Raw genomic sequence first — 57,671 nt, forward strand, 5'->3', positions numbered from 1 at the left:
TGATGAAACTGGTAAAAAATATGAGAGCAATTCAAGCGTATATATTTATGTAAATGGTTTGGACTCAAAGAATATTGATCTTAAAATAAGTAATAAAAAGTTTCCCAAGAAAATTAATGCAGGAGATGAATTTAGCTTAAACTTTGACTTAGAAAACTTATCAGATATTGTTGCTAATCCTGTTGAAATAGAAGCTATTTATCCAGATGGTATTATTCCAACATCTAGTCCTAAAATTTACTTGAAAACATTAGAAAAGGATAAAAAAATAAATATTGATTTTAAATTTTTAGCAAAAAATACACTTGAAACAGGTAACTACGATTTTTATATTAAATTTAAATATAACACAAAGGGTGCTAGTGAATCAGATTATAGCGAATATAAGGAGTATCAGGGAATATTTGTACAGGGTGCTAGTGGAATGGGAAGACCTAAAATTATTATAAAGAATTTTGATTTTGGAAGTTCAAAGATAATGGCTGGAGATACCTTTAATTTAAAACTTGATCTTTTTAATACTAGTACAGATGAAATGATAAAAAATATTAAAATTAAAATAGAGTCACCAGATGGCATATTCACACCAGTTGATAGTTCAAGCTCAGTTTTTGTAGAAAAAATTGATAGGAACTCTACTGTAGAAAAGCTAATCAAACTAAAGGCTAAAAATGATGCTGAAGTTAAAACATATAATCTAAATATTATAATGGAATATGAAGATAGCAAAGGTAATGCTTATGATTCACAAAAAGAACCGTATAAAGAAAATGAAAAAATAACAATACCAGTATCTCAGCCTATAAAACTTGAAGTTGGAGAAATAAATTTTCCAAATGAAATTTCAATAGGACGTCCACTTGATTTAGAAATAAATTTCTTTAATATGGGTAAATCAACAATCTATAATTTAATGGCAAAAATTGTTGATAAGGATTCAAATGTACTTGCTAGCAATTATTTTGGAAATTTTGATGCAGGTAGAACAGAGTATTTTGAACCAACTTTACAAGCTCAAGTAGCAGGTGATGTAAAAGCAAAATTACTATTTACTTATGAAGATGCTTCAGGAGAAAAAGGAGAGTTTTCTAAAGATATTAATTATTATGTAGCTGAAGAAACAAATAACATTGATAATGGTATGAATTTTGATGAAAATATAGACATGGGTAATACACAAGATAAAAAATCACCTATTAGATCAATTGTAATTGCAATAGTACTAATAATAATTTTTATTATTAGTTTAGTAATAATTTTAAAAAAGAGAAAGAAAAAGAAGCAAATGCAACTAATGCTGGAGGAAGAAGATGAATAGCATTGATTTGGTATCTATGGGTATAAAGAATTTATTTCGTAGAAAAGCAAGAACTATACTTACAGTACTGGGTGTGATAGTTGGTGCTGCATCGATAATTATAATGTTATCTCTTGGAATAGGTATGAATAAAAGCTTTGAAGAACAATTAAAGTCATTTGGAAGTTTAAATACTATTGATGTTCGTTCAAATTCTGGCGGTTATTATGGAGATGAAAAAGATCCATCTGGCGGTAAAGTTGGTAAGTTAGATGATGCTGCGGTGAAAGAAATCGAAAAAATTGATGGTGTAGATGTTGTTATGCCAATGAGCGAAAGTTATATTCAGATATATAGTGGAAAGTATGTAACTGATGTTAATTTAATTGGTATTGATGCAAGTAAATTAGAGAAATTTGATTTTAATGTTGAAAAAGGGCGGCTAATTGATAAAAATGGTAAATATGAAATTTTATTTGGAAGCTCAATTTCTAAACAATTTTATAATCCAAGAAGCAGAAATAGATATTCAAATCAGATTGAAGTAGATATACTTTCTTCAAAACTCAGTGCAGTATTAGAACCTTCATATTCTAGTGATGGTAAAAAACCAAAAGGAATTCGAGTTAAAGGTGTGGGTGTTTTAAAACAAGGAAATAATGAAAAAGACTGGAGTGCGTATATTGATATTAATCAGCTTGAAAAATTAAAACAGGAAGCAAAACGAAAATCTAAAAATACATCAGATAGAAATAAAAAAAAATCTGCTGATAAATATTCACAATTTAAAGTTAGAATTTTAGACGTAAAAAAAGTTGCTGATATTCAAGAAAAAATTAAAAAAATGGGATATCAGGCATATAGCTTAGCAGATGGGCTTGAGTATATGAAAAAAGCTACTGCAGGTCTTAGAGCAACTTTAGGTGGAATTGGAGCTGTTTCACTTTTTGTTGCTGCTATAGGCATTACTAATACCATGGTTATGTCAATTTATGAAAGAACAAAAGAGATTGGTGTAATGAAAGTAATAGGTGCAGAACTAAGAGATATAAAAAGATTGTTTTTATTTGAAGCGGGGATGATTGGATTTTTTGGAGGATTATTTGGTGTATTAATTAGCTATTTAGTAAGTTTTGTTCTTAATTCAATTGGAATTAGTTTAATGGGATTTGCAGCAGAGGGTAGTCAATCAAATCTTTCAGTTATTCCTATTTGGTTATCGGTTTCTTCAGTGTTTTTTTCAACAATTGTTGGAGTTCTTGCGGGATATTATCCAGCAAATAGGGCTATGAAACTTAGCGCACTTGAAGCAATTAGAGGAGAATAGTATAACTAATAAAGCTGTGCTAATGGCTGCTAAGCACTTCGTGCTAAGCGTGCTAGGCACTACTTGCTCATTAATAGGGACAAAGTCCCTATTAAAAAAATAAAAATTGTTTTTATTAAAAAGTAAAATTAACTAATAAAGCTGTGCTAATGGCTGCTGTGCACTTCGTGCTAAGCGTGCTAGGCACTACTTGCTCATTAATAGGGACAAAGTCCCTATATAAAAAGATAAAAACAATCCAACTTTAAAGCAAGCTTTAAAATGAGATTGTTTTTATCTTTTTATGCACAGCTTTATTAGTTAATTATTTTATAACCAATTCCCCAGACGGTGATTATATATTCTGGTTTTGATGGGTTGAACTCTATTTTTTCTCTTAGTTTTCTTATGTGGACTGTAATTGTTGGAATATCTCTTTCTGAATTAAATCCCCATACTTTTTCAAAAATCTCTTCTTTTGTAAAGACTTTATTTGGCGCAGAAGTTAGAAGTAATAGTAAATCGTATTCTTTTACAGTTAAATCAATTTCTTTGCTGTTTACAAATACTTGTCTATTTTCTGTATTAATTGTAATGCCTTTAACTTCAACAATTTTATTTTTATTTATTGTTGATGATTTTAGCATTTCATATCTTGATATATGCGCTTTTACTCTAGCAACTAATTCATTTGGGCTAAATGGCTTGGTCATATAATCATCAACTCCTAGTCCGAGGCCTCGAATTTTATCAATTTCTTCAGTTTTTGCACTTACCATAATAATTGGTATATCAATAGTTTTTCTAAGTTCTTTCGTTATTTTAAAACCGTCAATTCCAGGTAACATTATATCCATAATTATTAAGTCAAAAATATTACTTTGTGCTGATTTTAATCCAGATAATCCATTATTTTTTACTTCAACTTCAAATCCAGAAATTTCTAAATAATCTCTTTCAACCTCACCTATAGATAGATCGTCTTCTATTATTAGTATTTTTTTCATATGTTCACCTTCTTGAGCTCTAGTTTTATTTCTAGACCGACTTTGTTTTTAGTATTTACGTATATTTTCCCATTATGATTATCAACTATAGTTTTAGCAATTGCAAGACCAAGTCCGCTTCCAGGTGTGTTTTGATTTCTTGATTCATCGATTCTGTAGTATTTATCAAAGATTAAATCAGCTTTATTTAATTCTATTCCCACTCCATTGTCTTTGATAGTAATATAAAATTCATTTTCATTTTTATCTTCTAATTTTATTTCAATACTTAGATATTTGGTATTAGCATATTTAATAGAGTTTGTGACGATATTAAATATTACTCTTTTGATTTTATCAATATCTATTTTAGTAAATGTATTTTTATCTTCTAATAAATTTTTAAAATTAACATTTACATTTTGCTTTTCAAATTCGTATTTTAATTCATCTATAATATCATTTAAAAATAAACTAATATCTACATTTTGATAAATGTAATTATTGTTATTGCTATCAAGTTCATTAAATACTTTTAACTCATCAAACATATTGTTTAGGTCCTGAATTTTAATAAGTATATTTTTAATGTATTTATCCATTTTTTCAGGAGAATTTGCAATTCCGTCTCTCAGTGCTTCTATATGAATTTTAATTGAAGTAAGCGGAGTTTTTAGATCATGAGAAAGTGAATTTATAAAATCATTTCTCGTAGTCTCAACTTTAATTCTATAATCGTTAGCTTCATCAAGAGAACGTATCATATCGTTAAGAGAAGATGAAAGTTCATTAAGTATAAAATCATTTTCAAATTGAATCAAATGCTTATAATTTCCATTTTTAACTTCATTAGTTGCTATTATCATATTTTCAACAGGCTGAGTGAATTTTTTGGACATTTTATAGGCAAAAATTGAGTGCATTGAAAGCATAACAAATACTAAAAATAATAAGTTTTTACCGACTACATTTGCAATTTTCGCTCTAATATTTGTATATTTTTTAAAAATAAATATGCTTCCTTTACTATCATCATTAAAATAGAAATCGATTTGACGTGCTACAACATAGCCTGTTTTATTAAATATTTCTTCATTATTAGTTTCTTTTCCAGATTTAAATTTAGGCAAAGTATTTTTTTCAAGTGTTTTGAAGTTATCAATATCGTCGTCAGTAAATTTTCCATTTAAAACTTTAAAGTATTCGAGATTGTTATTTTTTTTGATTATTAAAAAAGTGTCTAAAAAATCAAAGTTATTAAAATTGGATTTATTGAAATTTTCAATTAAATTTGTCATGTCATCAAGAGAAGGTTTTTCTATTATAGTGTTGTTAATTTCTTTTATAAAGTACTCAAAACCATTTAGAGTTCGTATTTGAAAAACCTTATCATTAAAAAAATTTGGATTCGTTATTTCTTTTATTGAATCTTTTCCATGAATAGCAATATTATATGAAAGTACAACTATTATGGGGAAAATCAAAGTTAAAAGCCAGGTTATAAAAAATTTGAATCTAAGTCTTTTTATTTCATTGTTTTTAGGTTTTTTCTTTATCATATTTCACCAACCATTTTAGACTTTAAATAAGGTAAAAGGGGAGAAAGCTCCCCCGTAGTTTTATTGTATCATGACTTTTGAATTATCTTTAAGAAATTCTTTTCCTTTTAGAGCTACTTTATCATTTGTTTTTATATTTCCACTTACTTCTACAAAATTATTATTTATAATTCCTGTTTTAATAGTAGTTTTAATGGCAGTATCATTAATAATTTTATAAACATATGAATCATTATTTTCTTTAACAATTGAGTTTAAAGGAACTGTAAGAACATTTTCCTTAGTAGTAAGCTTAACCTTAAGTTCTCCGTACATTCCAGAATATATAAATTCATCAGGCTTTATTATTGTTACTTCAATTGGGTAAGAACCTTTAACCGCACTATATGATATAGATGATACAAAGCCTTTGTAATTTCTATCAATAGTATTAATATAAATATCTACTTCTTGATCTACTTTAATTGAATTAATATATTTTGATGATATTTTTGATTTAATTAGTAAAGATTTATTTGTAATAATAGTAAATCCATTACTTTGAGATGCAAACATGCCTTCTTCAATATTTTTTGTTGTTATTATGCCATCAACTGGACTTTTTACTTTATATAAATCATTTTGATTACTATATGATACCTTTAAACTGTTATATGAACTAAGTGCGTTTTTATAATTAGCATTTGAATTATCATAGTTTAATGATGCTCTGTCTAATTGATCCTTTGAAGAAGCTCCTAATTCAAAAAGTTTTTTAGTATCGTCAAAACTCTTTTTTGCTTGAGATAGAGATGTTTTTGCAATATCTAGTTGGTTTTTTAATTTTGATAAATTTGAGTTTTTGTCTGATGAATAAACATCAGATTTCATAGTAAATAGTAGATCATCTTTTTTTACAGTATCTCCAACTTTGAAATAAATTTTATCGACTTCACCGTTCAATTTTGAATTTACATTATATTTTGTAGTAGGAGATACTTCGCCAATTGTAAAAATAGTATCATCTATTTTTTCTTTTTTTACCCTAGCTATTGTTATAGGAGTAGCTTTTATAGAGTCCTCGGCAAAACTCTGTGATGGGTTAATTTTGGATGATCTTTTGTTTTGTAAATTTCCTCCAATTCTTAGTCCAAATAGTACTGCTACAGCTAATATTATTATAAGAGTTATCATTCTTTTTTTATTCTTCATTTATAGCACCTCTCTTTTTTGAAAATAAATTTGCAATATACTTACTAATATTATCTATCGCATTATATACGATTGGAATTATTAGAAGTGTTAATAAAGTTGAAGCAACAAGACCAAATATAAGCGCAAAGCCTAATTGACTAAAAGTTTCATTGTAAATTGCGAGGGATAAAACACCACCAATAGTTGTTAAAGAAGTTGCAATTACTGGTTGGAATCTTGTTTTAACAGCTTCTGAAATCGCTTCGTATTTTTCTGTTCCATTTTTTCTTAAATAATTAATATAATCTATTAAAACAATTGCATCATTTACTGCAATTCCAACTAGTGCGACAACTCCAAACATAGCATAGAAACCTAAATTATTTCCAGTTAAGATAAGACCCCATACAACTCCAATAAATGCAAATGGTACACTTAATAAAATGACAATTGGCTGAATAAGAGAGTTAAATTGAATTACTAAAATAATATAAACCAATAAGAGGGCGATCATAAAATTAATCATCATATTAGTTGTTTGCTCAGCAAAATCTTTACTTTGTCCACTAAGTACTTTATCTATTGTGTCTGGAAGCTCTATGGATGAAGTTTTTTTACTAAATTCTTTACTTATTTCGTTTGCATTATATCCAAAGGCAACATTAGCTTCAATATACACAACTTTTTTTCCATCTATTCTTTCTATTTGACCAATACCATCTTGATATTTTATTTTTGCAACTTCATTAAAGTTAACAAGTTCACCATTATTAGATTTAAAAAATATTTTATCAAAATCTTTTACGCTTTGAATCTTATTGTTATTATAGTAAATTGTAATATCATATTCGTCACCATTTTCTTTATAAATACCAGCTTTAACACCTGATATTTCGTATCTTATTTCGTTGGCGATAGATAATACATTAAGACCATAAGTAGTTGCTTTATTATTATCGATATCTATATATAGTTTTCTTAATCCATTTTCACTACTTATACTTGAATCAACAGTTCCTTTAATGTTTTTTAAAACGTCATAATATTGTTTTGCATAAAGGTTAAGTTCATCTAAATTATCTCCTTCGATTCCAATACTTACCTCTTTACCAGAAGAAATTTTATGCATGCTTGTTACAGATTCAATTTCAAACTTAGCACCAGGAATTTTATCAATTTCATTTCTTAGTGAATTAATTAAATCATCTTGTTTTAGTTTCCTTTTATCAGAATCTATAAGTTCTATAGTTATTTTAGCTTTATTGTCACCATCACTTCCTATAGTAGTATTGAAAGACTCAATATCGCTAAATTTATATATACTATTTTCTGCTTTATATACAATATCCCTTGTATCATCAATTAGAGTACCGATTGGTGCAGTTATTAATACGTTTATAGAAGCAGGAGGCTCATATGGAATAAGTTCAAGCTTTAATAAACCAAGAGGAATTGTCATAATTGAAGCTAAAAAAACAACTATTGTAAGTAGTAAAATAGTAATCTTTTGAAATCTATTTTTTAATAGTTTTTTTATAAATGCTTTGTATTTTAAAACAAAACTTTTTCCGTTTTCCCTGTTGGATTTATTAGACAAATATGTTTTTAGCAAATAAATAAGAGTAAATGTAATTGCTATACTTACTGTTGTTAAACTTATATTCATTTTATTTGCAAAAGCATAAAGTGCTAGAAGAAAAATAAAAATGCTAGATAGAAAATGTTTTTTTGTGAATTTTGTTTCACGCGTCTTAACTTTAAATTTTGGTAAAAATTTTGCGCATAGTGATGGAGTAACAACCATAGACATAAGAAGAGATGCAGTTATGATTATTATTACAGTCTTCGGCATTACGGATAAAAATTTCCCCATAATTCCTGTTGTAAATACTACTGGTAAAAAAGCTACTATAGTAGTTAAAGTCGCTGAAACAACTGCTGGTCCAACTTGATTTGTTCCAGCTTTTGAAGCAGTAATTTTATCTACGCCTTTTTCACGAAGCCTATCAACGTTTTCCATTATAACTATGGCATTATCAACTAATAAACCAAGTGCAATTATAAAACCTGTTAATGAAATACTATTAAGTGAAAGACCTATTTTATCCATAACAGCAATTGAAAGTAATAATGATAATGGAATTACTGTAGAAACGATCAGAGCTTCATTTAATCCTATAAATATAAAAAGTATGATTATTACAGTAATAAGCCCGCTTAATGCGTTGTTCGTTACAGTGGAAAGATCATCTTGAACTTGTTTACTGTTGTCAGAAGTAGTTATTAGATTTACATCATTTGGTACAAGAGTCCCTTTTGATTCAACTAATAAATTTGATATTTCGTCGCAAGGTTCAACAATATCATAACCATTAGTTCTATATACAGTTAAATATACAGCTGGTGTTGAAGTTTTACTATCACCATTTGCTAAATAATAACTAGAATAGTTATCTGGAGACTTATGACTATCACTTACAGATGCAACATCTTTTAAAAATACGCTGTTTCCAGTATTAGAAGTGATAAGTATATTTTTTATGTCCTCTATATTTTTAAAACTTTCATCAACCGAAATGTTAACAAGTTCACCGTCTATTCCTTTTTTCCCAGAAGGTAAATTGATATTAGATCCAGCAAGTGCATTTTTTATAGAGGATATATCCATTCCATATTCACTTAGTTTATTAAAATCAACATGGATTTGAATCTCTCTTTCATATCCACCAGTTAATTCAACCTTCCTTATACCATTTATTCTTTCAATTTTAGCTTTAATATCTTCACCGTAAGATTTTAAAGCAACAAGGTCATAATCACCAGCAACAGTGATAGCATAAATAGGAATTTCGCCAGTTTCAATAACACCAACATAAGGATCCGTTGTGTTATCGGGAAGTGAAACGTTATTTAGTTTATTATTAACATCTGTTTGAGCTTTGTCCATATCATAATCGTCGCTAAATTTTATTATAATACTTGAAATTCCGTTGTTAGAAGTAGATGATACTGAATCAACGCCATCTAATCCTTGAACTGCATTTTCAATTGGAATGCTAACAAGGGATTCAATATCTGATGACGAAGCACCCGGATATGCTGTTTGAACATACAAACGATTTAGAGATATATCGGGAACGGATTCCTTAGGTATATTACTATACGATATTAACCCCATAATGATTATTGAAAATATAATTAAAAAAACAACTTTATATCTATCAATAAATGATGAAGAAATTTTCCCAAAAAAATTTTTTGCTTGTTTTAGTTCAGGTAAATTCATATTTTTTATTCCTCCTCTTTCTTTACATATTTCTTAATGTAAGTATATTGTAAAACATAATTTAAAAGTTTCTTCAAAATAAATATTAAGAAAGTCTAAAGTTTGTATAAAAAAATAATTTTGATAATGATTATTAAAATTACATTAGGGTATATAATAAGTATTATTTATTAGTAAATGATAATTATTATAGGAGGTTTTATGTATCAATGTGTAATGAAATGTGAAGGAGAAAAAAAATATAATAATCCAGGAAAATGTCCAATATGTGGTATGAAGTTAGTAAAACTTGATGAAAACAATAAAATGAGTCATGAAGGACATAAGCATAAAATGAATCATGAAGGACATGAGCATAAGATGAATCATGAAGGACATGAGCATAAGATGAATCATGAAGGACATGAGCATAAGATGAATCATGAAGGACATGATCATAAAATGAATCATGAAGGACATGAGCATCAAATGAGTTACGATAAACATAATCAAAATGGTGTATGCATTTGTGGTGAAAAGGATTGTGATGGAAGCTGTATAAACAATTGTCAGTGTAGCTATTTTGATGCTGAAATTAATAAATCAGTTTTTATTCCTGAAAAAATAAACTCTAATGGGAAAAATTATATATGTCCTATGCAATGTGAAGGGGAGAAAACTTACCCGAATCCTGGAGATTGCCCTATTTGCGGCATGCATATGACCGAAGTTATTTCATTTGGTGCACAAGAAGAAGGCGATGACGCAGGTGTAATTGCTTATAAACTTATGAAAAGGAAATTTATTACATCTGCAATATTATCACTGCCAATATTATTCTTTGCAATGGGTGAATTAATACCTGGTCTTGATGTTATTATAGAAAATATGTTTTCGCGTGAAGTGAATTTAATTGTTCAATTTATATTATCGATTCCAGTAGTTTTATATAGTTCTAGATTTATTTTTTCAAAGTGCATCAAAAGCATAATTAATAAATCTTTAAATATGTTTACATTAATAGGAATAGGAACAGGTGTGGCATGGATATTTAGTATTTTTGCGACAATGATGCCAGGTATATTTCCAAAAGAAATACTAGCTTCAAATGGATATCCGCCAGTATATTTTGAAACCACAGTGATTGTACTGACACTAGTTATTTTAGGTCAAATGTTAGAACTTTTAGCACATACAAAAACAAACTCCGCAATAAAGGAATTACTAAATTTAGTTCCTGCGACAGCTATAGTTATAAGAAATGGTGAAGAAATTGAGGTAAACTTAAGTGAAGTTGTAGTTGATGATAATATAAGAGTGAAACCAGGAAATAAGATACCAGTAGATGGTAAAGTTATAGAAGGAGCAGGTGTCGTTGATGAATCTATGATATCTGGTGAACCAATTCCTGTTGAAAAAAGCATTGGGGAAAAAGTTATAGGTGGAACTATAAATACGAATGGTAGTTTTATAATGCAGGCACTTAGTGTTGGAGGTGATACGGTTCTTGCTAGAATAATTACTATGGTAAATGAAGCATCGAGATCAAAAGCACCAATTCAAAAGATAGCAGATAAAGTTTCGGGATATTTTGTGCCAGTTGTTTTATTAATTTCATTTAGTACATTATTAGTTTGGGGACTTATTATTGGCAAATGGGATGTTGGAGTAGTAAATGCAATTTCAGTATTAATAATTGCTTGTCCATGTGCACTAGGTTTAGCTACACCAGTATCAATAATGGTTGGTACAGGCAAAGGAGCAAAGCATGGTATACTTATAAAAAATGCAAAAGCTATTGAACAAATGAGAAAAGTGAATACTATACTCGTAGATAAAACTGGTACACTTACCTTAGGAAAACCAATGTTTAAAAGGGTTGAAACTTTTTCTTCATATACAGATTCTGAAATTCTTAGTATTGCAGCAGCTGTAGATTCAAATAGCGAACATCCGTTAGCTCAAGCAATAGTTAATGAAGCAAAAAATAGAAAAGTTAAAATAGTTAAAACTTTAGATTTTGAATCAATTACAGGTAAAGGTGCTGTTGCAAAATTTGATAATGTTTTATATGGAGTAGGAAATAAAAAATTACTTGAATATTTAAATATTAATAGTAATTTTGATAAGCAGAAAATTGAAAAAATGCAATTAGAAGGTCAGACTGTTATGTATGTTGTTGATGAAAAAGAAGTGCTTGGCATAGTTAGTGTTAGTGATCCTATAAAAGAATCTACACCAAATGCAGTTAAAATATTGCATGATTTAAATGTTAAAATTATAATGCTAACAGGTGATAATAAAAATACTGCAACTTCTGTAGCCAAAGAACTCAAAATTGATGATTTTAAAGCTGAATGTTTACCAGAAGACAAATTTGAAAAAGTTAAAGAACTTCAAGGACTGGGTGAATTTGTAGCAATGGCTGGTGATGGAATTAATGATTCTCCAGCAATTGCTCAAGCAAATGTTGGAATTGCAATGGGAACAGGTACAGACGTTGCAATGGAAAGTTCAGATATTACTCTAGTTAAGGGTGATCTTATTGGAATAGCAAAATCTAAAATGCTTAGTAATTTAGTAATGAAAAATATAAAAGAAAATTTATTTTTTGCATTTGTTTATAATGCAATAGGAATTCCAATTGCAGCTTTTGGTTTTTTAAATCCAATATTTGCTGGATTAGCAATGACTTTTAGTTCGGTTTCAGTTCTTTCTAATGCTCTTAGAATACGAAGAATTAAACTTTAAACCAATGAATTATTAAATTATAAAAAAATTAATATTTAAAATGCTTAAAAAGGTGCTACATTTTCTAATATGTAGCACCTTTTTAAGTGTGAGTTATATTAATTTTTAGAAGTGGATTTCGTAAAATATATTAATATTATCTTACTTAAATTGATAAATTGATAGCATTAATCAACTCGTCCTCTACTTCTTTAGCTTTTTCAAAAACTACATCAGAATTAGAAATTTCTTTAATAAAAGTCGTTGGCTTTGAAATACCAATAATTACCTCAGATTCAGTTTCATATAAAACTATCTTACAAGGCAAAAAGTAGCCGATTTTCTGATCGTTTTCTAATATTTTTTGTGCTTTTGGAGGATTACATACTTCTAAAACGTAGTAGTTGTAATCATAATTAAGTCCTTTTTCTTTTAATTTTTCCTTAAAATTTAATTCGAATAGTACACCAAATCCAATTTTAGTTAATTCTTCTTTTATGTCTTTAAGTGTTTCATTGATATCTTTTGTAGATTTTTTTTCATAAAGTAAATTCATAATTGTACCTCCTAAAAATAGTTATTGTATTAATTTATATTTAAACTATACCTCTAAATTGTGTAAAAAATATGACAATTTTAAAATTTAATAGGTCTTTTTTATGTAGCTTATGATACTTAACTGTAGCATAAGCTACATATGCTAATGGCAACAATTATTATTATCTTTATTTACATTTTTCTTTTTTACTATATTTTGTTTATGATTTGAGCTACTACTACCGCAGCATCCTCTTCCTTTTTTATTTTTTTTCATAAGAATCATATAAAGTATTAATAATGCGACTACTATTAATGTACTCATATTTATCACCTCCTAACAGTAAATAAAGCAATTACTGTGCCAAGTGATATTAGTAGAATTTAATTATTTATTCAATTATTTTTATTTCATAATCAAGTTCAAGTGCTTTTTCAAGTAGGGCACTAACACCACAATATCTTTCTTGTGAAAGGGAAACTGCTTTTTCGAGTTTTTTAATTGGTAGATCTTTTCCTTTAAATTGATAAATAAGATGAATTTTCGTGTATGTTTTAGGATGTTCTTCAGTCATTTCAGATTCAGTAAGTATTCTAAAATCCTCAACTTCTACTTGCATTTTTTTTAATATTGATGCAACGTCCATTCCAGTACATCCAGTTAAAGCTGCAATAAGTAAAGGTTTTGGTCTTGGACCATTATCTTCACCTCCAACTGATTCATTTGCATCCATTAAAAATTTGTGGCCGCTAATTTCAGTTTCAAAAGCCATCTTTCCTTTCCATAAAGTTGTATAAGTCTCTTTCATATTATCCTCCGTATTTTATTTAAATATCAATTATATTCTACAATAAAACTAGTAATATGTTAATTAAGTTATAATATTCACAAGTTTTATTTAAAAATACGTTTTATTGAAGATAAATTTTCTATAATATATGTATAAATGATATAATTATAGAAAATAAATATTTTGCTTAACTAATATTGGGTAAACACATGATAAGTGATTATTATTATAAAAAAGGTGGATATAAAATGAAAAAATATTTCGTTAGTTTTTTATTAGTTTTAATTTTAGTTTTTCCTTCATTTACAGTGGATAAAGATATTGATACTCTTAAAAATAATCTAAAAAATTCGTCTGGGGTAGAAAAAATAAAAATACTAAATGAATTATCTGAAAAATTAATTGAAGAAGATGCCAATCAATCAATTATTTATGCCAAAGAAGCAATGCAGTTATCTATTGATAATAGCGATATTTTTTCGGAAATAGATTCATTAAATAATATTGGTTATGCTCTTATTAAACTTGAAAAATTTGAAAATGCTATAAAAAGTTTTCAAAACGCATATGGTCTTTCAAATGAAAATAATTACATAAAAGGTCAAGCATATTCTAAAAATGGCTATGGATATGTATGGGCAGCAGCAGGTGATTATACAAAAGCACTTGAAAATTATGAACTTTCATTAGAATTATTTAAAAATTCAAAAGATATCCAAGGTGAAGCTTATGTAAATAATAATATAGGTTCGGTATATGAATCTATTGGTTCTGCTGATAAGGCGCTTGAGTTTTTTATAAATGCATTGAAATTAAATGAACAAATTGATAATAAAGAGGAAATGGCTACAAATTACAATAATATAGGCTTTATTAATTCTGAAATGAACAATTTTGATGAAGCTTTTAAGTACTATTCGAACGCTTTAGAAATATATGAGAAAAATGATAATAAAAGAGGAATGTGCGATACATACATGAATATGGGTTCTTTCTTTAGAAATTTTGATTATAATGATGAAGCATATGGATTTTATAAAAAAGCACTTAAAATTGCAATAGAAATAAATTCAGAGGAGAAAATATCGCAAGGGTTTATTAATCTTGCTTCTATAAATGAAATAAATGGTGACTTTGAAACAGCACTTAAACTTTATAATAGTTCTCTTGAAATAAGTAAAAAATTTGATTCAAAAGAAGATATTATTAACGCCTATAACAATATTGGTACTGTTTATAATAAATTAAAAGATTATAATAAAGCAATAGATAACCATACAAATGCATATGATTTAGCTAAGAATATTGTATATAAAGCTGGAATAGAATCGTCACTTAAAAATTTAGCAAATGACTATCAAAAGGCAGATGATTATCAATCTGCAAATTACTATTACGTTTTATATTCAGAATTTAAAGATGCGCTAACTGAACAAGAAAATGCAAAGAACTTTGCAAATTCACAAACATTATATGAAACAGAGAAAAAAGATAAACAAATATCATTACAGAAGGAAGATTTAATTTTAAAAGAAAAAAAGGCAAGAATTCAGTTTATTATAATTGTGATTGCAGGAGTATTTTTATTAATAGTAGCAGTATTTTTAGTGATAATTGCAAAGGAAAAGAAAAAATCAGAAAAACTTTTATTAAACGTTTTACCTAAAAAAGTTGCAGATGATTTAAAGAAATTTGGAAAAACAAAACCTAAAAAGTTTGACAATGTTACAGTATATTTTTCTGATGTAGTTGGTTTTACAAGTATGTCGTCAAAGTTTGATCCAGTATTTTTAATAGATGAATTAAATGATATATTTACAACTTTTGATAATATAATGGAAAAGCATGATTGTGAAAGAATAAAAACAATAGGAGACGCTTATTTTGCAGTATGCGGACTACCAGAAGCGAATGAAAAACATGCTCAAAATATTACAAATGCAGCACTTGAAATAATGAAGGCCCTAAAGAAAAGAAATGAAACTTCAGAAATTGAGTGGAGGATAAGAATAGGAATACACACAGGATCACTAGTAGGTGGAGTAGTAGGAATAAAGAAATATATTTATGACCTATTTGGAGACACAGTAAACACAGCATCAAGAATGGAAAGTAATAGTGAACCAATGCGAATAAATATGTCAGATTACACATACGAACTAGTAAAAGACGAATATGAATTCATAGAAAGAGACCCATTAGAAGTAAAAGGCAAAGGAATGTTTAAGATGTATTTTCTTGAAGGCAAAAAGCAGTGCGATTAAATATAAAAGAAAGAAAAAAATTAGAGTTTACTCTAAAATTTTTTCTTTCTTTTATATTTAGTCATAGGGCATGTGCCCTATGACGAGGCGAATGGTAGCAATCGAAGATTGTGAATTCGCCGGTCGCACTGCAATACCTTTAAAAGAAAGAGCTTGCTCAAAATTATTCTTTTTCTGTTTTTTATACATAGGGAATAGTGCCCTATGACAAGGCGAATGGTAGCAATCGAAGATTGTGAATTCGCCGGTCGCACTGCAACACCCTTAAAAAGAAAGAGAATTTCTAAAGTACCTTTAAATAAGAAGTTTTATTATTTATAATATCTACATATTCTTTATAATTAGAGCTTGTAGAAAAATCTCCAAAAGCAATTACTTCTGCGGCTTCTCTAAGCTTTAAAAGTTGTAAATTATTAGTATATTCACTTTCATACTTATTATAATAATCAATTAAATAATTTATTATTATAATAGCCTCATTTTTATCAAAATTTTTATTTTTAAGGTCTCCTATTTTAGTAGAATCTTCTTTATTAAGTGGTTTATTTGTGCTTTTTAGTAGTGACTTCATGTAACCTATAAGACAACTATTACCATCGCATACTTTGCAAGATTCTAGTCCTTTGCATAAAATATCAACTTTTTCTTCAATTTTGTTTTTAGTATCTTTTAATAACTCTGCATGTTTTTTTAATTTAGTGGTTTCAAGTTTTGAGTAATTATTAAAAAATCGTTTGCTAGTGAAAAAAATGATGATAATTGACAGTAAAATGATTAATAATAATACACGTGGTGTAGTTAAATGTAGATATGAATAATATATTTTTTCAAATCCGAATAGCAAAAACATAAGAAATGAAGAGAATTTTAACTTATCTTCAGGTATTTTTTTACCTAATTTTAATCCAATAAATATACCAATGGCAGAAGTAAGAACCATACCAGTTACAGTTCCAAGTAAAACAAATGGAACATAGCTTGAATTTAATGAAAGACCAAGTGCGGCTAATTGTGTTTTATCACCAAGTTCACCAAGAAAAAATGCTAAAGATACTGTAATAATAGCTCCGTATTTTGTTGTTGTATTTTTTGTCTCATCATCATCAATTTTAAGTGACATAAAAGCAAAATAAATAAACATTAATCCAGCTGTTAAAGTAATAATATTACCTGAAACAAATTTTACTAGTATTCTTCCAAGTAGCATTGCAAGTCCATGATTTAAAAATGCCCCAATTCCAACTCCAAGAAGTATTTTTTTAATAGGGTATTTAGTTGCAAAAGCTATTGCAAGAAATTGAGTTTTATCTCCCATTTCAGCAAAAAATATAAGTAAAACGGCACCGATATAATCAGAAAACATAATAACTCCTAAATTTAAGTATTATAAAGTGTTAAAAAAAATAAAATTTAAAGCATATATTAGGCTAATAATATATGCTTTGAATATTTATTAAAATATCTAATGTATTATATCATATATTATTAGCTAAATTTTGTGGAATTTTTATTTCTCCCTAGAAGAGAGTTCATTTATTACATCAGTAATTGTTATATCGAAGTAGTTTAATAAAACAAATAGGTGATAAACTAAATCTGAAGTTTCGCTAATTATTTCTTTATTATCATTGTTTTTTGAAGCAATAATGACTTCAGAAGATTCTTCTCCAATTTTTTTTAATATTTTATCTATTCCTTCATTAAAAAGATAAGTTGTATATGCTCCTTCTAAAGGATTATTTTTTCTTTCATTAATAATTCCATAAAGTTTTTCTAGAAATGCTAAGTTAGAAGTCTTAGTAGAATTGTTATTATCATTTGATGTTTCAACATCTTTTATAGTATTAAAGAAGCAAGAATTACTTCCAGTGTGACAAGTAGGTCCATCGGGATTTGCTTTAACTAAGATGGTATCGTTATCACAATCTGAAGATATGCTAACTACATGTAGATAATTTCCGCTCGTTGCACCCTTATTCCAAAGTTCTTGTCTACTTCTAGAAAAAAACCATACTGTGTTAGAGAATAATGTTAATTTAAGAGATTCTTCATTCATATAGCCTAACATTAAGATTTCATTAGTTGTATTATTTTGTATAATGCATGGAATAAGACCTGCACTATCGTATTTAAGATTACTTAGTATTTTATTCATATTCTTTGCCCTCTCTATATATAATAAATAGTATTTGTATATTTATTAAGATTTTTATTTTTTTTCACTTTCTTATTTTGCTAGTATTATATCTAAAATGCAAGTGATTTTAAAGCCTTACATTGATAGAATTTTCCTTTAAGTAGTTTTTTAAATCTACTATTTTTATTTCTTTATTATGAAATACGCTTGCTGCAAGAACTCCATCCGCTTTTCCAATTTTTATTGCATCTTTAAAATGTTCCATAGTACCTGCACCACCTGATGCTATTATTGGAACATTTACTGCTTTTGATATTATAGAAGTTATTTCATTATCATATCCATTCTTAACTCCATCAGAGTCAATAGAATTAATTACAATTTCACCTGCACCTAAACTTACGCCTTTAATAGCCCATTCAATAGCATCAAGATTAGTCTTTTTTCTTCCACCATTAAGGTATACGTCCCAAGATCCTTGAGTATATTTTTTAATATCCATAGAAAGTACAACGCATTGATTGCCAAATTTTTTTGAGGCTTGTGTTATTAAACTTGGATTCAATATAGCAGCTGAATTTATTGAAACTTTATCAGCCCCCGAGTATAGAACACGTGTAAAATCTTCAATAGTTCTAATACCACCACCAATAGTAAATGGAATATTAATATTTTTTGCGACTTCTTTAATAATATCTGTAAAAATATTTCGATTTTCATTTGTTGCAGTAATATCGTATAAAACTAATTCATCTGCACCATTTTCTGAGTAGTATTTTCCAAGTTTAACAGGATCATCTATTGTTTTTAAATTTGCAAACTTTTGTCCTTTTACAACCATACCATTTTTTACATCAAGGCAAGGTATAATTCTTTTAGCTATCATTTAATCATCTCCAAAACAGTATTAAAATCTATTATATTTTCATAAAAAGCTTTCCCTATAATTGCGCTGTATACACCTAATTCATTCAATTTAAGAATATCTGAAGAAGAAGATATTCCACCAGAGGCAATTAGTTTTATTTTATAGTTCTTAGATATATATTCAATAATTTCAAAGTTGGGACCTTCTAATGCGCCATCTTTAGAAATATCAGTGTAGAGAATTCTTTGAACCCCAATATCTTCTAAATATTTAATAAAATCTTTTACTTTAAGAGAAGATGATTCAATCCATCCATTTGTAGTTACAAAATCATCTAAACAATCTACAGATACTATAATATTTTCTGGATAATCTTTAACTAGTTTTTTTAGGAGTTTTGGATTTTCTATTGCAATAGTGCCAAGTATTACATTAAAACCAAGTTTAATTAAATTTTCAGCATTTTCATATGTTCTAATACCGCCGCCAATTTGAAATTCCATACTATACTTACTATTTAAATCTTTTATAAAATTCAAATTTTTGTTTTCTTTATTTAAGGCTCCATCTAAATTTACTATATGAAGAAATTTACTACCTTTATTTTTCCAAAATTCAAAAGCTTCATAAGGTGATTTGTAATAAACAGTTTTTTTATCTATATCACCTTGAAAAAGTCTTACGCATTCGCCATTTGTTATATCTATTGCAGGAAATATTATCATATATTACTCCTTTTTTATAAGCATTTTTTTAAGATTATTAAGAATTAATTTTCCAGTATCTGAACTTTTTTCTGGATGGAATTGCATTCCAATAATATTGTTTTTTCTAACCATTGCCGGAACTTTAACGTTGTAATTTGCATAAAGAAGTAAATCTTCATTATTATAATTTGATAAATAATATGAATGAACGAAATACGCATATTTATCTTCCAAATCATTTGTGAGAAGTGAGTTAGAATTTGAAAGTTCATTAACTGAACCTATTGAGTTGTTTTTAAGAATATTCCATCCCATATGCGGAACTTTAATAGTAGAATCTTTAAAATTAAATTTAATAAATTCGCCCTTTAAAAGACCTAGACCCTCAAATTCACCATTTTCATATGATTTATCAAATAAAACTTGCATGCCTAAACAAATTCCAATAATTGTTTTGTTTTCTTTAGCTAATGATTTGATTACCTTATCAAGTCCTGTATTTTTAAGTGATATCATAGCATCTTCAAAAGCACCTACACCTGGAAGTACTACGATGTCGGCAGCCATTATTTCTTCCTTATCAGATGAAATTTTTATATCCTTATCTAAATCTTTAAAAAAATTATAAGCATTTAGAATATTTCCTACTTTATAATCAATAATTACTAACATAATATTTCCTCACTTTATTTTATTAAATTACACCTTTTGATGATGGAATTCCATATACTTTAGAATCTATAGATACAGCTTCTTTTAATGTTAATGCTAAACTTTTAAATATACCTTCAATTATATGGTGAGCATTAATTCCATAAATAATATTAATATGAAGAGTAATTTCTGCATTAATAGCAAGTGCATATAAAAATTCTTTTAATGTTTCTGTTTCAAAGTTGCCAACTTTCGAAGTCTGAAATACATAATCAAATACTAAAAAACCTCTTCCGCTAATATCTACAGTTGATTGCAGCAAAGCTTCATCCATAGCTACAAAAGAATTTGAAAATCTTTTAATTCCTTCTTTATTTTTTAAAGTTTCTTTTAGTGATTTTCCGAGTGTGATTCCAATATCTTCTACAGTGTGATGAGTATCAACGTACAAATCACCTTTACAGCTTAAATCAATATCAATATTTGAATGTTTGGAAAAAGATATTAACATATGATCTAAAAAGCCAACTCCGGTATCTATATTTGAAGCTCCTTTTCCATCTAAATTAATTGAAATATTTATATCGGTTTCATTAGTTTTTCTCTTTAAGTTATATTTTCTCATATTCTTCTCCAATAATTTCTAAAATTTTATTGTTAATATCAGTTGTACCAATTGAGAATCTAATATAATCTTTTAAAATTGGAATATCTTTAAAATCTCTAATTAATATATTATTAGCATTAAATTTTTTTAATATATTTTCTTTATTATTTACTTTTAGAAGTATAAAGTTTGCTTTTGAAGCCGTTAGATTTTGGCTAGAATTTTTAAAATCGAATTTATCTTTATTAGCAATCGAATTTAAGCTAGTAATAATACGCTCTCTTTCGTTAATAATAGAATTAATTTTATCTATAAATATTTCTCTTTCATCCATAGCAATAGTTCCGATTTTTTGAGAAAAACTATTTAAGTTGTATGGCATTTTAGTTGAATATAATTTTTTAATAATTTCTTTTGAAGCTACTCCATATCCAATTCTTAAACTAGCTAAAGCAAAGCCTTTAGAAAGAGTTCTCATAACAATTAAGTTAGGAAAATCGTTAATTAAATCTACAGTAGTTAAATTTGCGAATTCATAATATGCCTCATCTACAACGACATAGCTTTTTACTGATTTTAGTAATCTGATAATTTCATCTTTAGAAATCAATTCACCTGTAGGATTATTTGGATTACATAAAAATACAATTTTCGCATTACTATTATTTGCAGTAGTTATTAGTTCATCGATATTAATTTTTAGATTTGCTTTTGTTTCTAAATACTTACATCCTCTATTTAGTGAAAAAACTTTATATTCCATAAAAGTAGGGGAGTGAGAAAGTACAGTATCATCTGATGTTGTTAAAGAATCTATTATTATTTTTATTAGTTCATCCGAACCATTGGTACATATTAGTTCATCAATATCAGCATTTACATAAGTTGAAATAGCTTTTCTTAAATCTGTTGAATCAGTATCGGGATAAAGATTAAAATCAAAATCTGAAATAACGTCTTTAATTTTAGAATAAAATATACTAACACTATTATAAGGATTTTCATTTGCATTTAGTTTAAATATTGCTTGAGTATTCATATAAATCACCTTGAACTTTCATTATTTTATTTTAGATTATAATTTTCTTATTTTTGCTGAGTTTAAATGTCCATCTAATCCTTCAACATCAGCTATTATTGAAATACTATTAATTACTTTATTAAAAGCATCTTTACTATATTCAATATAATTTGGTTTTTTAATAAAATCATCAACGCTAAGAGGGGAAGAAAATCTTGCGTTTCCACTAGTAGGTAATGTGTGATTTGTTCCAGCTAGATAGTCACCTAAGACTTCAGGACTATATTCTCCTAGAAATATTGATCCGGCATTTTTTATATCTTTTAAATATTGCTTAGGATTTTCAATCATTATTTCTAAATGCTCTGGAGCTATTAAATTTGATATACTAATTGCTTCTTTAATATCTGATACTAGAATGATATATAGATTATTATTAATAGATTCTTTTAAGATTTTTTTTCTATTAAGTTCTCCTAATTGAATATCTAATTCCAGTTTGATTTTTTCAATAATTTCTTTATCTTTAGTAACAAGGAACATTTTAGCTAGCTCATCGTGTTCACCTTGAGCCAATAAATCCGCCACAATAAATGAAATATTTGTGTATTTGTCGGCAATTATAAGAATTTCACTAGGACCTGCAATCATATCAATTCCAATCTTTCCGTATAGAATTTTCTTTGCTATGGCTACGTATTTATTGCCAGGTCCTACAACTTTATCAGCTTTTTTAATACTTTCAGTGCCAAATGTAACTGCTGCAACAGCCTGTGCTCCTCCAATTTTATATATCTCGTCAATTCCAAGTAAGTCTGCTGTAACCAATACATAAGGATTGATATTTCCATCTTTATTAGGAGGAGTAATAATACAAATTTCTTCAACGTTTGCCAGTTTTGCAGGTATAGCATTCATTAAAATAGTAGAGGGGTAATTAGCTTTTCCGCCAGGTATATAAAGTGCAACTCGCTCAATTGGCCTAATTAATTGGCCTAATTCTATACCTTCTTTTTTAAGTGACCATTCACTTTTAATTTGTTTTTTATGAAATTCATATATATTTTCTTTAGCTTCTTTAATAGCTATTAAAAAATCCTCAGTAATTAATTTATAAGCATTTTGAATTTCAAGTTTTGTAACTTTAAGTGTAGTTAAGTTTGCATTATCAAATTTTTTTGCATATTCTAAAAGTTTTTCATCTCCATATTGCTTAACGTTATTAATAATTTCCATTACATCATCTTCAATTTTTCTATTTGATATAATGTCTGATTCATTAAATAGAATGTTATTTAGGTCATTTATATTTTTTGTTTTCATATCTAGAACTTTCATGCTTACCTCGCTTTTTCTCTTATTTTTAAAATTTTTCTAATTAAGCAAAAGATATTAATTAATTGTGCTAATAAAATTTGTAATTGAAGAAAACTTTGTTTTATATGATACTTTATTTGCAATAACTCTAGTTGAAACTGTATTAATCACTTCAAGTACTTCAAGGTTATTTTCTTTTAAAGTGCTACCTGTCTCAACAATATCTACTATAAAGTCACTTATTCCAACTAAAGGTGCAAGTTCTACAGAGCCATTTAACTTAATTACTTTACCAATTAAATTATTAGATTTTAGAAATTCTTTAGCCTGAGTAGTGTACTTTGATGCAATTCTAATATTATCTAATTTTCTTATATTTGTATTTTTATATCCAGCTAGGCAAAGATCACATTTACCAGTTTTTAAATCTTCTACTTCAAATACGTCATATTCTTTTTCTCTGAGTATATCTTTTCCTACAATTCCTATATCAGCAATTGAGTTTTCTACGTAAATAGGAACGTCTTCTGATTTAACGTATATTATAGAGATTGAATTTGAATCATCTGTAATAATAAGTTTGCGTTTTGAATTTTCTGTAAAAGTGTATCCACTTTCAGTTAGTAATTCGTATATTACTTTGCTTATTCTTCCTTTTGCGATTGCTATTTTAATCATTATTTACCACCTAGTGTATTGATATAGTATTGTCTTCGGTTATAGAAACTAAAAAATTGTCTATGGTACTTTTATAAGATGTGTTTTTTACTTGGTTAATTATTGTAAGATTCTCTTCGTTAAAATTAATAATAGTCTTTGAATTTAGAAAATAGCTAGTTTGTAAATAATCACTTGTAAGTGATTCAATCATATTAATTTTTACGCTTAATCCTTTGTTTCTTAAATCCTCTGACAGTTGATACGCTTTTTTTCTAAAAGATTCTCGATATAGTATTGTATAATCTGACATTTGACCATTGCTAAAATTTTTTTTCATATTAATCACCTCTATAGTATTTTTGATATCTATTGCAAAACCACATGCGGGAATATTTGCATTGTAATTATTTGATAGTTTATTGTATCTTCCGCCGTACAAAACAGGTTTATTATTAGTAGTAGAATAAAATTTGAATATAAGACTAGAGTAGTAATCTTGATTATTTGAAAAACCTAAATCAATTTCAATATTTTCATTAACGTCTATATCTGATAGGAAAGATAAAATATATTCTAAATTTTCAATTGATTTATCCATATTCTTATTTAAAGCTAATTTTTTACCTTTTTTTAAAACATCTGTTGGATTACCAAAAAGTATTGGAATTTGAATTAAAACATTTGAGTACTTTTCATTAAGATTTAAAAATCTTAGATATTCTTTTAATTCGGGAATGTTTTTACTTTCAACTAATTTTATTAATTTATTCTCTGAATTAATATCGAGCTTTAATTCTTCTAAAATCGAATGAAAGTAGTTAATTTCACCAATATCAATTTTAAGATTATTAATTTTTAGTTTTTTTAGAATATTTAATCCAAGATTTAGTATTTCAATATCGCTTTCGAAATGAGTATTTCCAAAATATTCTACACCTGCATTTAATACTTCTTTGGAGGAATTTTGATCATTGGAATTCCAGCCAAAAGTGCTAGTTTTGTAAAAATATTTACTAAAACCGTTGTTTTTAATATTTTTCTCAGCTAAAAATTTTGTAAGTGATACGGTTGGGTCTTTTCTGAGACAAATAAGTTTCCCATTTAAATCAATATATTTAACTGTTGTATTTTCCTTAGTCAAATTTTGCGATGTTTCAAGAGTAGGAATAAAAAATTCTTTATAACCGCATAATTTGGATTCATTTTCTAAAGTGCTGAAAATCTTATTTATTAAGTAGTGATCATTTTTGTTAGTATCTAGTAGCATATAGACCTCCTGATTTTGTATTTTGTGTTAATAATAATTTTGAGTAATAATAATTTTGAGTAATAATAATTTTGAGTAATAATAATTTTGAGTAATAAAAAAGAACCTGATTTACAGATATGCATCTGTAAATCAGGTTCTCAAAGAAAACCAATCACTAGATGCAAGCCCACGTACAGTAGAGCTTGCATCTATGATTAAAAATCATATAAACAAACTCATCTAGATATGATGATGTAATTTTGTAATGTTGGTAATTAAATTCGTATTATTTAAAGTATTGAAAATTTTTATGTTCATAGTGTTCTCCTAACAAATATTAATGTGTAAGTTGTTTTTTAGAATATTAGCATGTGTAAAAGCAAAGGTCAATAACAATATTTGTAAATTATTGATTTTATTCTATTAGAATTAAAAGTGAATGAAGTCACTTCAATACTTTACAGTGTTAAAGCGAAGAAGAAAAAAAATAACAAAAAATAAAAAATCTTATAAGAATACTGTAGAAAGTACTTATTAATTTTTTGATATAATTAATAAATCTCGTGAAATATTTGCTATAATACATAATGTAATGGTGAAGTTAAATTAGTTCAAAAAAAGGAGTATTTATGGATTTTCAAGATATGACATCTACAAAAAAACCAATTGGTATAAGTATTATAACTTTTTTAAGTTTATTTCAAATTATGTTTTCTGTAGTTTTATTATTAATTGTATCATTTATTTTTATAATGAATCCTGCGGTAGGAAGTACTTCGTATAATATAAAAGAATCATTTTCAAATACTCTTTTTAATCTACCCTCAAGTGCAATTGGCAATGTACATTTAAGTATTATATTTTTAGGAACGTTAATTCCTGCGATTATTATTATGTTTATTTTAAGATATATTAAAAAACAAAGTATAAAAGGGTTAAGATCGGTAATTTTTATTAAAATAGTATTAGACGTTTTAAGAATGAGTGCCTTTAGTCTAGGAATTGATATAATTTTATTATTATTAGTTTTCAAAAATAAAAATGTAATGGATTTTATGAATGGCATATATGATCCTAAAAATAAATCTAATAAAGAAAAAATATAAGAATTTAATAGAAATTAGTAAAATGTAAAAAAGATATACTTAGATAATTTATAGGTATATCTTTTTTAATTATTTATCTTTTTAATATTAATTGTTCTAAAAATAATCACTTCGTTGACAAAATTTATTTCAAATGTTAAGATACTTTAAATCATAATATTTTAATATAGTGAATATGTTGATATTATGTGTTTTGTGCGCTAACAAAATTAAAAATTATACAATAATTATAAAAAATAGAAAATATTATTGTATTAAGAATTAAAGTGAAGTGGAGGCTTATTATGAAAAAGTTAAATGTAGCAATTGTAGGTGCGACAGGTATGGTTGGTAGAACTTTTCTTAAGGTTCTTGATGAGAGAAATTTTCCAATAGAAAATTTATATTGTTTTGCTTCTAAGAAAAGCGAAGGATCAATTATTAAATATAGAGGCAAAGAAATTATTGTTGAAGAGTTAAAAGAGGATTCATTTGATAGAGATATTGATATTGCTTTGTTTTCAGCAGGAGGAGAAACTTCTTTAAAATTTTCTCCAATTGCAGCATCGAAAGGTGTTATTGTTATTGATAATTCAAGTGCTTTTAGAATGGACCCTGAAGTTCCTCTAGTAGTTCCTGAAGTAAATCCGGATGATATTTTTAAACATAAGGGTATTATTGCAAATCCTAATTGTTCTACTATTCAAGCAATGGTTGCTTTAAAACCACTTCATGAAAAATATGGTATAAAAAGAATTGTGTATTCTACTTACCAAGCAGTTTCAGGTTCTGGTGTAAAGGGTATGAAAGATCTAGAAGAAGGATTAAAAGGTAAAGAGTTGAATTTAGCTTATCCTCACTCTATTGCAAATAACTGTCTTCCACATATTGATGTATTTATGGAAAATGGATATACAAAAGAAGAAATGAAAATGGTTAATGAAACAAAAAAAATACTTGGTGATGATAGTCTGAAAATTACTGCAACAGCTGTAAGAGTCCCAATGTTTAAATGCCATAGTGAATCAATTAATGTAGAATTAAAGAAAGAATTTTCTATAGAAGAAATTAAAGAATCATTTGAAAAATTTGATGGTATTGTTCTTAGAGACGACCCATCTAACAATATTTATCCACTTGCGACGGAAGCTGTTGATACAGATGAAGTTTATATTGGAAGAATAAGAAGGGATTTTAGTGTTGAAAATGGAATAAATATATGGGTGGTTGCTGATAATGTAAGAAAAGGAGCAGCCTCAAATGCTGTACAAATTGCAGAAAAAATTGCAATAAACATGTAAATCGTATATGTAAGGAGGAAAAATGACTTTATTTAAAGGTTCTGGTGTAGCAATAGTAACTCCTATGAATGAAAATGGCGTAAATTTTGAAAAACTTGGAGAACTTATTGATTGGCAAATAGAGAATTTAACGGATGCCATTATTGTGTGTGGAACAACGGGAGAAGCTTCAACTCTTGAAGATGATGAACATAAGGAAGTAATAAAATTTGCTGTAAATAGAGTTAATAAAAGAGTTCCACTTATTGCAGGAACAGGAAGTAATTCAACTAATCATGCAATTATGATGAGTAAAGAAGCTGAGGAATTAGGCGTTGATGGCTTACTATGTGTAACTCCATATTACAATAAAGCAACTCAAAATGGTCTTATTAAACACTATGAAGCAATTGCAGATGCTGTAAATATTCCTATTATACTATATAATGTTCCAAGTAGAACAGGTGTTAACATTGAACCTTCTACTGTTCTTAAATTAAGCCAACATAAAAATATTAAAGCTGTAAAAGAAGCTTCAGGTAATATATCGCAGTGCGCTGAAGTAGCTAGAATTATTCCAAATGATTTTAAGCTTTATTCTGGAAATGATGATATGATTGTTCCTCTTTTATCCCTAGGTGGAGATGGTGTGATTTCAGTAGTAGCTAATATTATGCCTAGAGAGACACATAATATTGTTTCTTTATTCCATGAAGGTCAAATTGAAAAATCGAGAGAACTTCAATTGAAATTGAAGCCATTAATTGATAGTTTGTTTATAGAAGTTAATCCTATACCGGTTAAAACGGCACTTAATCTAATGGGTAAAGATGTAGGAATACTAAGATTACCTCTTTGTGAAATGAAAGAAAGTAATCTTGAAGCTTTAAGAAAGGAACTTATTAAAGAAAATCTTATAAAGTAAACGAATAAATATTTGTATAAGTATCAGTTGTTTTTGGACTGATACTTATACTATTAATATGGGAAGGAGTATTATGATGAATATTATCTTATCTGGTTTTAATGGTGCTATGGGAAAAAATGTATTAGAATTGATTTCAGAGGATGAATCTTTAATGATAACTTCTGGAATTGATAGAAAACCAAATAAATACTATACTTTTAAACAATTTACTGATTATTCGGATGAAAATATAAAAGGTGATATAATAGTTGATTTTTCGCATTTTTCACTTGTGCCAAATATGCTAGAATTTTGCAAAAGAACACATACACCAGTAGTACTTTGTACAACAGGTTTGACAGATGAAATATTAAAGCAAATTGAAGAAACTTCAAAATATGTTCCTATATTTAAATCAGGAAACATGTCGCTAGGAATTAATTTATTAATTGATATAGTTAAAAAAGCGAGTACAATTTTAGAAGATTTTGATATAGAAATTATAGAGAAACATCACAATAAAAAAGTTGATTCACCAAGTGGAACTGCTAAAATGATTGCAAATTCAATAAAATCTGTATTAAATGAAAAAGAATTTATTTATGGAAGAGAAGGCAATGACACTAAAAGAAAAAAAAATGAAATTGCTATTCATGCTGTTCGCGGCGGGACCATAGTAGGCGAACATGAAATAATTTTTGCTGGAACAGATGAAATTATTACCCTCTCGCACAGTGCAAGAAGTAAGAAGGTCTTTGCAAAAGGAGCTATAGAAGCTGCAAAATTCATCTATGGTAAAGAAAGTGGTCTATATAGAATGGATGATATGTTAAAATAATAGTAAAGTATATTTAGTAAAAATAATATTGTATTTTAAATGTAAAAATTTTAAACTGTTTTTTAGAAAAATAGGTATAGATTTTTGCTATTTGAGAAATTGGAGGAAATATGAATTATGATATGACTAATCCTTATGAAATTGCAAAATTTATTAAGGATTCAAAAAAAACGACACCAGTAAAAGTTTATGTAAGGGGTGATTTAAAAGAAGTTAATTCAAAAGAATTAAAAATATTTGGAGAAAATTCATTTTATGTAATATTTGGAGAAAATGATAAAGTTGAAGAATTTTTATATGAAAATGAAAAGCTTATAGAGGAATATGTAGTGGAGGACGATAGACGCAATTCTGCAATTCCAATGCTTAATACAAAGAAAATTGATGCAAGAATTGAGCCAGGTGCTATTATTCGTGATAGAGTTGATATAGGTAAAAATGCAGTCATTATGATGGGTGCAGTTATTAACATTGGTTCAAGTATTGGAGAAGGAACTATGATTGATATGAATGCGGTTCTAGGAGCAAGAGCTACAATTGGTAATAATGCTCATATAGGTGCAGGTGCTGTTATAGCAGGAGTGCTTGAGCCACCAAGTGCAACTCCGGTTATTATTGAAGATGGAGTTTTAATTGGGGCAAATGCAGTAGTGCTTGAAGGCGTTAAAGTTGGTAAAAACTCTGTTGTTGCAGCTGGATCAGTTGTTACATCAGATGTACCGGAAAATTCAGTTGTTGCAGGTTCACCTGCAAAAGTAATAAAGATGAAAGATGATAAAACAAAAGATAAAACACAGCTTTTAGATGACTTAAGAGGATAAGATAAAAACGATGCTATAATAAAAAATAGCATCGTTTTTAATTTTATAGGTCAATATTACTATTGTTTAATGGAAATTCAATTATAAAACTTGTCTTTTCAAAAGGAATACTAGTGCACTTGATATTTCCATTTAATTGACCCGTTACAATATTATATATAATATTTAGTCCAAGACCACTACTATTAGTATTCCTATTAGTTGTGAAAAAAGGATTGAATATTTTAGGTAGAATATGTTCTTCTATTCCTCTACCATTATCAGAATAAATAATATTGATTTTATTATCTTTTTTAATAATGTCAATATTTATTATTCCATCATAATTTTTTGTAAAGCCATGTTTAAGTGTGTTCATAATCAAATTAGTTATAATTTGTGAAAATGAGCCTGGAAAATTCATAATGGCAATTGAATCATCACAGTTGAGTAAAATCTTTGTTTTAGTATTTTTGTATTCATGTTTTAAACTTAATATCACTTCATTTGTAATTTCATTTAAATTAAATAATTGCATTTCATCATGATTTTGATTTACTGAAATTTTTTTAAAACTAGTTACTAATTTTGCAGCCTTAATTAAATTAGAAGTAAGTATTATTGAGCTTTCTTCTAAATTATCAATAAATGTTATGAATTTTTCTTTTGATAACTTTCCATTAAGTATTAAAGTTTTGTTTTTATTAATTAAATCTTCCATATAGGTTGATGTAGTTAAAGAGGTTCCAATTGGTGTGTTTATTTCATGAGCAACTCCAGAAACTAAAGAACCAAGAGATGCAAGCTTTTCTTTTTCAAGAAGCTCTTCCATTGTTTTTTCAAGTTCGATTTTTTGCTTTTGAAGTATTTTTTCAAGTTTTATTTTTTCATTTTCATGAATTTTATCTATTTTTTCTTGAGTATATATAAGTTCGGAAATATCTAGGTCATAACCAATTATCATAATAACTTCATTTTTATCATTAAGCAAAGGGATAAAGCTTACAAGAACATATTTTGTAATATCTTCTTCTATGTAACTATAATTAAAAACAACTTTTTCTTTTGAGACTATGGCCTCTTTAAAATATTTATCATTAAAATAAAAGCTTTCAATTTTATTAAAAAATATTTTATAATGCTTTCCTATTACTTCATTTCTATTTCTTTTAAGCACTCTTTCAAAGGACTTATTTATTGAAAGCACAATTCCTTCAGGTGAAATACTATATATCATATTATCTATATTTTCTACTAAAGTTCTATATTTAATTTCATCTGTTTTAAGAGATTTATACGACTTTCTAAAATTCTCATATAATTTAAAAACTGATAGTTCGAGAGTATTTAATTCTAAAATAATTGATCCTTTAGGAGTGTATTTATTATCATGATTACTATTATTTAATTTATTTATTATTCTATTTCCATTTGAAACATAGGTCGTAATATTATAGGCTATAAATAGTTCGCCAATAAATCCTATAATGAGAATTGAAACAATTAATATAAAAAAGTGAACTAAATTTTTTTGATATATTTCAAAGTCTTTATTATAAAAAGTTAGATTATTATTTGAATTAATAAAATAAATAAAAGAAAATAATATAGATATAGATATCATTATCATTGGTAAAAGAGTTATGCATTTTATTGAATAGTATTTTTTTCTCATATTGTTTTGATACTGAAAATATAGATTCAGTATAGCTCTCCTTATATTTTATTTGTATTTATCATGTAAAAAATAAAAAATTTAATAGGTATGCCTTTCATATTTACCCGTATTTTGCTTATGAAAACATAGAATTATTATAGAAATCTAAAAATTTTTGATATATAATAAATATATATTATGTAACTTACGGTAAAAATAAAGGGGGATAAAAATTGAAAAAAGAGACTTCAATTGATTGGGGAAATTTAGGATTTGGATACATTAAAGCTGATTATAATTTTATATCATATTATAAAGATGGAAAATGGGACGATGGAAATTTAAGAGAAGATGACAAAGTTACTATTAGTCAAGGTTCTACTTGTTTACACTATGGTCAGCAGTGTTTTGAAGGTTTAAAAGCGTTTAAACATAAAGATGGATCTGTTGGTTTATTTAGACCATTTGAAAACGCTAAAAGAATGAATAATAGTGCTAAAAGAATAATGATGCCTGAAATTTCAGAGGATTTTTTTGTTGAAGCTTGTAAAAAAGTTGTTAAAGCAAATGGAAGATTTGTACCACCTTATGGCAGTGGTGCTACCCTTTATTTAAGACCTTATATTATTGGTATTGGTGATAATATAGGTGTTTCACCTGCTAAAGAATATATATTTGGTATTTTCGTTATGCCTGTTGGACCGTATTTCAAAGGTGGAATGTCACCAGTGAACTTTATTACTTCTGACTATGATAGAGCGGCTCCAAATGGAACTGGAAGTGTAAAAGTTGGGGGTAATTACGCGGGAAGTTTATTACCTCATCATGAAGCTGTAGAAAAAGGATATGCAGATTGTATATATCTTGATCCATTAACTCATACTAAAATTGAAGAAGTTGGGGCTGCAAATTTCTTTGGAATAACAAAAGATAATAAGTTTGTTACACCAAAATCAAATTCCATTCTACCAAGTATAACTAGAAAATCACTTCTATATATATCTAAAGAGTATTTAGGCATGGAAGTTATTGAAAGAGAAGTTTATATTGATAAATTATCTGAATTTATTGAAGCAGGGGCTTGTGGAACTGCTGCAGTTATTTCACCAATAGGTGCTATAATGCATAAGAATAATAAACATGTTTTCTATAGTGAAACTAAGGTTGGTGAAGTTACAATGAAACTTTATAATACTTTTATAGGAATTCAAACTGGTGATCTTAAAGCACCAGATGGATGGATAGTAAAAATAGATTAAAAAATACTAAAAGAACTATAAGAATAAAAACATTCTTGTAGTTCTTTTTTGATTATTAAATTTAATTATTCAAAAGGAAATTCAATAGTAAAAGTTGTTTTCTTATTTGGAATACTCGTGCAGTTTATTTTTCCCTTAAGTTTACCGGTTACTATATTATATACAATATTTAAGCCAAGTCCACTATTTCCTGTATTTCTATTTGTTGTAAAAAAAGGATTGAAAATTTTTGGCAACACTTTTTTTTCTATTCCATATCCATCATCTGAATATGAAATAATAATATTATGATTTTCTTTATAGATTTTTATATTAATATTTCCATTAGTTTTATTTGAAAATCCATGTTTTAAAGTGTTTATAATTAAGTTTGTAAGTATTTGTGAAAAAGCACCTGGAAAACTATTAATTATTATAGATGAGTCACAATCGATATTTATTTTATGATTTGTATTTTTATATTCATGTTTTAAACTTAAGACTATTTCATGAGTGTATTTACATAAATCAAAATTTGTTTTTTCGTCATGGCTTTGATTTACAGATATTTTTTTAAAGCTATTTACAAGTTCAGCTGCTTTTAATAGATTTATAGAAAGTATTTTAATACTTTCATCAAGATTATTTAAAAATTGAAAAAAACTACTTTTAGACAACTTGCCGCTATTTGTAAGTTTTTTATTTTTTGTAATGATATCTTCAATAAAAGAAGCGGTTGTAATAGATACTCCAAGTGGAGTATTAATTTCATGAGCTACACCTGAAACCAATGAACCTAAAGAAGCTAGTTTCTCTTTTTCTAATAGTTCTTTCATAGTTGTTTCTAGTTCTTTTGTTTTATCATCAAGCATTTTTTCCAGTTTATCTTTTTCATTTTTATGAAGTTCTTCAAGTTTTAATTGAGTATTTATAAGTTTTGTAATATCGTAATTTGAACCAATAACCATAATAATATTTTTTTCATCATCTAGAATTGGAATAAGGCTAATTCTAACAAATTTTCTGGTATTCTCATCTATAAAATCGTAATTATATGATGTCATTTTTTTTGTGTCTAAGGCCTTATTGAAAAACGCTTCCATTTTTAGTGCATCATCATATTTATCAAATAAAGTTTTATAGTGGGTACCAATAACTTCTTTGCGGTCTCTTTTTAGTATTTTTTCAAATGGTTTATTTATGGCTAACATGATTCCTTCTACACTCATACTGTAAATCATATTATCTATATTTTCCACTAAATATCTATATTTATTTTTACTTGTAGTTATGTCATCAAAAGATTTTTTAAGTTTTTTTGTCATAGAATGAAGTGCTATATTAAGTTCATTAATTTCTAGTATATTATTTTCTTTAAAATCAGTTGATAAATGCCAATTGCCATCAGCGATATTTGTAGCCAATTCTGAACTTTTTAATATTGGATTGGTTACCTTAATTAATAAAAAATATGTTGCCAATGATCCAATAAAGAAAATCACTAACATGGCTATAATACTATAATTCGTTTTATTTTTTAATGAACCAAGTAGGTTTTTTTCAGGAATTATTATTACGACTTTCCATTTTAGATTAGATAATATATCTAAATCGTTATATAAAATAAAATAAGGATTATTATTAATATTAATTTTATAAATTTTTTTGTTTTTTATATCATTTGATTTTAAAAATGTATAACTATTCTTAATAAGAATATTATCGCTTTCAGACACTAAAGTTAACTTTGGTAAAGTAGATTTTGTTTTTAAATTATTTGACATGGATGCATCATTTGAATTAGATATTAAATTCCAATTTTTATCTGCTATATATATAGTCCCCATACTTTTTTTAAGATTATTGTTTAGAAATTTATCAATTTCGTTTAAATTAATATCTATTGAAATCGAACCTAAAAAATTATTTTTATGATCAAATACAGGTGTAAGTGAAGAAATCGTATATGATTCAATTTCATCTTGATTTACGTAAACATCCGACCACTTTTGTTTTAAGGATTCTTTTACTGGAAGATACCAAGGTCTAATTCTAGGATCATAGTTTTTATAAGAAGCGTTTATCTTTGATTTTATTGTTGAATTATCATATATATTAAGATTATAATTTGTTCTAATGTCTTTTAGCATAAGAGAAAAAGAATTTGAAGTTTTGTTGTATCTAAATCCAATATAATTTCCTTTTTCATTACCAAAACTTATTGCATTAATTTGATTATCTTTTTTTAAAATTTTAGTGTAAAATGTAAGAAGATTTTTCTCTAAGAGACTTAAGTTATCATTGTTTTCATCGTAAAGGGTATTAATATTTTGACTTAGTATGGAACCGATAAATTGAGGATCTAAAAGTAATTTTTCTAAATGATTTTGAATGTTTTCATTTAAAAGAGTAGCTAATTTTGTTCCTTCTTCATTGGAAATCCAATTGTAATTAGATCTTATAAATATAAAAAAAATTATTAGTATTGATAATAATACACTTATTATAGGTATGAAAATAATGCTTTTTATAGAAAATTTAGATTTAATCATAGGATTCTCCTTAAATAAATTTGAGTATTTATTAAGATGCTATGTAATGTTATACCCTGCAAACAGCTTATTTAAACACTTAATTAAATTATATATTTTCTCTTTTGTTCATAATTTTGTAATAAAATTATGGTTATATATAAAAGAGCTTTAGAAAATATTTTTATATACGGGGCACTTTAAGGAGAATAAATAATGAATAAAATTAGAAGTTTTGGTATAAAAGAAAATAAGTATACTTATATAGAAAGAAAGGGTGTATATGGCCTTGAGTATAAAGATGATAAAGTCTTTCTTGTCAAAAGTCCATTAGGATATTTTGCACTTGGGGGAGGCATAGAACCTGGCGAAAGCGAAGAAGAATGTTTAAGGAGAGAAGTTATTGAAGAAGTGGGTAAATTTATAGAAATAGGTGAATTTTTAGAAGAAGTTATCGAATATGTTCATGTCAAAGGAAGCGAGAAGAGTTATAAAAAAATAATGAAATTCTACAGAATTGATCTTAAAGAGAATTATGATGGTAAAATTGAAGAGGATCATGAGCTTGTTGAACTTTCAGTTGAAGACGCAATAAATAAAATGTTTTTGAAAGGACAAGCATATGTTGTCAAAAAATATGCTAAATAAAGTAGTATTTGTTTCAAGTCATATAAACGATGAATTTAGAAAGTATTTAAATGAAAATAATTATAGAGTTATAACTTTAAATAAAAACTTAGAGATTAGAGATGAAATCTCAACGCATCCCGATATTTTTTTAACTTTAGTTGATAATGAAATTATTTTTGAACCCTTTACGTATGAAAAAATTTGTGATAACAATTATTTTATAAGTGCTTATAAAGTTCATAAAGGAAGTACAATTCTTAGTAAGCATTATCCAATGGATATAGCTTATAACGTTGCTATTGTTGGAAATTATGCTATTCATAATACAAAGTATACGGATGATATTATAAAAAAGGTAGTTAAGAAACTTGGAAAAGAATGGATTCATATTAACCAAGGTTATTCAAAATGTTCGATAGTGATTGCTAATGATAAAGCGATAATTACTTCTGATAAAGGCATTTACAATACATTTAAAAATAGACTTGATGTTTTACTTATAAAAGAAGGCTATGTAAAGCTAAAAGGTATGAAATATGGTTTTCTTGGAGGTGCATCGGGAAAAATAGGTGATACCTTAGTTTTTTATGGAAATTTAGAGAGTCATATAGATTTTTTTAGAATAGTAAAATTTTTAGAAGAAAGAAATATAAAATATAAGTATTTTAAAGAATTTGAGCTAGAAGATATAGGATCCATAATAGAAATACCATTAAATAAAAGTAGGAGAATAAAATGATAATAAAATTATTAATATTAGCATCTGTTGGTGCATTTATAGGATGGATGACAAATGTTTTTGCAATTAAATTAATGTTTAGACCAATTAAGCCAATTAAATTTCCAATTATTAATTTCAGTCTTCAAGGACTTATTCCTAAAAGAAAACCTGAGATTGCAAAGAGTATAGGTGAAACAGTTGAAAATGAGCTTTTATCTATTGAAGAAATAATTGATAAAATGATTGAAGATACTGATAAAAACGAAATAATCAATTTAATAAAAGATAGAGTTGTTACTCTCGCAGAAGAAAAAATGCCAATGCTCGTTCCCTCAAGTATAAAATCCATGATTTTAAAATATGTTGAAGAAATTATTGATGATAATGGTGAAGATATGATTGATGAATTAAGCGAAAAAATGATTCATCATGCTACAGAAAAAGTAAGTGTGGCACTTATAGTTGAAGAGAAAATTAATGAATTTGATTTTATTAAATTAGAAGAGTTAATTTTAACTATAGCTAGTAATGAACTTAAGCATATAGAAATACTTGGCGGAATTATCGGATTTTTAATAGGGTTAGTACAAGGTATGATAATACTATTTATCTAGTATATTCGATTTAAAAGAGTTATTTTGCATTCGTTTTTAAGACGTGAGGGATAAAGAATATTTATTTACGAAATGTTTACAATTGCTATGGAGTTTTGACTAAAATGGTAACTTAAGATACGGAAAATATAAATTATAGTGTTATAATTAACTTATAAATGAAAATTATTATCAATTAACATTTCTTAACTTATATCATATAAATGGAGGAGAATTGTAATGAATAAATTTAAAGTTAATGATGCATGTATAGGTTGTAGAGCATGCCTTGGACTTGCACCTAAAAATTTTGAAATTGAAAAAGGAAAAGCCATTGTAATAAATCAACCAAGTACTGATGAAGAAAATACTTTAAGTATGAATGCACTTAATATTTGTCCAACATCAGCTATAGAGATTATTAAGGGTGAACTGATTACTGCGGATTCATCTGTAAGAGAAACGCTGGAAAAATATCCTATATTGAAAGAAAAAATGATTGAATTATCACCTAAATTTAAGACAATGCAAAATCCTCTTATGTGGAATAGCATTGCTAAATTTGCAACTTTTAAAAATTCAGCAAAAATGACTGGTCTTTCTATTTGCGAAATTTTACATTTTATTAATAAAGAACTTGGAATGGAAGAGGAACTATTAAAAAGTTTTCCGCATTGCATTAAAGAGCTTGAGTTATTAAAAACTAATATTAACAAAATAACTTGGAATGAACCTAATAGTACAGTTGCTATTTCAAGCGAAAATATGGAAGACATCGCTAAGTCTATTGAATTAATAAACAACCTTTCGCTAGGCAGCTCAATTGTATTTGAAGGTGCCTTTGAATCAGAACCCATCATTAAAGTAATTGACGAATTAGGATATAAGTATAATATTGTTAGAAACAAAATTAACAATATTAGATTATCTATTTTCAATGAACCTAAAAATTCCGTAATATCAAGTGGAGATAATAATGATAACCTACTAGATGTTAGAAATATGACAGAAGACCCATTTGATATAATTATAAAGAAAGCATATTCTTTGAATGATGGTGAGGAATTTATCTTAGTTCAATCTTTTATCCCAGATCCAATGATAAATATGCTTGAAGGTATGGGCTTTGATAATAAAGTTAGACAAAAAAACAAAGATGAATACTGGATATATTTAAGAAAAAGAGTAGAAGAGAAAGAAATTGATAGTAAAATTTCTGATAAACCTTCTGTAACAATTCAATCTGCCACTCCAGTAGGCTATCCAATTATTATGAGATTACTTCAATCAGAAAAATTAAAAGGATTAATTAATATTAAAGAACTAAAAGTTTGGGAAGAAACTGAAAAACATCTTGGATGGATAGTAAATAAAAAAGCGGATATTAGTTTTTCTGCAGTTATTACAGCATCAAAATTAAAAGATAATGATGTAAAAATGCCTATAGTATTTGTTTGGGACAATTTTACTATTCTCACTAGGGGCTATGAAGCAACTTCATTTAGGGATTTAATAGGTAAAAAAATATACTTGCCTCTTTTTGAAGATGCTCCTCCTGCTAAAATAACGAAATACCTTATTCAATCTAAAGGATATAATGTTGATGATTTTGAATTTGTATTTGGCAAACCATTTGGAAGACCAAAAGAAATGCTAAGTAGATTTGTAAAAGGTGAGATTGATACAGTTCTTTTAAGAGAACCTGAAGCAGGTTTTGCTGTGAAAACTCTTAAAAATTTAAATGTTGATTTTTCAGAAATTTCATATGGCAAAGTTTGGAATGAAATTAATGAAGGCTTTGGTATGTTTCCAAATGCAGGAGTTATTTTAAAAGGTGAATTCGCTAGAAAATATCCAGAGATTGTTAAGGAGTTAGCTAATGAAATAAAAGCATCTATTGATTGGGTAAATAATAATAAAAAAGAATCTGCACTCCTTTCATATGATATGATGAGAAATTCTAAAGAAAATGTTGAAGAATTTTTAAATCGAGCAACATTTAAGTATGTAGCAGGAGAGGAACTAGTAAAAAAAGTTAGTGATTTTTATTCAATTTTAATTGAAAATAATATTTTGAATACAAAAATAGATGATAAATTACTAAATATGTTTAGATAGTGTTACAAAATAAAGAAGAAACAAAATTTTGTCTTTGTATTGACAATATAAATTTATTGGTATATTCTTTATGTAATATATGTTGCTTTGATAAAGACGAGTAATATCAACCCAGATTTTAGAGAAAAAGTATTTAGCTGAAATTACTTTTATTATGGAGATATGAAAACTACTTTTGAGCTTTGGTTTAGTAGTGATATACGAAATGCCAACGTTTGGCCTGCGTTAAAGGATTAGAGAGGGTCATTTATTTTGACCAATTAGGGTGGAACCGCGATCTCTCGTCCCTTTGTTTTAGGGATGAGAGATTTTTTGTTTTTGTATAATATAAATAGGAGGTAAATTTATGGAAATGGTAAAAATCACTTTAAAAGATGGATCTGTGAGAGAGGTAAATAAAGGAACAACAATATTTGAAGTTGCTAAAGATATTAGTGGAAGACTTGCAAAAGAAGCAATAGTAGGAGAAGTAAATGGGAAAACTGTAGATTTATCTTACGTAATAAATGAAGATATAGAGTTAAACATTTTAAAATTTGATAGCGATGAAGGAGAGCATTCTTTTAGACATACAAGTTCTCATATTTTAGCTCAGGCTGTTTTAAGATTATTTCCTGGAACAAAACTTGCAATTGGGCCTGCTATAGATAATGGTTTCTATTATGATTTTGATTCTGAGCACACTTTTGTTGAAGAAGATCTACCAAAAATCGAAGCAGAAATGAAAAAAATAGTTAAAGAGAATCTTGTACTTGAAAGATTTGAATTACCGAGAAATGAAGCAATTGAATATATGAAAAAAAGAAATGAAGATTATAAAGTTGAATTAATAAATGATTTACCAGAAGATGAAATTATTTCATTTTATAAGCAAGGTGAATTTACAGACTTATGTGCTGGAACACATCTTCCAACTACAAAACCTGTTAAAGCTATAAAATTACTTACTTTAGCAGGAGCTTACTGGAGAGGTGATTCAAGTAAAAAAATGCTTCAAAGAATTTATGGTACTTCTTTTCCTAAAGCAAGTTTACTTGAAGCATACCTAGTGAGACTTGAGGAAGCAAAAAAAAGAGATCATAGAAAACTTGGAAAAGAACTTAAATTATTTACTTTAATGGAAGAAGGTCCTGGATTCCCATTTTTCTTACCTAATGGAATGATTGTAAAAAACCTTCTATTAGATTATTGGAGAGAAGTTCATACAAAAGCAGGATATCAAGAAGTTGAAACTCCGCTTATTTTAAATAGAAAATTATGGGAAACTTCAGGTCACTGGATGCATTATAAAGAAAATATGTATTCTCTTAAAATTGATGATGAAGATTATGCAATAAAACCAATGAACTGTCCAGGTGGAATGCTAGTTTATAATACTGAAATGAGATCATACAAAGATTTTCCACTAAGACTTGGTGAAATTGGAAGAGTGCATAGACATGAACTTTCAGGTGCACTTCACGGACTTATGAGAGTTAGAGCCTTTACTCAAGATGATGCTCATATATTTATGTTGCCTGAACAGATTAAAGATGAAATTAAAAATGTTACAAAATTAATTGATGAAATATACTCAACTTTTGGATTTAAATATCATGTTGAATTATCTACTAAACCTGAAAAATCTATGGGAAGTCAAGAAGAATGGGATTTTGCTGAAAAATCACTTCAAACAGCTCTTGAAGAATTAGATCTTGATTTTGTTATAAATGAAGGTGATGGAGCATTTTATGGTCCTAAAATAGATTTCCATTTAGAAGATTGTATCGGTAGAACATGGCAATGTGGAACTATTCAATTAGATATGCAACTTCCTCAAAGATTTGATTTAAATTATATTGGTAAAGATGGTGAAAAACATAAACCAATTGTTATTCATAGAGTAGCATATGGTAGTATTGAAAGGTTCTTTGGAATATTAGTTGAACATTTTGCTGGTAAATTTCCACTTTGGTTAGCTCCAGTTCAAGTTGAAATATTGCCGGTAGCTGACAGGCACAATGATCATGCATATGAATTAAAGAAAAAACTAAGTGAATATGGTATTAGAGTTGAAGTTGATGATAGAAGTGAAAAAGTTGGATATAAAATAAGAGAAGCTCAGCTTCATAAATACCCTTATATGCTTGTTATTGGAGATAAAGAAGCTAATGGCGAAGAAGTAGCTGTAAGATCTAGAGATAAAGGTGAGTTAGGTTCTAAAAATATTAGTGAATTTGCTAAAGAATTAGTTGAAGAAATTAAATCAAAGAAATTTGATTTGTAATATTAATTATTGATTAAAAAACTAATATTAATGAAATTAGAAATATATTGACATAAAAACAATAAGGTGTTACACTCATTTTGAAACAGATAATTTAATAAATTATTGGTGTGATAGAATTCTATCGCTTAAAAGGGAAGACTGGTGAAATTCCAGCACGGTCCCGCCACTGTAAGAGAAAAGTATCTTTTGTAAATGAATCCACTGTACTTTGTATGGGAAGGAAAAAAAGATGCGTTTAAAACTCAAGTCAGGAGACCTGCCAATAATAATAATGCTATTAAAACTCACGAGGATGAGGAGGTGTTAAGACTTTAAAGTGAATTCTTTAATGGATTAGTATGCCCTTTCTTATGAAAGGGCATTTTTGTTATATGACACTTATTCCACTAGAAGGTTATTTTTAATATATAAAAAATAGAAAATGGGAGGAACTTTATGTATGAAAAAAAATTATATTCATCATTAAATATTCTATATTTAAAAATGTTTCAATACGAGAAATATATAGATTGTAAAAAAAGTGATGAAATTTTTGAATATTTAAATAAGGAAATAAAAAATATAAATATTAAATACGGTGAAAAATTCAATTTATCTAAGATACCATTTAAGCTAATGCTAAAATATTGCGTTTTTAATCCTAAGTTTGATCATAATAAAGCCACTGGTACTTTAAATAATGAACTAGAAAATGATCTGAAAAATATTGAATTACTAAAAAAAAGATATTCAAAATTATCTGCTTGATATATTTATTGGATTATATTAAGAAGTAAAAAAATGACATTACATTTTTTGCACCTTAATAGTGAAACCGATAAAAAATTTTAGAACATCTCATAAATAATGAGGTGTTCTACTTTTTGTAATTCAAAATTTTGATAAAAAATATATTTATAAAAAAAAGTTACGTAAAATTTAATTTATATTTAAAAATTACGAAAAAAATTTTGAAATTTGTAAAAAAATTTGTTATATTTATTTTATGCATAATTTTTTTGAATGTATTATATAAAATTATGCAATTAACAGAAAATTTTAAAAAATAATTATAAATATATTGGAGGTTTTATGAATTTGTTGAAAAAGATTGGAATTGAATATGGAAATGTAGATATAAATGTGAATAAAAAAGATAAAATTAAATATATTAATTTTAAACTTGCTTCTTTGGGCTTACCTATTTATCAGGAAAAAAGTAATAATGATAAAGAGTCAAGTTCTTACTTTATAGAATTATTTGAAGATATACTGATTGATTACAAGGAAAAAATAAGAGTGAATAATGTTCATGAAATTGGTATTAATAAAAGAATAAATACATTCTTAAGTAATTATTTTGATGGCTTTGATGATGAAATAAAAGTGATTGACGACTATTTTACTCTAGACCAGTATGGAATAGCTAGAGAATTATCTCTTTCTCCAGATTTAGATTCTTTTGTTAATGAATATATTAGTAGCTATAAAATAAAGCAAGGTATACTTAATAATCCTAAGCATGATAGACGGACAACTAAGGGTTCATTTCATATTGTTGAAGGTGGATTAAAAATACCAAGTGATAAAAAAACAGTTCCAAGATTGACTTTTATGAAACTATATAAATCAGCTCTTAACCCACCAGAAAAATTAAAAATACTTCCATTTACATCTTCTCAAAGTGAAAAGGCTAAAACATTTGTTTCACTTTTGATTAAGCCTATAGTTTCTCCTAAGGTGGGAGATATTTTAAGCCAAAAGTACTCGGAGGTACTTTTTGTAGTACCTGGAAGTTTGGTATCGAATTTAGATTTTGTTGAATCAGTTTTTGGTAATGCTGGTGATTTAGGACTTCATATTAATGATTCGTCGTTAGATGTTGATGGCTGGACAGGGCATACGGGCTATATAGTTTTGGCACCTCATTTAACTAAACTTAGAAAAATAGATTTAGGACTACCAAGCTTTAACGATGCTAGCGATATTCAAAAAAAGGATGGAATGTGCTATAAAGATGAAAACGAATTATATAATGACGGTCTTCCTTTTAAAATAACGTGTAGAGATAAAAGTGGAGTGGCAGTTACTATAATAGCGGATAATTATTTTGGATATTCTAAGAAGGAGATAAAAACTCAAATTAGTTTTTCAGCTAATTTATATGGAAATGTAGAAGAAGAACATGCAGGTGGTACAATTGTATATCCTAGAATTAATTTAGGTGAATATTATAATGCAAAAGAAAATATTGATCCGAGTAAATACTCTTTTGAGGATATAAAAATAAATTATTCATCTATAATGGAAATTAATTCGGACAATTATGGTGTAGATAGGACAAATAGTAAAGTAATCTACATTCCTGAAAATGTTGAAATTGACCTTCATAAAACTACAATAAAGTGGGAGTATTTAGGTGAAGAAAGAAAACTAAAACTTCTGCCAACATATTATTATATATTGCCAAATGGAGATAAACTTCATATGGAAAAACATCCTGCTGCTCCTGCTTGGAAACTTGTGGGTACTGAGGCAGAAGGAATTTTTTGCCATAAACCATGTACAGTTTCCGGAGGTGGAAAGTCGGAAATATCAAAATCTCTTAGTAATTCTATTATTTATGGAAATTATTATATTCATGATTTAGAAAAAGATTTAGATTTTGTGGAGAAAATTTTAAAATATGATTATAGAAGAAGATGGAAAATAAATCCTGAAAGAGTAAGACCATCTAGGCCAGTTCTATCGATTGATAGAACTTTAGGGTCAGTTATAAAACTCTTAACTCCATCTATTTATTATACTGATGAATTTAATAGTTATATTATATCAATACCAAATCATATCAAGGCTCTAGTTTTCATGGTGAAAAGATTTTATCAGACTTCTTGGAATGGAGATTGGAGAAGCCATTTTTCTGTTGATACAATTAACGGAAAACCGGGAAATGAGATTAATTTTAATGGAAGAAAAATAAGGCCGAGTTTTTTAAGGGTAGGATTTAGTGAAGATAACTCTTGGAGAGTTTTTAAATTAAGAATGGATTTTATGCCTTCAGAAAAACTTCAAAAGGAAGATGATATTACAGCTTCTATTACTGTGCCATCAAAAATGCTTAAAAACTTAAAAAAAGAGTGGGATAATGATAGCTATAAATTTACAACGAATTGTGAATTTAGGTTTTTTCAAAGACCAGATGAAGCTATTGTTAAAGGCTATGATAAAGCAGCTGAAAAAGATTTATCTAGTAATAATTTATTTGTTACAAATTATGAAGTATTAGATAAAGAAAATGTTAAAACTATAAAAGAAGATGTTATGGGATATATTTCATATACAGATGTTGTAAAGAAGCATATTGACGATTTCTTAAATGGCGATGACAAATATTGTATAGTTTCATCACATCCGAGAATTGTAAATGGTAAAGCTACAAAAAATCCAAGATATCTTGAAAATAGATTTGATTTTATTAATCCTTTACAGGAATATATTTCAGAAATTGGAGTAAAATTATCTAGGAAAATAGGAATAGATGAAAAAGTTTTGTTTCCCGTCAATGCAGTTCTTGCCGGTAGAAGAAATAACCCTGCAAGGCACGAAAATGGTAAGAAAATTTTACCGCTAAGTGTTTACAGCCCTCTTCATTATCAAGAATTACCTGAACTTTTTATGGATTATATTAGCAGTTTAACAGGTAAGTCACCTTCTACAACTGGAGCTGGGTCAGAAGGAGCTTTAACTAAAGCACCCTTTAATATGTTACTTCCTATTTATGATTTAAATAATGCATTACTTTCATATATACTTGGAGATTATTCTGTTTTTACAACTCCGGCTGGTTATATTGGACCACGAGTGAAAGTTGATCATGATATTTCGATGTTAATTCCAGAAATTTGGGCGAGACTTAATGAAAAAGAGAGAAATCCAATAAATCTTATAAGAGAAGGATCACTAGAAAAAATAGATGATTTTATCTATAAAGATAAACTAGTTCCAGCAAGTATATTAGGATATAGGATTACTGAAATTTTTTCATATAAATATCTTGGAAAAATATTTGATGCCCCGCAATCGGTATTTGATGAAAAAATATTAAAACCTGAAAAACAAAATTTAGAAGATTTTGTTGATGGTGTTTTAAATATAGCATTAGGACATAAAAAAGCTGCTCAGGCATATTTTATTGATGGAAGTATAAACGAAGCAATACCTCCCTTAAAAGCTCTGCTTAATATTATGGTAGATGGAGAATATAATGGTGAAAATATTAATTCTAAGAATGTACGTGAATTGTTTTTAAAAGAAAATGTTATTAATAGCGTATGGTATCTTAAAAGACTTAGAAATAAGCAAAATATTGAGAGTGTATTGATAAGGAAAAAAATAAATAGCTTAAAAAATTTTATTAATAATCCAATAAATAAAGCAGTTATTGATGAATATAATTACAAAGAAAAACTTTATAAAGCTGAGGAATTATTAAAATACTTTAAAACTGAAAATTATTTTGAATCATTAAAAGGAATGATTGGGGCAGATATTATTGTTTAATTAAATGCTTGTAATAAACATATTATATTGTATAATAATATAGAATTATGAAAGTATAACGGAGGGGTTTAATGGAAATTAAAAGATTTGAAGGAACTGGAAGAATGAGTAGAGTTGTTGAATTTAATAAAACGCTTTATCTGTGTGGACAAACATGTTCAGATGTTGATTCTATTGAAGAACAAACAAAATGCGTTTTAAAGAAAATTGAAGATTTATTGTTAAAATATGGTTCTGATAGAAAACATATAATTTCTACAACTATTTATCTTAGAAATATCAGTGATTTTGATAAAATGAACGTTTTGTGGGATGATTGGGTTATAGATGGATTTGAACCAGCTAGAGCATGTGTCGAAGCTAAGATGGCTAGAGAAAATATTTTAGTAGAGATGTCTGTAGTGGCTGCTGTAAAATAATAATTTAGTAATAAAAAATCACCATATATGAACTTTCATATATAGTGATTTTTTTATTTTTAAATTAATCCTTCTAGTGAAGTATTAAATAAAAGTTTTTTGATTATTGATTCTGCTGGTAATTTTCTTCCGCTATACATTGTTTTAGTTGCGTTCATTATAACTCTAATATCATATTGACTTGGATAAATTTCTGGTGGATTTTTATCTAAATCAAGTAGAGTATAAACAGCTATAATAGCGGATCTTATTGAGTATTCAACGGTAAATACACAGTCGTTTTCTATTTCTGCAAATTGACCTAGAAAAGCAAGATTTACAGATCCATTAGGTACTACTGAAGGTCTATCACCTTTAACTCTTGGCATAAATTGGCTAGTTATATAAGGCATCATAGCTGGTATTACAATTGATTCGTCAATGTATTCTTTCATATTTTTTTCATCAATACCAAGATGATATAATAATTCTTTAAGTAATTCCTCTCCTGTACAATCGCTCATTTTTTTCTTAATGAAATCTCCTTCATTGTCAGGGAATAAAGCATATGCCCATATAACGATTACATCTTTAGGTTGGTTTTTAAACTGAGGTTGTCTATTAACCGTAAAACTTAATAACCAATTTGAATCTTTTATTGAAATAATACCGCCAGTAACAGTTTTGCTAATATCAAAAGGACTTCTTCCGGCATAGTTTTCAATTAATTTAGCCATTTTAGAACCTTTGGCTGTTATTGTGTAAGATTCCCATTTAGTTTTATCAATATCGCTACAAAATGCTTCAGGGTTTCCAAATGATTTATCTTTTTTAGCAATGTTTTTCCAAAGTCCCCAACATCCACCTTCACTTCTATCAAGTTTTGGTGCTTTGTACATACTTCCAAGTGTAGAATTTTCTGTCATCGAACCATTTGTAAAGAATACTAGATCATTTTTATCTGTTTTAATATATTCTTTTTCAGAGTTATTTCTAATAAGGTGAATACCAGTAACAGTTTTTTTCTCTTCATCAATATCCATATCAAGGTCAATAACTTTTGTATTATAATCAAAGACAACATTATTAGATTCTAACCATTTTTTTAAAGGAAGTATCATTGAATCATACTGATTATATTTAGTAAAAACTAGACCTTCCATTTTACTCATTCCAGGCATCAAATGCATAAATCTATGCATATAGCGTTTCATTTCAACAACACTGTGCCAAGTTTCAAATGCGAACATAGTTCTCCAATATAACCACATATCAGTTTCTAAAAAACTATCATCAAAGAATTGCTTAACAGTAGCTGCTCCAAGTGTTTCTTCTGTAGCTAAAAAAAGCTTTGTAAGTTGTTTTACATGAATTTCATCTAATCCAAGACTATCAAAATTTAATTTTTCACCTCTATTTTCTATGACTCTACATTTTGAATAGTTAGGATCATTAAGATTTAATTCTCTAAATTCATCAAGTACAGTTCTATCTGGTTCTTCTATTGAAGGTATTTTTGAGAACAAATCCCAAGTACAGTCATAATGTTCTTCCATTTCTCTGCCGCCTCTTGCAACATAACCGTCTTCAGCATTACCACATCCATCCATAGCTCCACCACTAACATTAGTTTCGTCTATAATAGTAATGTTTTTACCCTTCATATGACCATCGCGAATTAAATAGTGAGCAGCAGCTAACGAAGCAATACCTGCTCCAATTAAATACGCTTTTTTATTTTCAATTCCTTCAGGTTTTAATGTGTTGATATTCTGATATTTACCCATAAATATTTTCTCCTTTTTTTAATATTAAAATTTCTCGTTTTATTGCTTAGAAGTTTAATCTTTTCAAAAACTAAGAAATTATTTTTGATTACGAGTAAATAATAAAACTTTATTGAAATTAGGTAAATAATCAAAGTTAACTACTTGTGCAGTTTTTGCTCAAAGTGATAGTTTTGTGTAAAAAATATTAATTTCACATCTATCAGTAAATAAATATAACAAGCATTTATTTGTTGGTATTTTGGGACTAGAAATTTGCATTGGTGAGTAGGATCAGGCAACACGCTACCTAGAAGATACTATAGAAATATTTATAGAATTATAATAAAAAAATATTGACATAAATAAAAACCTATGATATTATGATTTAAGTTGATTAATTGGATTAAAAACAAAGTAGAACTCCGCTTCTCACCTTTATGCATGGCAGAAAAGGTTAATATGAAATTTTATGTTTAAACATAATGTTTGTATGGCGGACTTTTTAGTCCGCTTTTATTATTATATAGTACTTTTTAGGAGGTGCAGAACTATTAAGAGAACAGAGTTAAATGAGGAAATCAGAGATCGTGAAGTTAGAGTAGTTGGTGATGACGGTGAACAACTTGGAATCATGACGTCAAGAGAAGCATTAGAAGTTGCTATAGAGAAAAAATTAGATCTAGTAAAGATTGCTCCTCAAGCAAAACCACCAGTTTGCAAAATTATGGACTATGGAAAGCATAGATATGAGCAACAAAAGAGAGAGAAAGAGAATAAAAAGAAAGCAAAATCTTCTTCATTAAAGGAAGTAAGGTTAAGCTTAAAAATTGAAAAACACGATTTAGAAACGAAAGCTAATCAAGCAATTAAGTTTTTAAAGAATGGAGATAAATTAAAAGTGTCTTTAAGATTTAGAGGTAGAGAAATGGGTTATATTAATCTTGGACATGGTGTTATTGAAAGATTTACAAAGGAAATTGAAGAGTATGGCAAGCTAGATAAACGACCATCAATGGAAGGAAGAAGTTTGGTTGCTTTCTATTTGCCACTTAAATAATTATAAGTTGAAGGGAGGAATAATAAGATGCCTAAGATGAAAACACATAGAGGTGCAGCTAAAAGAGTTAAATTAACAGGTACTGGTAAACTTAAAAGAAGTAAAGCGTACACTAGCCATATTTTGAATAAAAAAACACCTAAAAGAAAAAGAAATTTAAGAAAAGCAACAGAAGTATCTTCTTCAGATTTAAAAAGAGTAAGAAAATTATTACCATATTTATAGAATATATTTAAAAGGAGGTCAGAAAAATGGCTAGAATTAAAGGTGCAGTAAACGCTAAGAAAAAACATAAAAAAGTATTAAAATTAGCTAAAGGTTTTTACGGACTAAAAAGTAAAGTATTTAAAGCAGCTAATCCTGCTGTAATGAGATCGTTAAGATCTTCATATATTGGTAGAAAACAAAGAAAAAGAGATTTTAGAAAATTATGGATTTCAAGAATTAACGCAGCTACTAGATTAAATGGTATGAGTTATTCTAAATTTATGAATGGACTTAAATTAGCTGAAATAGATATTAACAGAAAAATGCTTTCTGAAATGGCTATTCACGACGCAGAGGGATTTGCTAAGTTAGTTGAAGTTGCTAAAGAAAAGGTAAACAATAAGTAGTTGTTTTTTAAAATTAAAATAATGAGCTGCAAAGGATAGTAATCTATTCTTTACAGTTCTTTTTTATTTTAGAATTTATTTGATTATGATATAATATATAAAATAAGTATTAATACATAATGATAAGAGGTAAATATGATAAAAACAAAAAAAATAAGAAATAGGAACCTTAATCCTGCACAGGTTTTAGTTTTAGGATTTTTAAGTGTTATATTAATAGGTACTTTTTTACTTAATTTACCAATTGCATCAAATAGTGGCCGAAGTATAGGATTTGTAAATGCTTTATTTACATCAACTTCAGCTGTATGTGTTACAGGTCTTGTAGTAGTTGATACTGGAACGTTTTGGACAACTTTTGGCAAAGTAGTAATCTTACTTCTTATACAAATAGGTGGACTTGGATTTATGACTATGGCAACATCAATAGCTTTAATAGTGGGTAAAAGGATTTCACTAAAAAGTAGAATGATTATGCAAGAAGCATTAAATCAATTTACAATATCAGGAGTAGTAAGATTAACAAAATATATAATATATGCAACATTTTTAATTGAGGGAGTAGGTGCTTTCTTTTTATCTTTGAAATTCATACCAATTTATGGTTTAAAAAAAGGTTTGTTTTTTAGTGTATTTCATGCGATTTCAGCATTTTGTAATGCTGGATTTGATATTATAGGTAATGGTAAAAGCTTAACACCATTTGTAGGTGATGGAATAATAAATATTACTATTATGACCTTAATAATAGTAGGTGGACTTGGTTTTACAGTTGTAATAGATATGATAAAAACGAGAAATTTTAAAAGACTTAGTTTGCATTCTAAATTTGTAATATTTTTAACACTTATTTTATTATCTACAGGCTTTATTTTAGTTTTTATTTTAGAATTTAATAACCCTTTAACGCTTGGTAATCTTCCACTAAAAGATAAAATTTTAGCGGCCTTATTTCATTCGGTTACGCCAAGAACTGCTGGTTTTAATACACTTGATATGGGTAGTCTAAAAGTTCCTACTCAGTTTTTAACAATAGTTTTTATGTTTATTGGAGGCTCTCCGAGTTCAACAGCAGGTGGTATTAAAACAACAACTTTTGGACTTGTTATTTTACACGTTATTTCTGTTATTATGGGTAAAGATGATACAGAAATTTTTAAAAGAAGAATTTCTAGAGAGGCAATAAATAGAGCTCTTGCAATACTTAGCATAGGAATTTCAGTAATAATATTAATAACAATGATTTTAACAATTACTGAAACATCACTTAGTTTTTTAGATCTATTTTTCGAAACCGTTTCAGCACTTGGTACAGTAGGATTAACTTTAGGAATTACTGCTAAATTAAGCATTTTTGGAAAACTTGCTATAGCTGCAACTATGTTTTTTGGTAGACTTGGACCACTTACAATAGTAATTGCTCTTGCTAGAAGAAAACAAAATGGTAAAAAGGGACTAATAAGATATCCAGAAGGAAAAATAATAGTTGGTTAAGGAGACTTTATGAAAAAACAATTTGTTATAATAGGTTGTGGTAGATTTGGTACAAGCGTTGCAAAAAGATTGTTTGAACTTGGTGTAGAAGTTATGGTTGTCGATAAAAGTGAAGAAACCATTCAAAATATAGCTGATAATGTAACATATGCTGTTCAAGCCGATGCTACTGATGAAAATTCAATAAAATCACTTGGAATTAGAAATTTTGATGTTGCAATTGTTACTATAGGAAGTGATATTCAATCTTCTATTTTAGTTACATTAATGGTAAAAGAGCTTGGAGTGAAATATGTTGTAGCAAAAGCTCAAAATGATATGCATGCTAAAGTACTTTATAGAATTGGGGCGGATAGAGTAGTTTTCCCTGAAAGAGAAATGGGAACAAGAATAGCAAATAATCTTGTTTCTGATAATATATTAGAACATATTCAATTAGCACCGGACTATAGTATACTTGAAATTGTAGCACTTAAAGATTGGATTGGTAAAACGCTTCTCGAGGTAGATGTAAGAGCAAAATATGGAATAAATGTTATGGCGATTAAGCACGAAGATAAACTTAATATTGCGGTTAGAGCAGATAATATGATAAAAGATGGGGATGTTTTAGTTGTAATAGGTCATAATGATGATCTTAAAAAAATAGAAAAATCTTAGGAGTATTTATGAGAGATGTTATAAAATCTTCAAATAATAGTTTAATTAAATTAATACGATCGTTAAAATCAAAAAAAAACAGAAGTAATCATGGGATGTTTATAATAGAAGGAATTAGGTTTATTGAATTTGCAGTAGAAAATAAAATTGATTTAGTTGAAATATGCTATTCAAAGGATATGTTATTTACTGATGGTGGTAAAAATCTTTTTAATAAAATAAAAGATAAAAAAATTAAATCTTATGAAATAGAAAAGAAGTTATTTGATTCAATTACAGATACTAAAAATACTCAGGGGATTATTGCTATTGCAAAAATACCAGAGTATAAAATAGATTTTAATAATTTTACTAGAAAGTTTATTTTAATCTTAGATAGGATACAAGATCCAGGAAATCTAGGAACTATAATAAGAACAGCTGATGCAGCAGGAGTTGATTGTATAGTTATTTCTAAAGGAACAGTTGATCCTTACAATGAAAAAGTACTTAGATCAACCATGGGATCAATTTTTTCAATGCCAATACACTATGAAAAAGAGATATTAGAATTTATAAATAAATTAAAAGATAATGAATTTAATATACTTTCAACTTGTTTAAATACTAATAGCTATTATGATGAAGTTGATTATCAAGGTAAAATAGCAATAGTTATTGGAAATGAAGCAAATGGAGTAAGTGAAGAAATAATAGATATATCAGATATATTAGTTAAAATTCCAATATGGGGAAAGGCAGAGAGTCTTAACGCATCAATAGCAGCAGGAATAATTATGTATGAAGCTAGTAAAAATCGAAATATTAATAAGATAAAGTAAAAATATTCTTTAAGTACTTGTTATAAAAAAATCTATATGATAAAATGTATCATATTATATAAGAAAATGCAGTGATTGGGCAAAGTAAATTAAATTTTGTTTTTTAGAGAGAGAATGGTGGTGAAAATTCTTAAACAAGATTAATTGAAATTCTCCCATAAGCAGACTAGATGAACCACAAGTAGTTTAGTACGTAATTCTCACGATACGAGAAAACGAGTGATTCTTTTGAAGAATTAATTGGGTGGTACCGCGAAACATAAACTTTCGTCCCTTTGGGATGAGAGTTTTAATTTTTTGCGAAAAAATAAAGCCGTGCGAAAGAATGAAAAAAAAGTGAGCTTAAGCGAAGCTTAAGGGCGAACCTTTATTTTCATTCTTTTCCCTATCTGACTCGTTCTAAAGCTTGAACAAATTCAAGCTAAGAACGAGTAAAGCAAGGATAAAGGTTTCTAAACTTCAGAGCGAAAAGTTCGCGCTCTGAAGCAAGAAACCAATTAATAGGGAGTTTACTCCCGACACGAGGCGAATGGGAATAGACGAAGTCTGTGAAGTTCGCCTGTGCACGGCTTTAAAGTGGAATGAAAAAAAAGTGAGCTTAAGCGAAGCTTAATTTTAAGTAAAGTAAATAATTTATTAATTAAAAATAAATAGGAGGATAAAAGCAATGAAAGAAAAATTAAAAGTAATTTTAGCAGATGCAAAAGAATCGCTTAAAAATGTTGATTCTCTAAAGAAATTAGAAGAAAATCGAATAAAATTTTTAGGTAAAAAAGGTGAACTTACTGCTATTCTTAAAGGAATGGGAAGATTATCAAAAGAAGAAAGACCTGAAATGGGTAAAATTGTTAATGAAGTAAGAAGTGAAATAGAGAAAATGCTTGAAGATGCAAAAAAAGAAGCTAAGCAAAAAGAATTAGCACTTCAACTTGAAAAAGAGAAAATTGATATTACTCTTCCAGGAAAATCTGCTAAAACTGGGCATAGACATCCGTTAACACAAGTACTTGATGAGATAAAAGATATTTTTATTGGTATGGGATTTAAAATTGCAGAGGGACCAGAAGTAGAAACGGTATATAATAATTTTGATGCACTTAATTCACCAAAAGATCATCCATCGAGAAGTACTTCAGATACTTTTTATATAAATGATAAATTACTACTTAGGACTCAAACTTCTCCAGTTCAAATTAGAACAATGAAAAGTCAAAAGCCACCAATTAAAATAATTTCACCGGGTAGATGCTTTAGATTTGATGAATTAGATGCAACTCATTCACCAATGTTCCATCAAATTGAGGGTCTTGTAATAGATAAGAATATTACAATGGCCGATTTAAAAGGAACTTTAGATATGATTGCTAAAAGAGTATTCGGTGAAACAACTAAAACGAAATTCAGACCTCACTATTTTCCTTTTACTGAGCCAAGTGCAGAAGTTGATGTTACATGTTTTAAATGCGGCGGTGAAGGGTGTAAAGTATGTAAGGGAAGTGGATGGATTGAAATTTTAGGATGTGGAATGGTGCATCCAAAAGTTTTAGAAGAATGTGGAATTGATTCAGAAGTATACAGTGGTTTTGCGTTTGGAATGGGACTTGATAGAATTACTATGCTTAAGCATGAAGTAGATGATATAAGGTTATTTTTTGAAAACGATATGAGATTTATTGATCAATTTTAAATATATTTTTTAGGAGGAGTAAAATGTTAATTCCAGTAAAATGGCTAAATGATTATGTAGATGTTAAAAATATAGATATTAAAGAATTAGAAGATAGACTAATAATGACAGGTTCCAATACAGAAACAGTTACTAAAATAACAGAAAAAATTGAGAAAATTGTTGTTGGTAAAATCAAGTCAATAGATAAACACCCAGATGCTGATAAATTATTAATTATGCAAGCTGATGTTGGTGAAGAAGAAAACATTCAAATAGTAACGGGTGCAAAAAATTGTAGTGTTAATGATTTTGTCCCAGTTGTTAGAGCTGGTGGTAAAATTGCTGATGGTACTAAAATTAAAAAAGGTAAATTAAGAGGAGAAGTATCACTTGGAATGTTTTGCTCTTTTGAAGAGTTAGGATATGATGTAAAGGTAATACCTAAAGAATATAATGATGGTATTTATATTTTAAACGGCGAATATACTCCGGGTGAAGATATTAAAACAGCAATTAAAGAATTAGATGATAATATTATTGAATTTGAAATAACACCAAATAGAGCAGATTGCTTAAGTTTAATTGGTATGGCTAGAGAAACTGCAGCAACATTTGAAAGAGAATTAGTTTATCCCAAAATAGAAATTAATAAAGAAATATTAGATGTAAATGATTTTATTTCTGTATCAATTGAAGATGAAAAAAAATGTAATCGTTATGTAGCAAGAGTAGTCAAAAATGTAAAAATTGAACCATCACCGGACTGGTTAAAAGTTAAACTTATGAACGCAGGTATGAGACCTACAAACAATATTGTAGATATTACAAATTATGTTATGCTTGAGTATGGTCAACCAATTCATGCTTTTGATATTGATACATTAAAAGATAAAAAAATAGTAGTAAGAGATGCTAAAATTGATGAATCTATTACAACACTTGATGGTAAAGAAAGAACTCTTGATAAGGAAATGCTTGTAATAGCGGATGGAGAAAAAGCTGTTGCAATCGCTGGAATTATGGGCGGGGAAAACACAGAGATTTCTAATAGTACCAAAAATATTTTAATTGAAGTAGCACACTTTGAAAAATCAAATATTAGAGAAACTTCAAGAAAACTTGGACTAAGATCAGAAGCATCATCTAGATTCGAAAAAGGTATTTCTTCTAAGTATTGTAATACAGTGGTAGACAGAGTTTGTCAGCTTATAGAAGAATTATCATGTGGAGAAATCGTTAAAGGCTCTGTAGATATAAATCCAATAAAATCAAACAGTGTTAAAATTGATGCAAGAGTAAAAAGAATAAATGATTTGATTGGAATAAATTTAAGCGCTGAGGAAATGCTTAAAATATTTGAAAAACTTGAGTTTGTCGCAAAAATAAATGGCGATACAATAGAAGTAGAAATCCCGCAATTTAGACTTGATATTGAATCTGAAATTGATTTAGTAGAAGAAATAGCTAGAATGTATGGATATGATAATATACCTCTTACACTTCCAAAAGGGAGCGAGTGGGGAGCGAAAACTAATGGACAAAATATAGAAGATATTGCTAAGGATATTTTAGTAGCTCAAGGTATGAATGAAATTACAACATATTCATTTGTAAGTCCTAAATCTTTGGATTTAATTAGAATTCAATCTGAAAGTATACTTAGAAATCAAGTAACGATTATTAATCCTTTAGGTGAAGAATATAGTGTTATGAGAACGTCTTTAGTTCCGAATTTATTAGATATAATTTCTAGAAATTATAATAGAAAAGTAAATGACTTAAGAGCATTTGAAATTGGAAATTTATTTTTTACAAGAGTAAATGATAAAAACGAACTTCCTATAGAAAAAAAATCAATGGTTATTGGAACTTATGGGGAAAATGAAGATTTTTATACAATTAAAGGAATGACAGAAGTATTATTAAATAATCTTGGTATAAAGAATTTTGATTTTGTTGTAGAAAAAAATCATCCAACATATCATCCAGGTCGATGTGCTAATATTATTTGGGGGAATCATATACTTGGAACAATTGGAGAAGTTCATCCGGAAGTATTAGACAATTTTAATGTAGATTGCAAAGTATATTTAGCAGAAATTGATTTTAATATTATTATGCAAATTACAAGGTTAGATGTTATCTATAAACCAATTCCTAAATACCCTTCAACTTCAAGAGATATTGCATTAATAGTGAAAGATGAAGTAACAAATGCCCAGATAATTAAAATTATAAATGAAAATGCTGGTAAACTTCTAGAAGCGGTTAAATTGTTTGACGTTTATAAAGGTAAACAAATTGAAGAAGGATACAAATCAATGGCCTATTCTTTGACATTTAGATCTTCAGAAAAAACTTTAGTAGATGAAGAAGTCAATGTTATTTACAATAAAATTTTAGATAAACTTAAAGAATTTGGAGCTAATTTAAGATAATAAAACAAAAAAAAGGATTTTTTCATTATTTAAAGAAATATAATACGTATGGAATAAGTAAAAATCTAAGTCATAAGATATATAAGAAATTTTATACGTGGGAGTTGTTAAAATGACATTGAAAAATAAAGTGATAGTGAGAATATTCGGACAAGAGTATACCTTAAAAAGCGAAGATTCTAGAGAACATATGCAAAGAGTATCAAATTTAGTTGATGATAAAATGAATGAAATTGCCGATGCAAATAAGAAATTAAGTACGTCAATGATTGCAGTTTTAGCAACTTTAAATATGACTGATGAATATGTGAAAATTTCAAATAAACTAGAAGAGATGAAAAACAAAATTGATAATCCAGAATCAGAAATTAGAAAACTTAATCAAAAATTAGAAGTATTAGAAATTAAGTTAAATGA

General features: G+C 27.4%; 47 protein-coding genes, 1 riboswitch and 2 other annotated features (2 of these 50 running past the window's edge). Of the genes, 27 read left to right on the forward strand and 20 right to left on the reverse strand.

What is annotated here, in order from left to right; translation table 11 throughout:
- Together AACH12_RS04495 and AACH12_RS04500 are read left to right on the forward strand one after the other, a co-directional pair.
- Nucleotides 1–1,318, forward strand: partial view of a COG1361 S-layer family protein gene (locus AACH12_RS04495; RefSeq protein WP_338536881.1) — the 3' portion only. 1,085 nt of this gene lie to the left of the window's left edge; 1,318 of the gene's 2,403 nt are visible here — the last part of the coding sequence; its start codon lies beyond the left edge, outside the window; its stop codon occupies nucleotides 1,316–1,318.
- Entirely contained in the window at nucleotides 1,311–2,624 is a 1,314-nt protein-coding gene (locus AACH12_RS04500) for an ABC transporter permease (RefSeq protein ID WP_338536882.1), read from the forward strand. Before AACH12_RS04495 ends, AACH12_RS04500 begins: the two co-directional genes overlap by 8 nt.
- Before the next feature lie 296 nt (nucleotides 2,625–2,920).
- On the opposite strand, the gene AACH12_RS04505 is transcribed toward AACH12_RS04500, so the two are convergent.
- The 4 genes from AACH12_RS04505 to AACH12_RS04520 are packed head-to-tail and all read right to left on the reverse strand — an operon-like array spanning nucleotide 2,921 to nucleotide 9,607.
- On the reverse strand, nucleotides 2,921–3,610 hold the full coding sequence (locus AACH12_RS04505) for a response regulator transcription factor (RefSeq protein ID WP_338536883.1): 690 nt from the start codon (nucleotides 3,608–3,610) through the stop codon (nucleotides 2,921–2,923).
- Complete coding sequence (locus AACH12_RS04510) at nucleotides 3,607–5,148, reverse strand: HAMP domain-containing sensor histidine kinase (RefSeq protein WP_338536884.1); 1,542 nt, start codon at nucleotides 5,146–5,148, stop codon at nucleotides 3,607–3,609. The genes AACH12_RS04505 and AACH12_RS04510 overlap by 4 nt, the downstream gene beginning before the upstream one ends.
- 60 nt (nucleotides 5,149–5,208) lie before the next feature.
- Complete coding sequence (locus AACH12_RS04515; protein ID WP_338536885.1) at nucleotides 5,209–6,339, reverse strand: efflux RND transporter periplasmic adaptor subunit; 1,131 nt, start codon at nucleotides 6,337–6,339, stop codon at nucleotides 5,209–5,211.
- Entirely contained in the window at nucleotides 6,329–9,607 is a 3,279-nt protein-coding gene (locus tag AACH12_RS04520) for an efflux RND transporter permease subunit (RefSeq protein ID WP_338536886.1), read from the reverse strand. The genes AACH12_RS04515 and AACH12_RS04520 overlap by 11 nt, the downstream gene beginning before the upstream one ends.
- A gap of 201 nt (nucleotides 9,608–9,808) precedes the next feature.
- Here AACH12_RS04520 and AACH12_RS04525 point away from each other — a divergent pair, with 201 nt between their 5' ends.
- The gene (locus tag AACH12_RS04525) at nucleotides 9,809–12,337 is read left to right on the forward strand and encodes a heavy metal translocating P-type ATPase (protein WP_338536887.1); all 2,529 of its coding nucleotides are present in this window, start codon (nucleotides 9,809–9,811) and stop codon (nucleotides 12,335–12,337) included.
- Between the two features lie 145 nt (nucleotides 12,338–12,482).
- Here the strand turns inward: AACH12_RS04525 and AACH12_RS04530 are convergent, their stop codons facing one another.
- From AACH12_RS04530 to AACH12_RS04540, 3 genes are all read right to left on the reverse strand, one after another.
- Complete coding sequence (locus tag AACH12_RS04530) at nucleotides 12,483–12,872, reverse strand: DUF302 domain-containing protein (protein WP_338536888.1); 390 nt, start codon at nucleotides 12,870–12,872, stop codon at nucleotides 12,483–12,485.
- Nucleotides 12,873–13,016: 144 nt separating this feature from the next.
- Nucleotides 13,017–13,178, reverse strand: coding sequence for a hypothetical protein (locus AACH12_RS04535; RefSeq protein ID WP_338536889.1), 162 nt, complete (start codon nucleotides 13,176–13,178; stop codon nucleotides 13,017–13,019).
- Nucleotides 13,179–13,245: 67 nt separating this feature from the next.
- Nucleotides 13,246–13,662 carry an OsmC family protein gene (locus tag AACH12_RS04540; RefSeq protein ID WP_338536890.1) on the reverse strand — a complete coding sequence of 139 codons (417 nt, stop codon included), beginning with the start codon at nucleotides 13,660–13,662 and terminating at the stop codon, nucleotides 13,246–13,248.
- Nucleotides 13,663–13,892: 230 nt separating this feature from the next.
- Here AACH12_RS04540 and AACH12_RS04545 point away from each other — a divergent pair, with 230 nt between their 5' ends.
- Nucleotides 13,893–15,908: an adenylate/guanylate cyclase domain-containing protein gene (locus AACH12_RS04545; RefSeq protein ID WP_338536891.1), complete on the forward strand. Its 2,016-nt coding sequence runs from the start codon at nucleotides 13,893–13,895 to the stop codon at nucleotides 15,906–15,908.
- 283 nt (nucleotides 15,909–16,191) lie between these two features.
- On the opposite strand, the gene AACH12_RS04550 is transcribed toward AACH12_RS04545, so the two are convergent.
- The 10 genes from AACH12_RS04550 to AACH12_RS04595 all read right to left on the reverse strand — a co-directional run bounded on the left by AACH12_RS04550 (nucleotide 16,192) and on the right by AACH12_RS04595 (nucleotide 25,146).
- The gene (locus AACH12_RS04550; RefSeq protein ID WP_338536892.1) at nucleotides 16,192–17,271 is read right to left on the reverse strand and encodes a TMEM165/GDT1 family protein; all 1,080 of its coding nucleotides are present in this window, start codon (nucleotides 17,269–17,271) and stop codon (nucleotides 16,192–16,194) included.
- Between the two features lie 144 nt (nucleotides 17,272–17,415).
- Nucleotides 17,416–18,063, reverse strand: coding sequence for a bifunctional phosphoribosyl-AMP cyclohydrolase/phosphoribosyl-ATP diphosphatase HisIE (gene hisIE, locus AACH12_RS04555; RefSeq protein WP_338536893.1), 648 nt, complete (start codon nucleotides 18,061–18,063; stop codon nucleotides 17,416–17,418).
- A 109-nt stretch (nucleotides 18,064–18,172) separates the two neighbouring features.
- The gene (gene hisF, locus AACH12_RS04560; RefSeq protein WP_338536894.1) at nucleotides 18,173–18,931 is read right to left on the reverse strand and encodes an imidazole glycerol phosphate synthase subunit HisF; all 759 of its coding nucleotides are present in this window, start codon (nucleotides 18,929–18,931) and stop codon (nucleotides 18,173–18,175) included.
- Nucleotides 18,928–19,638, reverse strand: a complete 711-nt coding sequence (gene hisA / locus AACH12_RS04565) for a 1-(5-phosphoribosyl)-5-[(5-phosphoribosylamino)methylideneamino]imidazole-4-carboxamide isomerase (protein WP_338536895.1) — start codon at nucleotides 19,636–19,638, stop codon at nucleotides 18,928–18,930. Before hisA ends, hisF begins: the two co-directional genes overlap by 4 nt.
- A 3-nt stretch (nucleotides 19,639–19,641) precedes the next feature.
- Nucleotides 19,642–20,292, reverse strand: coding sequence for an imidazole glycerol phosphate synthase subunit HisH (gene hisH, locus AACH12_RS04570; RefSeq protein ID WP_338536896.1), 651 nt, complete (start codon nucleotides 20,290–20,292; stop codon nucleotides 19,642–19,644).
- Between the two features lie 22 nt (nucleotides 20,293–20,314).
- Nucleotides 20,315–20,899: an imidazoleglycerol-phosphate dehydratase HisB gene (gene hisB / locus AACH12_RS04575; RefSeq protein WP_338536897.1), complete on the reverse strand. Its 585-nt coding sequence runs from the start codon at nucleotides 20,897–20,899 to the stop codon at nucleotides 20,315–20,317.
- Entirely contained in the window at nucleotides 20,886–21,920 is a 1,035-nt protein-coding gene (gene hisC, locus AACH12_RS04580) for a histidinol-phosphate transaminase (RefSeq protein WP_338536898.1), read from the reverse strand. Before hisC ends, hisB begins: the two co-directional genes overlap by 14 nt.
- Nucleotides 21,921–21,956: 36 nt before the next feature.
- Entirely contained in the window at nucleotides 21,957–23,240 is a 1,284-nt protein-coding gene (gene hisD, locus AACH12_RS04585) for a histidinol dehydrogenase (RefSeq protein ID WP_338536899.1), read from the reverse strand.
- Between the two features lie 54 nt (nucleotides 23,241–23,294).
- Nucleotides 23,295–23,897, reverse strand: a complete 603-nt coding sequence (hisG, locus tag AACH12_RS04590; RefSeq protein ID WP_338536900.1) for an ATP phosphoribosyltransferase — start codon at nucleotides 23,895–23,897, stop codon at nucleotides 23,295–23,297.
- 10 nt (nucleotides 23,898–23,907) lie between these two features.
- Nucleotides 23,908–25,146: an ATP phosphoribosyltransferase regulatory subunit gene (locus AACH12_RS04595; RefSeq protein WP_338536901.1), complete on the reverse strand. Its 1,239-nt coding sequence runs from the start codon at nucleotides 25,144–25,146 to the stop codon at nucleotides 23,908–23,910.
- Between the two features lie 611 nt (nucleotides 25,147–25,757).
- On the opposite strand from AACH12_RS04595, the gene AACH12_RS04600 reads away from it, so the two are divergent.
- From AACH12_RS04600 to dapD, 5 genes are all read left to right on the forward strand, one after another.
- A complete protein-coding gene (locus tag AACH12_RS04600) occupies nucleotides 25,758–26,234 on the forward strand; it encodes a hypothetical protein (protein ID WP_338536902.1) in 477 nt (158 codons plus the stop codon).
- A gap of 284 nt (nucleotides 26,235–26,518) precedes the next feature.
- Nucleotides 26,519–27,514, forward strand: coding sequence for an aspartate-semialdehyde dehydrogenase (locus AACH12_RS04605; protein WP_338536903.1), 996 nt, complete (start codon nucleotides 26,519–26,521; stop codon nucleotides 27,512–27,514).
- Nucleotides 27,515–27,536: 22 nt separating this feature from the next.
- Nucleotides 27,537–28,418 (forward strand): 4-hydroxy-tetrahydrodipicolinate synthase, encoded by an 882-nt coding sequence (gene dapA / locus AACH12_RS04610; RefSeq protein ID WP_338536904.1) that lies wholly within the window; start codon nucleotides 27,537–27,539, stop codon nucleotides 28,416–28,418.
- Between the two features lie 73 nt (nucleotides 28,419–28,491).
- Nucleotides 28,492–29,238: a 4-hydroxy-tetrahydrodipicolinate reductase gene (gene dapB / locus AACH12_RS04615; RefSeq protein WP_338536905.1), complete on the forward strand. Its 747-nt coding sequence runs from the start codon at nucleotides 28,492–28,494 to the stop codon at nucleotides 29,236–29,238.
- Nucleotides 29,239–29,348: 110 nt separating this feature from the next.
- Nucleotides 29,349–30,059 (forward strand): 2,3,4,5-tetrahydropyridine-2,6-dicarboxylate N-acetyltransferase, encoded by a 711-nt coding sequence (dapD, locus tag AACH12_RS04620; protein WP_338536906.1) that lies wholly within the window; start codon nucleotides 29,349–29,351, stop codon nucleotides 30,057–30,059.
- 43 nt (nucleotides 30,060–30,102) lie between these two features.
- On the opposite strand, the gene AACH12_RS04625 is transcribed toward dapD, so the two are convergent.
- Nucleotides 30,103–31,713, reverse strand: a complete 1,611-nt coding sequence (locus tag AACH12_RS04625; protein WP_338536907.1) for a PAS domain-containing sensor histidine kinase — start codon at nucleotides 31,711–31,713, stop codon at nucleotides 30,103–30,105.
- 215 nt (nucleotides 31,714–31,928) lie between these two features.
- Here AACH12_RS04625 and AACH12_RS04630 point away from each other — a divergent pair, with 215 nt between their 5' ends.
- Nucleotides 31,929–32,954 carry a branched-chain amino acid aminotransferase gene (locus tag AACH12_RS04630; RefSeq protein WP_338536908.1) on the forward strand — a complete coding sequence of 342 codons (1,026 nt, stop codon included), beginning with the start codon at nucleotides 31,929–31,931 and terminating at the stop codon, nucleotides 32,952–32,954.
- Between the two features lie 65 nt (nucleotides 32,955–33,019).
- Here the strand turns inward: AACH12_RS04630 and AACH12_RS04635 are convergent, their stop codons facing one another.
- Nucleotides 33,020–35,485 carry an ATP-binding protein gene (locus tag AACH12_RS04635; RefSeq protein WP_338536909.1) on the reverse strand — a complete coding sequence of 822 codons (2,466 nt, stop codon included), beginning with the start codon at nucleotides 35,483–35,485 and terminating at the stop codon, nucleotides 33,020–33,022.
- A 195-nt stretch (nucleotides 35,486–35,680) separates the two neighbouring features.
- On the opposite strand from AACH12_RS04635, the gene AACH12_RS04640 reads away from it, so the two are divergent.
- The 8 genes from AACH12_RS04640 to AACH12_RS04675 all read left to right on the forward strand — a co-directional run bounded on the left by AACH12_RS04640 (nucleotide 35,681) and on the right by AACH12_RS04675 (nucleotide 46,753).
- On the forward strand, nucleotides 35,681–36,112 hold the full coding sequence (locus AACH12_RS04640) for an NUDIX domain-containing protein (protein WP_338536910.1): 432 nt from the start codon (nucleotides 35,681–35,683) through the stop codon (nucleotides 36,110–36,112).
- Nucleotides 36,087–36,833 (forward strand): DUF6873 family GME fold protein, encoded by a 747-nt coding sequence (locus AACH12_RS04645; protein ID WP_338536911.1) that lies wholly within the window; start codon nucleotides 36,087–36,089, stop codon nucleotides 36,831–36,833. Before AACH12_RS04640 ends, AACH12_RS04645 begins: the two co-directional genes overlap by 26 nt.
- Nucleotides 36,830–37,429 carry a DUF445 domain-containing protein gene (locus tag AACH12_RS04650; RefSeq protein ID WP_338536912.1) on the forward strand — a complete coding sequence of 200 codons (600 nt, stop codon included), beginning with the start codon at nucleotides 36,830–36,832 and terminating at the stop codon, nucleotides 37,427–37,429. The genes AACH12_RS04645 and AACH12_RS04650 overlap by 4 nt, the downstream gene beginning before the upstream one ends.
- Before the next feature lie 219 nt (nucleotides 37,430–37,648).
- Nucleotides 37,649–39,526 carry a 4Fe-4S domain-containing protein gene (locus tag AACH12_RS04655; RefSeq protein ID WP_338536913.1) on the forward strand — a complete coding sequence of 626 codons (1,878 nt, stop codon included), beginning with the start codon at nucleotides 37,649–37,651 and terminating at the stop codon, nucleotides 39,524–39,526.
- 78 nt (nucleotides 39,527–39,604) lie between these two features.
- Nucleotides 39,605–39,818 (forward strand) — a binding site (T-box leader).
- Between the two features lie 60 nt (nucleotides 39,819–39,878).
- Nucleotides 39,879–41,792, forward strand: a complete 1,914-nt coding sequence (gene thrS, locus AACH12_RS04660) for a threonine--tRNA ligase (protein WP_338537343.1) — start codon at nucleotides 39,879–39,881, stop codon at nucleotides 41,790–41,792.
- A gap of 89 nt (nucleotides 41,793–41,881) precedes the next feature.
- Nucleotides 41,882–42,073, forward strand: a riboswitch (cobalamin riboswitch).
- Nucleotides 42,074–42,230: 157 nt separating this feature from the next.
- Nucleotides 42,231–42,542, forward strand: coding sequence for a hypothetical protein (locus tag AACH12_RS04665; RefSeq protein ID WP_338536914.1), 312 nt, complete (start codon nucleotides 42,231–42,233; stop codon nucleotides 42,540–42,542).
- Between the two features lie 324 nt (nucleotides 42,543–42,866).
- Nucleotides 42,867–46,334: a hypothetical protein gene (locus AACH12_RS04670; protein ID WP_338536915.1), complete on the forward strand. Its 3,468-nt coding sequence runs from the start codon at nucleotides 42,867–42,869 to the stop codon at nucleotides 46,332–46,334.
- 71 nt (nucleotides 46,335–46,405) lie between these two features.
- Complete coding sequence (locus AACH12_RS04675; RefSeq protein ID WP_338536916.1) at nucleotides 46,406–46,753, forward strand: RidA family protein; 348 nt, start codon at nucleotides 46,406–46,408, stop codon at nucleotides 46,751–46,753.
- Nucleotides 46,754–46,812: 59 nt separating this feature from the next.
- Here AACH12_RS04675 and AACH12_RS04680 read toward each other — a convergent pair whose 3' ends face one another.
- On the reverse strand, nucleotides 46,813–48,519 hold the full coding sequence (locus AACH12_RS04680; RefSeq protein ID WP_338536917.1) for an oleate hydratase: 1,707 nt from the start codon (nucleotides 48,517–48,519) through the stop codon (nucleotides 46,813–46,815).
- A gap of 472 nt (nucleotides 48,520–48,991) precedes the next feature.
- Between AACH12_RS04680 and infC the strand changes: the two genes are divergently transcribed.
- The 9 genes from infC to AACH12_RS04725 form a co-directional block, all read left to right on the forward strand.
- Nucleotides 48,992–49,558, forward strand: a complete 567-nt coding sequence (gene infC / locus AACH12_RS04685) for a translation initiation factor IF-3 (protein WP_338536918.1) — start codon at nucleotides 48,992–48,994, stop codon at nucleotides 49,556–49,558.
- A gap of 27 nt (nucleotides 49,559–49,585) precedes the next feature.
- Entirely contained in the window at nucleotides 49,586–49,783 is a 198-nt protein-coding gene (gene rpmI, locus AACH12_RS04690) for a 50S ribosomal protein L35 (RefSeq protein ID WP_338536919.1), read from the forward strand.
- A 26-nt stretch (nucleotides 49,784–49,809) separates the two neighbouring features.
- A complete protein-coding gene (gene rplT, locus AACH12_RS04695) occupies nucleotides 49,810–50,172 on the forward strand; it encodes a 50S ribosomal protein L20 (RefSeq protein ID WP_338536920.1) in 363 nt (120 codons plus the stop codon).
- Nucleotides 50,173–50,310: 138 nt separating this feature from the next.
- On the forward strand, nucleotides 50,311–51,666 hold the full coding sequence (locus AACH12_RS04700; RefSeq protein WP_463671010.1) for a TrkH family potassium uptake protein: 1,356 nt from the start codon (nucleotides 50,311–50,313) through the stop codon (nucleotides 51,664–51,666).
- A 9-nt stretch (nucleotides 51,667–51,675) separates the two neighbouring features.
- The gene (locus AACH12_RS04705) at nucleotides 51,676–52,326 is read left to right on the forward strand and encodes a potassium channel family protein (RefSeq protein WP_338536922.1); all 651 of its coding nucleotides are present in this window, start codon (nucleotides 51,676–51,678) and stop codon (nucleotides 52,324–52,326) included.
- Nucleotides 52,327–52,334: 8 nt separating this feature from the next.
- The gene (rlmB, locus tag AACH12_RS04710; protein ID WP_338536923.1) at nucleotides 52,335–53,147 is read left to right on the forward strand and encodes a 23S rRNA (guanosine(2251)-2'-O)-methyltransferase RlmB; all 813 of its coding nucleotides are present in this window, start codon (nucleotides 52,335–52,337) and stop codon (nucleotides 53,145–53,147) included.
- A 62-nt stretch (nucleotides 53,148–53,209) separates the two neighbouring features.
- Nucleotides 53,210–53,425: a binding site (T-box leader), on the forward strand.
- A gap of 389 nt (nucleotides 53,426–53,814) precedes the next feature.
- Complete coding sequence (gene pheS, locus AACH12_RS04715; RefSeq protein WP_338536924.1) at nucleotides 53,815–54,834, forward strand: phenylalanine--tRNA ligase subunit alpha; 1,020 nt, start codon at nucleotides 53,815–53,817, stop codon at nucleotides 54,832–54,834.
- A 23-nt stretch (nucleotides 54,835–54,857) separates the two neighbouring features.
- Nucleotides 54,858–57,254 (forward strand): phenylalanine--tRNA ligase subunit beta, encoded by a 2,397-nt coding sequence (pheT, locus tag AACH12_RS04720; protein WP_338536925.1) that lies wholly within the window; start codon nucleotides 54,858–54,860, stop codon nucleotides 57,252–57,254.
- Between the two features lie 112 nt (nucleotides 57,255–57,366).
- A protein-coding gene (locus AACH12_RS04725; protein ID WP_338536926.1) for a cell division protein ZapA crosses the window boundary here: on the forward strand, nucleotides 57,367–57,671 show its beginning. The gene runs 544 nt beyond the window's last position; 305 of the gene's 849 nt are visible here — the first part of the coding sequence; its start codon is at nucleotides 57,367–57,369; the stop codon falls past the right edge of the window.

The sequence above is a fragment of the Helicovermis profundi genome, assembly GCF_033097505.1.
GTDB classification, from domain to species: domain Bacteria; phylum Bacillota; class Clostridia; order Peptostreptococcales; family Acidaminobacteraceae; genus Helicovermis; species Helicovermis profundi.

Coding starts and splice junctions, on each gene's coding strand:
- AACH12_RS04520 (WP_338536886.1), bottom strand. CDS start 9,607: ATGAATTTACCTGAACTAAAACAAGCAAAAAATTTTTTTGGGAAAATT.
- AACH12_RS04605 (WP_338536903.1), top strand. CDS start 26,519: ATGAAAAAGTTAAATGTAGCAATTGTAGGTGCGACAGGTATGGTTGGT.
- hisF (WP_338536894.1), bottom strand. CDS start 18,931: ATGATAGCTAAAAGAATTATACCTTGCCTTGATGTAAAAAATGGTATG.
- AACH12_RS04500 (WP_338536882.1), top strand. CDS start 1,311: ATGAATAGCATTGATTTGGTATCTATGGGTATAAAGAATTTATTTCGT.
- AACH12_RS04705 (WP_338536922.1), top strand. CDS start 51,676: ATGAAAAAACAATTTGTTATAATAGGTTGTGGTAGATTTGGTACAAGC.
- AACH12_RS04655 (WP_338536913.1), top strand. CDS start 37,649: ATGAATAAATTTAAAGTTAATGATGCATGTATAGGTTGTAGAGCATGC.
- thrS (WP_338537343.1), top strand. CDS start 39,879: ATGGTAAAAATCACTTTAAAAGATGGATCTGTGAGAGAGGTAAATAAA.
- hisC (WP_338536898.1), bottom strand. CDS start 21,920: ATGAATACTCAAGCAATATTTAAACTAAATGCAAATGAAAATCCTTAT.
- AACH12_RS04665 (WP_338536914.1), top strand. CDS start 42,231: ATGTATGAAAAAAAATTATATTCATCATTAAATATTCTATATTTAAAA.
- AACH12_RS04640 (WP_338536910.1), top strand. CDS start 35,681: ATGAATAAAATTAGAAGTTTTGGTATAAAAGAAAATAAGTATACTTAT.
- AACH12_RS04545 (WP_338536891.1), top strand. CDS start 13,893: ATGAAAAAATATTTCGTTAGTTTTTTATTAGTTTTAATTTTAGTTTTT.
- pheT (WP_338536925.1), top strand. CDS start 54,858: ATGTTAATTCCAGTAAAATGGCTAAATGATTATGTAGATGTTAAAAAT.
- AACH12_RS04595 (WP_338536901.1), bottom strand. CDS start 25,146: ATGCTACTAGATACTAACAAAAATGATCACTACTTAATAAATAAGATT.
- AACH12_RS04535 (WP_338536889.1), bottom strand. CDS start 13,178: ATGAGTACATTAATAGTAGTCGCATTATTAATACTTTATATGATTCTT.
- AACH12_RS04515 (WP_338536885.1), bottom strand. CDS start 6,339: ATGAAGAATAAAAAAAGAATGATAACTCTTATAATAATATTAGCTGTA.
- hisB (WP_338536897.1), bottom strand. CDS start 20,899: ATGAGAAAATATAACTTAAAGAGAAAAACTAATGAAACCGATATAAAT.
- hisG (WP_338536900.1), bottom strand. CDS start 23,897: ATGATTAAAATAGCAATCGCAAAAGGAAGAATAAGCAAAGTAATATAC.
- hisD (WP_338536899.1), bottom strand. CDS start 23,240: ATGAAAGTTCTAGATATGAAAACAAAAAATATAAATGACCTAAATAAC.
- rplT (WP_338536920.1), top strand. CDS start 49,810: ATGGCTAGAATTAAAGGTGCAGTAAACGCTAAGAAAAAACATAAAAAA.
- AACH12_RS04530 (WP_338536888.1), bottom strand. CDS start 12,872: ATGAATTTACTTTATGAAAAAAAATCTACAAAAGATATCAATGAAACA.
- AACH12_RS04510 (WP_338536884.1), bottom strand. CDS start 5,148: ATGATAAAGAAAAAACCTAAAAACAATGAAATAAAAAGACTTAGATTC.
- AACH12_RS04625 (WP_338536907.1), bottom strand. CDS start 31,713: ATGAGAAAAAAATACTATTCAATAAAATGCATAACTCTTTTACCAATG.
- AACH12_RS04505 (WP_338536883.1), bottom strand. CDS start 3,610: ATGAAAAAAATACTAATAATAGAAGACGATCTATCTATAGGTGAGGTT.
- AACH12_RS04550 (WP_338536892.1), bottom strand. CDS start 17,271: ATGTTTTCTGATTATATCGGTGCCGTTTTACTTATATTTTTTGCTGAA.
- dapA (WP_338536904.1), top strand. CDS start 27,537: ATGACTTTATTTAAAGGTTCTGGTGTAGCAATAGTAACTCCTATGAAT.
- hisH (WP_338536896.1), bottom strand. CDS start 20,292: ATGTTAGTAATTATTGATTATAAAGTAGGAAATATTCTAAATGCTTAT.
- dapB (WP_338536905.1), top strand. CDS start 28,492: ATGATGAATATTATCTTATCTGGTTTTAATGGTGCTATGGGAAAAAAT.
- AACH12_RS04540 (WP_338536890.1), bottom strand. CDS start 13,662: ATGAAAGAGACTTATACAACTTTATGGAAAGGAAAGATGGCTTTTGAA.
- AACH12_RS04635 (WP_338536909.1), bottom strand. CDS start 35,485: ATGATTAAATCTAAATTTTCTATAAAAAGCATTATTTTCATACCTATA.
- pheS (WP_338536924.1), top strand. CDS start 53,815: ATGAAAGAAAAATTAAAAGTAATTTTAGCAGATGCAAAAGAATCGCTT.
- AACH12_RS04650 (WP_338536912.1), top strand. CDS start 36,830: ATGATAATAAAATTATTAATATTAGCATCTGTTGGTGCATTTATAGGA.
- AACH12_RS04525 (WP_338536887.1), top strand. CDS start 9,809: ATGTATCAATGTGTAATGAAATGTGAAGGAGAAAAAAAATATAATAAT.
- rlmB (WP_338536923.1), top strand. CDS start 52,335: ATGAGAGATGTTATAAAATCTTCAAATAATAGTTTAATTAAATTAATA.
- rpmI (WP_338536919.1), top strand. CDS start 49,586: ATGCCTAAGATGAAAACACATAGAGGTGCAGCTAAAAGAGTTAAATTA.
- dapD (WP_338536906.1), top strand. CDS start 29,349: ATGAATTATGATATGACTAATCCTTATGAAATTGCAAAATTTATTAAG.
- AACH12_RS04600 (WP_338536902.1), top strand. CDS start 25,758: ATGGATTTTCAAGATATGACATCTACAAAAAAACCAATTGGTATAAGT.
- AACH12_RS04680 (WP_338536917.1), bottom strand. CDS start 48,519: ATGGGTAAATATCAGAATATCAACACATTAAAACCTGAAGGAATTGAA.
- AACH12_RS04675 (WP_338536916.1), top strand. CDS start 46,406: ATGGAAATTAAAAGATTTGAAGGAACTGGAAGAATGAGTAGAGTTGTT.
- infC (WP_338536918.1), top strand. CDS start 48,992: ATGGCGGACTTTTTAGTCCGCTTTTATTATTATATAGTACTTTTTAGG.
- hisA (WP_338536895.1), bottom strand. CDS start 19,638: ATGATAATATTTCCTGCAATAGATATAACAAATGGCGAATGCGTAAGA.
- AACH12_RS04670 (WP_338536915.1), top strand. CDS start 42,867: ATGAATTTGTTGAAAAAGATTGGAATTGAATATGGAAATGTAGATATA.
- AACH12_RS04645 (WP_338536911.1), top strand. CDS start 36,087: ATGTTGTCAAAAAATATGCTAAATAAAGTAGTATTTGTTTCAAGTCAT.
- hisIE (WP_338536893.1), bottom strand. CDS start 18,063: ATGAATAAAATACTAAGTAATCTTAAATACGATAGTGCAGGTCTTATT.